Annotated in this window: 51 protein-coding genes and 2 pseudogenes (2 of these 53 running past the window's edge); 22 read left to right on the plus strand and 31 right to left on the minus strand. The window is 70.7% G+C overall.

What is annotated here, in order from left to right; all coding sequences use genetic code 11:
* The 3 genes and pseudogenes from ACWEOE_RS19160 to topA form a co-directional block, all read right to left on the minus strand.
* A pseudogene (locus ACWEOE_RS19160) lies at positions 1-35 on the minus strand (ESX secretion-associated protein EspG); its annotated part reaches 112 nt to the left of the window's first position; the annotation flags it as partial.
* A gap of 63 nt (positions 36-98) precedes the next feature.
* Positions 99-1,238, minus strand: coding sequence for an MFS transporter (locus ACWEOE_RS19165; protein WP_452010710.1), 1,140 nt, complete (start codon positions 1,236-1,238; stop codon positions 99-101).
* A gap of 60 nt (positions 1,239-1,298) precedes the next feature.
* Positions 1,299-4,214, minus strand: coding sequence for a type I DNA topoisomerase (gene topA / locus ACWEOE_RS19170; RefSeq protein WP_452010713.1), 2,916 nt, complete (start codon positions 4,212-4,214; stop codon positions 1,299-1,301).
* Between the two features lie 313 nt (positions 4,215-4,527).
* On the opposite strand from topA, the gene ACWEOE_RS19175 reads away from it, so the two are divergent.
* Positions 4,528-5,343 (plus strand): S1 family peptidase, encoded by an 816-nt coding sequence (locus tag ACWEOE_RS19175; RefSeq protein WP_452010716.1) that lies wholly within the window; start codon positions 4,528-4,530, stop codon positions 5,341-5,343.
* On the opposite strand, the gene ACWEOE_RS19180 is transcribed toward ACWEOE_RS19175, so the two are convergent.
* From ACWEOE_RS19180 to ACWEOE_RS19190, 3 genes are all read right to left on the minus strand, one after another.
* Complete coding sequence (locus ACWEOE_RS19180; RefSeq protein ID WP_452010718.1) at positions 5,340-6,044, minus strand: hypothetical protein; 705 nt, start codon at positions 6,042-6,044, stop codon at positions 5,340-5,342. The genes ACWEOE_RS19175 and ACWEOE_RS19180 overlap by 4 nt on opposite strands.
* Positions 6,045-6,176: 132 nt before the next feature.
* Complete coding sequence (locus tag ACWEOE_RS19185; protein ID WP_452010720.1) at positions 6,177-6,758, minus strand: hypothetical protein; 582 nt, start codon at positions 6,756-6,758, stop codon at positions 6,177-6,179.
* 163 nt (positions 6,759-6,921) lie between these two features.
* Complete coding sequence (locus tag ACWEOE_RS19190; RefSeq protein WP_452010723.1) at positions 6,922-9,183, minus strand: sodium-translocating pyrophosphatase; 2,262 nt, start codon at positions 9,181-9,183, stop codon at positions 6,922-6,924.
* 300 nt (positions 9,184-9,483) lie between these two features.
* Here ACWEOE_RS19190 and ACWEOE_RS19195 point away from each other — a divergent pair, with 300 nt between their 5' ends.
* Positions 9,484-12,228, plus strand: coding sequence for a DEAD/DEAH box helicase (locus tag ACWEOE_RS19195; RefSeq protein ID WP_452010726.1), 2,745 nt, complete (start codon positions 9,484-9,486; stop codon positions 12,226-12,228).
* 42 nt (positions 12,229-12,270) lie between these two features.
* Here ACWEOE_RS19195 and ACWEOE_RS19200 read toward each other — a convergent pair whose 3' ends face one another.
* From ACWEOE_RS19200 to ssd, 8 genes are all read right to left on the minus strand, one after another.
* Entirely contained in the window at positions 12,271-12,891 is a 621-nt protein-coding gene (locus ACWEOE_RS19200) for a bifunctional DNA primase/polymerase (RefSeq protein ID WP_452010729.1), read from the minus strand.
* A 421-nt stretch (positions 12,892-13,312) separates the two neighbouring features.
* Positions 13,313-13,678, minus strand: coding sequence for an Rv3654c family TadE-like protein (locus ACWEOE_RS19205; protein ID WP_452010732.1), 366 nt, complete (start codon positions 13,676-13,678; stop codon positions 13,313-13,315).
* Positions 13,675-14,013, minus strand: coding sequence for a TadE family type IV pilus minor pilin (locus ACWEOE_RS19210; RefSeq protein ID WP_452010735.1), 339 nt, complete (start codon positions 14,011-14,013; stop codon positions 13,675-13,677). The genes ACWEOE_RS19205 and ACWEOE_RS19210 overlap by 4 nt, the downstream gene beginning before the upstream one ends.
* On the minus strand, positions 14,013-14,177 hold the full coding sequence (locus ACWEOE_RS19215; protein WP_452010738.1) for a DUF4244 domain-containing protein: 165 nt from the start codon (positions 14,175-14,177) through the stop codon (positions 14,013-14,015). The genes ACWEOE_RS19210 and ACWEOE_RS19215 overlap by 1 nt, the downstream gene beginning before the upstream one ends.
* Positions 14,178-14,208: 31 nt before the next feature.
* Positions 14,209-14,898, minus strand: a complete 690-nt coding sequence (locus tag ACWEOE_RS19220; RefSeq protein ID WP_452010741.1) for a type II secretion system F family protein — start codon at positions 14,896-14,898, stop codon at positions 14,209-14,211.
* Complete coding sequence (locus tag ACWEOE_RS19225; RefSeq protein WP_452010743.1) at positions 14,898-15,641, minus strand: type II secretion system F family protein; 744 nt, start codon at positions 15,639-15,641, stop codon at positions 14,898-14,900. Before ACWEOE_RS19225 ends, ACWEOE_RS19220 begins: the two co-directional genes overlap by 1 nt.
* 298 nt (positions 15,642-15,939) lie before the next feature.
* A complete protein-coding gene (locus ACWEOE_RS19230; RefSeq protein ID WP_452010746.1) occupies positions 15,940-17,076 on the minus strand; it encodes a TadA family conjugal transfer-associated ATPase in 1,137 nt (378 codons plus the stop codon).
* A gap of 46 nt (positions 17,077-17,122) precedes the next feature.
* On the minus strand, positions 17,123-18,187 hold the full coding sequence (gene ssd / locus ACWEOE_RS19235; protein WP_452010748.1) for a septum site-determining protein Ssd: 1,065 nt from the start codon (positions 18,185-18,187) through the stop codon (positions 17,123-17,125).
* A 554-nt stretch (positions 18,188-18,741) separates the two neighbouring features.
* On the opposite strand from ssd, the gene ACWEOE_RS19240 reads away from it, so the two are divergent.
* The 7 genes from ACWEOE_RS19240 to ACWEOE_RS19270 all read left to right on the plus strand — a co-directional run bounded on the left by ACWEOE_RS19240 (position 18,742) and on the right by ACWEOE_RS19270 (position 28,434).
* Positions 18,742-19,587 carry an HAD family hydrolase gene (locus ACWEOE_RS19240; protein WP_452010751.1) on the plus strand — a complete coding sequence of 282 codons (846 nt, stop codon included), beginning with the start codon at positions 18,742-18,744 and terminating at the stop codon, positions 19,585-19,587.
* 556 nt (positions 19,588-20,143) lie between these two features.
* Complete coding sequence (locus ACWEOE_RS19245) at positions 20,144-21,988, plus strand: glycoside hydrolase family 3 protein (protein ID WP_452010753.1); 1,845 nt, start codon at positions 20,144-20,146, stop codon at positions 21,986-21,988.
* Positions 21,985-23,244 carry an exo-beta-N-acetylmuramidase NamZ family protein gene (locus ACWEOE_RS19250; protein ID WP_452010756.1) on the plus strand — a complete coding sequence of 420 codons (1,260 nt, stop codon included), beginning with the start codon at positions 21,985-21,987 and terminating at the stop codon, positions 23,242-23,244. The genes ACWEOE_RS19245 and ACWEOE_RS19250 overlap by 4 nt, the downstream gene beginning before the upstream one ends.
* A gap of 9 nt (positions 23,245-23,253) precedes the next feature.
* Positions 23,254-25,020 (plus strand): serine hydrolase, encoded by a 1,767-nt coding sequence (locus ACWEOE_RS19255; protein ID WP_452010758.1) that lies wholly within the window; start codon positions 23,254-23,256, stop codon positions 25,018-25,020.
* Positions 25,021-25,321: 301 nt separating this feature from the next.
* Positions 25,322-26,233, plus strand: coding sequence for a MurR/RpiR family transcriptional regulator (locus ACWEOE_RS19260; protein WP_452010760.1), 912 nt, complete (start codon positions 25,322-25,324; stop codon positions 26,231-26,233).
* A 17-nt stretch (positions 26,234-26,250) separates the two neighbouring features.
* Positions 26,251-27,180, plus strand: a complete 930-nt coding sequence (locus ACWEOE_RS19265) for an N-acetylmuramic acid 6-phosphate etherase (protein WP_452010763.1) — start codon at positions 26,251-26,253, stop codon at positions 27,178-27,180.
* Between the two features lie 165 nt (positions 27,181-27,345).
* Positions 27,346-28,434: a HoxN/HupN/NixA family nickel/cobalt transporter gene (locus ACWEOE_RS19270; protein ID WP_452010766.1), complete on the plus strand. Its 1,089-nt coding sequence runs from the start codon at positions 27,346-27,348 to the stop codon at positions 28,432-28,434.
* A gap of 2 nt (positions 28,435-28,436) precedes the next feature.
* Here the strand turns inward: ACWEOE_RS19270 and ACWEOE_RS19275 are convergent, their stop codons facing one another.
* The 5 genes from ACWEOE_RS19275 to ACWEOE_RS19295 all read right to left on the minus strand — a co-directional run bounded on the left by ACWEOE_RS19275 (position 28,437) and on the right by ACWEOE_RS19295 (position 33,658).
* Positions 28,437-30,224: a helix-turn-helix domain-containing protein gene (locus ACWEOE_RS19275; RefSeq protein ID WP_452010768.1), complete on the minus strand. Its 1,788-nt coding sequence runs from the start codon at positions 30,222-30,224 to the stop codon at positions 28,437-28,439.
* On the minus strand, positions 30,221-31,537 hold the full coding sequence (locus tag ACWEOE_RS19280; protein WP_452010771.1) for an MFS transporter: 1,317 nt from the start codon (positions 31,535-31,537) through the stop codon (positions 30,221-30,223). The genes ACWEOE_RS19275 and ACWEOE_RS19280 overlap by 4 nt, the downstream gene beginning before the upstream one ends.
* A gap of 42 nt (positions 31,538-31,579) precedes the next feature.
* A complete protein-coding gene (locus tag ACWEOE_RS19285) occupies positions 31,580-32,344 on the minus strand; it encodes a 3-hydroxybutyrate dehydrogenase (protein ID WP_452010773.1) in 765 nt (254 codons plus the stop codon).
* Between the two features lie 88 nt (positions 32,345-32,432).
* Positions 32,433-33,155, minus strand: coding sequence for an oxidoreductase (locus ACWEOE_RS19290; protein WP_452010775.1), 723 nt, complete (start codon positions 33,153-33,155; stop codon positions 32,433-32,435).
* Positions 33,152-33,658: a phosphoribosyltransferase gene (locus tag ACWEOE_RS19295; RefSeq protein WP_452010778.1), complete on the minus strand. Its 507-nt coding sequence runs from the start codon at positions 33,656-33,658 to the stop codon at positions 33,152-33,154. Before ACWEOE_RS19295 ends, ACWEOE_RS19290 begins: the two co-directional genes overlap by 4 nt.
* A gap of 115 nt (positions 33,659-33,773) precedes the next feature.
* On the opposite strand from ACWEOE_RS19295, the gene ACWEOE_RS19300 reads away from it, so the two are divergent.
* The 4 genes from ACWEOE_RS19300 to ACWEOE_RS19315 all read left to right on the plus strand — a co-directional run bounded on the left by ACWEOE_RS19300 (position 33,774) and on the right by ACWEOE_RS19315 (position 37,984).
* On the plus strand, positions 33,774-34,355 hold the full coding sequence (locus ACWEOE_RS19300) for a GNAT family N-acetyltransferase (protein ID WP_452010780.1): 582 nt from the start codon (positions 33,774-33,776) through the stop codon (positions 34,353-34,355).
* A 94-nt stretch (positions 34,356-34,449) separates the two neighbouring features.
* Positions 34,450-36,429, plus strand: coding sequence for an acetate--CoA ligase (gene acs, locus ACWEOE_RS19305; RefSeq protein WP_452010783.1), 1,980 nt, complete (start codon positions 34,450-34,452; stop codon positions 36,427-36,429).
* A gap of 142 nt (positions 36,430-36,571) precedes the next feature.
* Entirely contained in the window at positions 36,572-37,063 is a 492-nt protein-coding gene (locus tag ACWEOE_RS19310) for a DUF6319 family protein (protein WP_452010785.1), read from the plus strand.
* 183 nt (positions 37,064-37,246) lie between these two features.
* The gene (locus ACWEOE_RS19315) at positions 37,247-37,984 is read left to right on the plus strand and encodes a VIT1/CCC1 transporter family protein (RefSeq protein WP_452010787.1); all 738 of its coding nucleotides are present in this window, start codon (positions 37,247-37,249) and stop codon (positions 37,982-37,984) included.
* A gap of 2 nt (positions 37,985-37,986) precedes the next feature.
* On the opposite strand, the pseudogene ACWEOE_RS19320 reads toward ACWEOE_RS19315, so the two are convergent.
* Positions 37,987-39,447: pseudogene (locus ACWEOE_RS19320) on the minus strand (peptide MFS transporter).
* Positions 39,448-39,700: 253 nt separating this feature from the next.
* Between ACWEOE_RS19320 and nhaA the strand changes: the two are divergent.
* The 3 genes from nhaA to ACWEOE_RS19335 are packed head-to-tail and all read left to right on the plus strand — an operon-like array spanning position 39,701 to position 42,335.
* Positions 39,701-40,840: a Na+/H+ antiporter NhaA gene (nhaA, locus tag ACWEOE_RS19325; RefSeq protein WP_452010900.1), complete on the plus strand. Its 1,140-nt coding sequence runs from the start codon at positions 39,701-39,703 to the stop codon at positions 40,838-40,840.
* Positions 40,841-40,900: 60 nt separating this feature from the next.
* Positions 40,901-41,401: a phage holin family protein gene (locus ACWEOE_RS19330; protein WP_452010789.1), complete on the plus strand. Its 501-nt coding sequence runs from the start codon at positions 40,901-40,903 to the stop codon at positions 41,399-41,401.
* 13 nt (positions 41,402-41,414) lie between these two features.
* Entirely contained in the window at positions 41,415-42,335 is a 921-nt protein-coding gene (locus ACWEOE_RS19335) for an alpha/beta fold hydrolase (RefSeq protein ID WP_452010792.1), read from the plus strand.
* A 7-nt stretch (positions 42,336-42,342) separates the two neighbouring features.
* On the opposite strand, the gene ACWEOE_RS19340 is transcribed toward ACWEOE_RS19335, so the two are convergent.
* From ACWEOE_RS19340 to nth, 4 genes are read right to left on the minus strand one after another with little or no spacing between them, the layout of a single operon-like run.
* Positions 42,343-43,527: a MarP family serine protease gene (locus ACWEOE_RS19340; RefSeq protein ID WP_452010795.1), complete on the minus strand. Its 1,185-nt coding sequence runs from the start codon at positions 43,525-43,527 to the stop codon at positions 42,343-42,345.
* 4 nt (positions 43,528-43,531) lie between these two features.
* Complete coding sequence (locus ACWEOE_RS19345) at positions 43,532-44,236, minus strand: NUDIX hydrolase (RefSeq protein WP_452010797.1); 705 nt, start codon at positions 44,234-44,236, stop codon at positions 43,532-43,534.
* On the minus strand, positions 44,233-44,832 hold the full coding sequence (locus ACWEOE_RS19350; protein ID WP_452010800.1) for a TlpA family protein disulfide reductase: 600 nt from the start codon (positions 44,830-44,832) through the stop codon (positions 44,233-44,235). Before ACWEOE_RS19350 ends, ACWEOE_RS19345 begins: the two co-directional genes overlap by 4 nt.
* Positions 44,829-45,512, minus strand: a complete 684-nt coding sequence (gene nth / locus ACWEOE_RS19355; RefSeq protein WP_452010801.1) for an endonuclease III — start codon at positions 45,510-45,512, stop codon at positions 44,829-44,831. Before nth ends, ACWEOE_RS19350 begins: the two co-directional genes overlap by 4 nt.
* A 226-nt stretch (positions 45,513-45,738) precedes the next feature.
* Between nth and ACWEOE_RS19360 the strand changes: the two genes are divergently transcribed.
* The 4 genes from ACWEOE_RS19360 to ACWEOE_RS19375 all read left to right on the plus strand — a co-directional run bounded on the left by ACWEOE_RS19360 (position 45,739) and on the right by ACWEOE_RS19375 (position 49,968).
* The gene (locus ACWEOE_RS19360) at positions 45,739-45,990 is read left to right on the plus strand and encodes a hypothetical protein (protein ID WP_204092841.1); all 252 of its coding nucleotides are present in this window, start codon (positions 45,739-45,741) and stop codon (positions 45,988-45,990) included.
* A gap of 159 nt (positions 45,991-46,149) precedes the next feature.
* Positions 46,150-46,824, plus strand: coding sequence for a Crp/Fnr family transcriptional regulator (locus tag ACWEOE_RS19365; protein WP_204092840.1), 675 nt, complete (start codon positions 46,150-46,152; stop codon positions 46,822-46,824).
* A gap of 623 nt (positions 46,825-47,447) precedes the next feature.
* Positions 47,448-48,710 (plus strand): MFS transporter, encoded by a 1,263-nt coding sequence (locus tag ACWEOE_RS19370; protein WP_452010803.1) that lies wholly within the window; start codon positions 47,448-47,450, stop codon positions 48,708-48,710.
* A gap of 190 nt (positions 48,711-48,900) precedes the next feature.
* Positions 48,901-49,968, plus strand: a complete 1,068-nt coding sequence (locus ACWEOE_RS19375; protein WP_452010805.1) for a DNA polymerase III subunit beta — start codon at positions 48,901-48,903, stop codon at positions 49,966-49,968.
* Here the strand turns inward: ACWEOE_RS19375 and ACWEOE_RS19380 are convergent.
* Both ACWEOE_RS19380 and ACWEOE_RS19385 read right to left on the minus strand, forming a co-directional pair.
* On the minus strand, positions 49,909-50,373 hold the full coding sequence (locus ACWEOE_RS19380) for an Lrp/AsnC family transcriptional regulator (RefSeq protein ID WP_452010808.1): 465 nt from the start codon (positions 50,371-50,373) through the stop codon (positions 49,909-49,911). The two genes, ACWEOE_RS19375 and ACWEOE_RS19380, sit on opposite strands and share 60 nt — an antisense overlap.
* Before the next feature lie 75 nt (positions 50,374-50,448).
* Entirely contained in the window at positions 50,449-50,883 is a 435-nt protein-coding gene (locus ACWEOE_RS19385; protein WP_452010810.1) for an Lrp/AsnC family transcriptional regulator, read from the minus strand.
* Positions 50,884-50,984: 101 nt separating this feature from the next.
* On the opposite strand from ACWEOE_RS19385, the gene ACWEOE_RS19390 reads away from it, so the two are divergent.
* The gene (locus tag ACWEOE_RS19390) at positions 50,985-51,836 is read left to right on the plus strand and encodes a VOC family protein (protein ID WP_452010812.1); all 852 of its coding nucleotides are present in this window, start codon (positions 50,985-50,987) and stop codon (positions 51,834-51,836) included.
* A 5-nt stretch (positions 51,837-51,841) separates the two neighbouring features.
* Positions 51,842-53,035 carry a carboxylesterase family protein gene (locus ACWEOE_RS19395; protein ID WP_452010814.1) on the plus strand — a complete coding sequence of 398 codons (1,194 nt, stop codon included), beginning with the start codon at positions 51,842-51,844 and terminating at the stop codon, positions 53,033-53,035.
* Between the two features lie 54 nt (positions 53,036-53,089).
* Here the strand turns inward: ACWEOE_RS19395 and ACWEOE_RS19400 are convergent, their stop codons facing one another.
* The 5 genes from ACWEOE_RS19400 to ACWEOE_RS19420 all read right to left on the minus strand — a co-directional run.
* Positions 53,090-53,344 (minus strand): glutaredoxin domain-containing protein, encoded by a 255-nt coding sequence (locus ACWEOE_RS19400; RefSeq protein ID WP_452010816.1) that lies wholly within the window; start codon positions 53,342-53,344, stop codon positions 53,090-53,092.
* On the minus strand, positions 53,341-54,114 hold the full coding sequence (locus tag ACWEOE_RS19405; RefSeq protein WP_452010819.1) for an MBL fold metallo-hydrolase: 774 nt from the start codon (positions 54,112-54,114) through the stop codon (positions 53,341-53,343). The genes ACWEOE_RS19400 and ACWEOE_RS19405 overlap by 4 nt, the downstream gene beginning before the upstream one ends.
* 2 nt (positions 54,115-54,116) lie before the next feature.
* Positions 54,117-54,941 (minus strand): NUDIX hydrolase, encoded by an 825-nt coding sequence (locus ACWEOE_RS19410; protein ID WP_452010821.1) that lies wholly within the window; start codon positions 54,939-54,941, stop codon positions 54,117-54,119.
* A 110-nt stretch (positions 54,942-55,051) separates the two neighbouring features.
* Complete coding sequence (locus ACWEOE_RS19415; protein ID WP_452010823.1) at positions 55,052-56,185, minus strand: hypothetical protein; 1,134 nt, start codon at positions 56,183-56,185, stop codon at positions 55,052-55,054.
* Between the two features lie 37 nt (positions 56,186-56,222).
* Positions 56,223-56,583, minus strand: partial view of a hypothetical protein gene (locus ACWEOE_RS19420; protein ID WP_220244880.1) — the 3' portion only. The gene runs 269 nt beyond the window's last position; only the last 361 of its 630 coding nucleotides appear in the window; its start codon lies off the right edge, out of view — the gene reads right to left on this strand; its stop codon occupies positions 56,223-56,225.

A 56,583-nucleotide genomic window follows, 5' to 3' on the forward strand; every position in this document is an offset into this window, starting at 1 on the left:
GCGGTCGCTGAACTGCCCACCCTTGCATTGAACACCCTGGCACCGACAATTTTTCGAACTTTTGTTCGAATGACCCCGATGATGCGCCGAACGGTCGGTCAGTACCCCGAACGGGTGACGGTTCGCATCGTCGGCGCCAGGAAGTACACGGACAGAACCACCAGACCCACCACGCCCAGCGCCCAGTGCAGCCCGATCCCGCCGGCCAGGAACCCGATCAGCACCGGCCCCACCAGAAAGCCGAAGTACCCGCACGCCGCCACGGCCGCGATGGCGCGCGAGGGCGACGAGGGCTCCTTGCGGCCCGCCGCGCTCCACGCCAGGGGCACCATGCCGGACACGCCGAGGCCCACCACCGCGAAGCCGACGACCGCGAACCCGGGCACCGGCACGGCCACCACCAGCAGGAACCCCGCCACGGTCACCACCGTCGCCACCCGCATGAAGGGCACGACGCCGAACCGCGCCACCCAGCGGTCCGCCACCAGCCGCACGGCGATCATCGTGATCGAGAACGCGAAGTACCCCAGCGAGGCCAGCGCAGGCGACGCGACGGTGACGTCCCGCAGGTACACCGCGCTCCAGTCGTTCACCGTGCCCTCCGCCACGAAACCGCAGAACGCGATCACCCCGAGCGGGATCAGTGCCTTGCCCGGCAGCGCGAACGCGTCGTCGCCTTGGCCGCGGTCCAGGCCCGGCAGGAAGCGGGTCGACGCGGCAACCGCGATCACCAGCAGCACCACGCCGGCCACCGAGAAGTGCACCCCGAGCGGCACGCTCGACATCAGCGCCCCGACGCCCGAGCCCACCAGGCCGCCGATGTTCCAGAACGCGTGGAACCCCGCGAAGATAGGCCGCCCGTACGCCTCCTCGACGCGGGCGGCGTGGGCGTTCATCGACACGTCGAGCAGGCTGTTCCCGACCCCGAGCACCACGAGCGCCGCCGCGAACAGCGGCAGGCCCGGGGCCAGGGCGGCCAGGGGCAGGCCCGCGCACAGCACCGTCGCGCCGAGCACGACACCCCGGCGGCTGCCGATCTTCGTGAGCAACGGCCCGGCCGCCACCAGCGCGACCACCGAACCGGCCGCGAGGCCGAACAAGCCGATCGCCAGCTGTCCCGCGCTCAGGCCCGCGTGGGCCTGAGCCGCCGGGATGCGCGCGGCCCACGTGGCGAACGCCGCCCCGCACACCGCGAACACCACCGAAACCGCGACGCGCGCACGCCGAACCGGATCCACAGCGTCCCCCAGACACGAAGAAGGGGGCCACCCGCAATGGGTGGCCCCCCATAGAGCCTGCTACTTGGCCTTCGCCGTGCTCGCCTTCTTCGCGGGCGCCTTCTTCGCAGCGGCGGCCGTCTTCGCCGCGGCTGCCGACTTCGTGGCCGAAGCGGACTTCGCCGCTGCGGTCTTCGCCGGGGCCTTACGCGTGGTCGTCGTACGGCGCTTCGGGGCCGGGCCCTTCGCGCGCTTCTCCGCCAACAGCTCGGCACCGCGCTCGGCCGTGAGCTCCTCGATGCTGTCGGACTTGCGCAGCGTCGCGTTGTACTCGCCGTCGGTGACGTACGGGCCGAAGCGACCGTCCTTGACCACCATCGGCTTGCCCGACACGGGGTCGTCGCCGAGTTCCTTCAGCGGCGGCTTCGCCGTGGCCGACCGGCCGCGCTGCTTCGGCTCCGAGTAGATCTTCAGCGCCTCTTCCAGCGTGATCGAGAACAGCTGGTCCTCGGTCTGGATCGAGCGCGAGTCCGTGCCCTTCTTCAGGTACGGCCCGTAGCGCCCGTTCTGCGCGGTGATCTCGTCACCCGACTCCGGGTCCTTGCCGACCACGCGCGGCAGCGAAAGCAGCTTCAGCGCGTCCTCGAGCGTCATGGTCTCGATGGTCATCGACTTGAACAGCGAGCCCGTGCGCGGCTTCGGCTGCTTCGCCTTGGCGGCCTTCTTCTGCGCGGCCGTCGCGCCCTCGGGCAGCGGCTCGGGCTCGGGCAGCACCTCGGTGACGTACGGGCCGAAGCGGCCTTCCTTCGCCACGATCTCGTGCCCGCTCACCGGGTCGGTGCCCAGCTGGCGGCCTTCCTGCGGCGTCGCGAACAGCTTCTCCGCGATCTCCGACGTCAGTTCGTCCGGCGGCAGGTCCTCGGGCAGGTTGGCGCGCTGCGACTGGCCGTCGACCTCACGCTCGAGGTACGGCCCGTAGCGGCCCACACGCACGACGACCTTGTGCCCGTCGGCGTCGTTGAACAGCGGGATCGAGTTGATCTCGCGCGCGTCGATGCCCTCGACACTGCCGTCGACCAGCTTCTTCAGCCCACCGAGCCGCCCGACCGAGCCCTCGACGCCGAAGTCGCCACCGAAGTAGAACTTCTGCAGCCACTCCACGCGCTGTTCGTCGCCGTTGGCGATGCGGTCGAGCTCGTCCTCGAGACCGGCGGTGAAGTTGTAGTCCACCAGGCGCTCGAAGTGCCGCTCCATCAGGCCGATCACGGCGAACGCGACCCATGAGGGCACCAGCGCGGAGCCCTTCTTCCACACGTAACCGCGGTCCTGGATCGTCTTGATGATCGACGCGTACGTGGACGGGCGGCCGATGCCCAGCTCCTCCAGCTTGCTCACCAGGCTCGGCTCGGAGTAACGCGCGGGCGGCGACGTGGTGTGGCCGTCGGCCGCCAGCTCGGCGGCGGTCAGCGCCTGGTCCTTCACCAGCACCGGCAGGCGGCTCTGCTTGTCGTCCGCCTCGCCGCCGGCCTCGGTGTCGACCGCCTCGACGTAGGCCTTCAGGAACCCGGCGAACGTGATCGTGCGACCCGACGCGGCGAACGTGCACTCCTCGCCGGTGGTCGCGGTGCCGACGATGCGCACCGACATCGTGGTGCCCTTCGCGTCGGCCATTTGCGACGCGATCGTGCGCTGCCAGATCATCTCGTACAGGCGGAACTCGTCGGAGTCCAGCTCGCCCGCGACCTGCCCCGGCGTGCGGAACACCTCACCCGACGGGCGGATCGCCTCGTGGGCTTCCTGCGCGTTCTTCACCTTGCGCGTGTACTGCCGCGGCGACGGCGAGACGTATTCCTTGCCGTACAGCTGCGTCGCCTGGCTGCGCGCGGCCGAGATCGCCGACTCCGACAGCGTGGTCGAGTCGGTACGCATATAAGTGATGTAGCCGTTTTCGTAGAGCTTCTGCGCGATCCGCATCGTGCGTTCGGACGTGAACCGCAGCTTGCGGCCCGCCTCCTGCTGCAGCGTCGAGGTCATGAAGGGCGCGTACGGCTTCCGCGTGTACGGCTTCTCCTCGACGCTGGACACCGCGAAGTCCCGGTCGGCCAGCCCCTGCGCGAGGGCCTGCGCCTCGGCCTCACCCAGCACCCGGATCTCGGTGGCCGAGCCCTTGAGCTGCCCGTTGGAGTCGAAGTCACGGCCGGTGGCCAGGCGCGCGCCGTCGACGCCGACCAGGCGGGCCGGGAAAGTCTGGGGCGAAACTGTGTTGTCAGAAGAAGCGCCGGCGGCTGTGTTCACCTGCATCGTGGCGGAGATGTCCCAGTACGACGCCGAGGTGAAGCGCATGCGTTCCCGCTCGCGCTCGACCACGATCCGCGTCGCCACGGACTGCACACGGCCCGCCGAGAGCTTCGGCATGACCTTCTTCCACAGCACCGGCGAGACCTCGTAGCCGTAGAGGCGGTCGAGGATGCGGCGGGTCTCCTGGGCGTCGACGAGGTCGACGTCGAGCTCACGGGTCGCGTCGGCCGCGGCCCGGATCGCCTGCTCGGTGACCTCGTGGAACACCATGCGGCGCACGGGCACCTTGGGCTTGAGCGTCTCGAGCAGGTGCCACGCGATGGCCTCGCCCTCGCGGTCGGGGTCGGTGGCGAGGTAGAGCTCGTCGACGTCCTTCAGCAGGCCCTTGAGCTCCGTGACCTTGGACTTCTTGTCCGGCGTGACGATGTAGAGCGGCTTGAAGTCGTTGTCGATGTCCACGCCGAGACGCGCCCACGATTCGCCCTTGTACTGGGCCGGGACGTCGGCGGCACCACGCGGGAGGTCGCGGATGTGCCCGACGGAGGACTCGACGACGTAGTTGCCGCCGAGGTACGGGGCGATCTTGCGGGCCTTGGTGGGCGACTCGACGATCACCAGCCGTCGACGCCCGGCGCCGTTCGTCCCGGTGCCGTCCTTCTTGGTCCGTGCTCCTGCCACGCTGCCCTGCTCTCCACTCATTCCCCGCGCCACCGCCCTCGGTGGCGCGGCACTCCTGTGCCCCTCGACGAGGGGTGCGCCCGCGTCTTCGACCTGCCAGTGTGCACGCCCGCACCGGCCGCGCAGCGGCTAGGTGGCCTGACACGCCGCCGGGCCCCTGCCCGTCGGATCGCCGCTGACCTCGGCGATGTTTCCTTTCCACACCTAGCACGTGATTCCGGACACGTGCCGTGCAGGGTATCGCGTGATCACGCCGATACCCTCCGTTCGACGGTGGTGGGCCTGGCTCCGACACCGCTTCACTTACTACCTCGTCGAGCCGAAAGGAACCACCATGACCCGACGCCTGCTCGGTGGCGTGCTCGCGGCCGTGGCCGCGTTCGCGCTGGTCACCGCCCCTGAAGCCAGTGCCGCGACCACCACGTTCTCCGGCACCGTGGCCCTGTCCAACTGCTCGGGCTCGGTCGTCAAACCGGCGGGCACGCCCGACACGGCGCACGCGCTCGTGATGTCCAACGGTCACTGTCTGGAGTCGGGCTTCCCCGATCCCGGCGAGGTCATCGTCGGCCAGAGGTCCACTCGTACCTTCAGCCTTCTGTCGGCGGACGGCAAAAGTTCACTCGGCACGCTGAAGGCCAAGAAGATCGTGTACGCGACCATGACCGACACCGACGTGTCGCTCTACCAGCTCGACACGACGTACGCGGCGATCAAGCAGAAGTACCGGGTCAGCCCGCTCGAGCTCGTTTCGGCGCACCCGAGTGCGGGTACGCACATCGACGTGGTCTCGGGTTACTGGAAGACCATTTACTCCTGCTCGATCGACGGCTTCGTGACCGAGCTGCACGAGAACGGCTGGGTCTGGAAGGACTCGATCCGCTACACCCCCGAGTGCGAAACCATCGGCGGCACGTCCGGCTCGCCGATCGTCGAAACCGTGACCGGCAAGGTCATCGGCGTGAACAACACGTCGAACGAGGACGGCGAGCGCTGCACGCTCGACAACCCGTGCGAGGTCGACGGGTCGGGGAACGTGACCGTGCACCGCGGTACCAAGTACGGCGAAGAGACGTTCGGTATTCCCGCGTGCCTCACGCCGGCCAACGAAATCGACCTGAACCGGGCCGGCTGCACGCTGCCCAAGCCTTAACCAACGGCCTCCAGAACGTACTGAAGGGGACTCTCGCCGCCTCCACCGCGGCGTGAGTCCCCTTCGCTGCGTTCGGGCCGCGCTTCGGGTGGTTCAGGCAGCTCCGGCCACGCCGCTTCAGCGCCCGCGGGCGGCTCCCCGATGACCTCCAGCAGGCCGTCGAGCTTGCGCCGCCCCGTGACGCGCGCGGCCGGCTCCTCGGCCTTCGGCCCCAGCAACCGCGCGTGGACGCCCAACGGCGCCAGCGCGGCCAGCAGGGCGTCGTGCAGGTGCGGCGCGAGGGGGTCCAGCCCGAGGAGGTACCCGGACGGGATCGGCCGCCCCGCCGCCAGCGCCCACATGTGCAGCATCGCGCCGCTGAGGCGGAAGCCCTCGGGGATCGCTTTGCCCGAATCGTCTTCGGACGGACCCGAGCAGCCGGCCCTCAGCCACTGCCCCGCCAACGGCAGCAGCGCGGCCCGGAACGACGTGCGCACCTGCGGCCGCCCGCACTCGGCCACGCTCACCTGGGCGTCGGCGCCCCGCCGACGGCACTCACGCGCCAGCACCCGCGCGCGCCACTGCTCGTCGACGACCACGGACAGCCGCGCCGCCGTGCGCCCGAAGCCGGTGATCTGCCCTTGGCAGCACAGCAGGCCGGCCAGGTCCGTCAGCCCCGGTCCGCTCGCCTCCGCCGAGAACAGCGAGATCGTCCGATCCACGCGGATCATGATAGAACACAAGTTCGATCGGACGCGAGGGTTGCGCGGCGGATTTTCGCCGATCGGGCGATCATCTCCGGACCGCACCGCTCACGGAATCGAACGGGATTCGACCTGTGTGAACCGCGCCCGTCAGCGTGGCGCGGGCGGCACCACCAGCGGCTGGCAATCCGGCGCGCGCTTCCCCGCCGCCGCCAGCTGCGGCGTCGCGTTCAGCGCCTTGAGGACGTCGAGGGCGGCGACGTCGTCGAGGGTTGTGCGGGCGTCGCCGAGGGCCGCCTTCGTGGTAGTGGCGTCGGTGGCCGTGTCGAGGCGTTCGCGGACGGCGTCGGCGCGCGAGCGGACCGAAGCGAACTGTCGCATCAGGTCGGCGCGGGCCTGGTCAGCGCCGGACAGCGGCGGGGGGCCGACGCGGTCGAGGCCCTCGACGGTCTGGTCGATGCCGTCGACGACGGCCGACAGGAGCCGGCTCGACGTGCGCGAGGCCTGTTCAGGCGAGCTGGGGTCGATCGAAGGCAGGTTCGCGAGCGTGCCGACGAGGTGCGTCACCGCCGAGCAGTAGCCGTCCGCCCATCTCGCCGCCGGGTCGGTCTGGCTGGCCGGATCCGCCTGCCCACCTGCGTGGGTCTCCGCCGCCGGCTGCTGCCCGCAGCCCGCGAGACCGAGCCCGAGCGCCGTGACCAGCGCGGCTAGAACGGTCGACCGCGGCCGCACCGCGACACCTCCTGCCCGTCGACGTCCAGTGCCCCCGACCGTACCGATCCGAGAATCATTCGCAAGTCACCCACCGGAGTGCGGGAACAATTCCCGACACGCCGGAGCCCGGCACGCGAGCAGCGCGCCGGGCTCCGAACGGTGGTCGAACCACAGAGGTGGATCAGGCTTTCGCCTCCGCCGGAGTGTTCTCGATGACCGTGCCGCGCCGCTTGGACACGACGATCGCCGCCACGACCACCGCGACCGCGACGACCGCGATCACGATGCGCCACGTGGTGTTGGCACCGCCGCCCAGCGTGAGGCTGACGACCGCCGGCGCGATCAGCACGGAGACCAGGTTCATCACCTTGATCAGCGGGTTGATGGCCGGACCCGCGGTGTCCTTGAACGGGTCACCGACGGTGTCACCGATGATGGTGGCCTCGTGCGCGTCCGAGCCTTTGCCGCCGTGGTTGCCGTCTTCGACGAGCTTCTTGGCGTTGTCCCAGGCACCACCCGAGTTGGCGAGGAAGATCGCCATCAGGGTGCCCGTGGCGATCGCACCGGCCAGGTAACCGGCCAGCGCGCCCGTGCCGAGGCCGAAGCCCACGGCGATCGGGGCGAACACCGCGAGCAGACCCGGCGTGGCGAGCTCACGCAGCGAGTCGCGCGTGACGATGTCCACGACCTTGCCGTACTCGGGTCGCGTGGTGCCCTCCATGATCCCGGCGATCTCGCGGAACTGGCGGCGCACCTCCTGCACCACGGCGCCGGCCGCACGCGAAACCGCGTTCACGGCGAGACCCGAGAACAGGAACACCACGGCCGCGCCGACGATCACGCCGACCAGCGTCTCCGGGCTCACGATGTTGGCGATGAACGCGCCGGTACCGCCCACGGCCTTCGTGATCGCGTCCGAATACGACCCGAACAGCGCCGTGGCCGCGAGGACCGCCGTCGCGATCGCGATGCCCTTCGTGATGGCCTTGGTGGTGTTGCCCACCGCGTCCAGCTCGGTCAGGATCTGCGCGGCCTTCTCGTCGACGTCGCCCGACATCTCGGCGATGCCCTGCGCGTTGTCGGAGACCGGGCCGAAGGTGTCCATCGCGACGATGACGCCGACGGTGGTCAGCAGGCCGGTGCCGGCGAGCGCGACGGCGAACAGCGCGACGCCGCCACCCAGCAGGTACGCGCCGAACACGGCGGCACCGATCACGAGCGCGGTGTACACGGCAGACTCGAAACCGACCGAGATGCCCGACAGGATCACCGTCGCGGCACCGGTTTCCGACGTCTTGCCGACGTCCTGCACCGGCTTGTACTCGGTGCCGGTGTAGTAACCCGTGAGCTTCAGGATGACCGCGGCGAGCACGATGCCGATGATCACGGCGACGGTCGCGATGACCGCCGGGTTGCCGCTGTTGCCCGCGAACTCCGCGCCGAAGTCGGAGAAGCTGCTGGGCAGGTAGACGAACGCCGCGACGGCCGACAGCACCGCGGAGATCACCGCGGAGATGATGAACGAGCGGTTGATCGTGACGAGACCACCCTCACCGGCGCGCGCCTTCGTGATGTACACGCCGATGACGGCGGTGATGACACCGATGGCCGGCACGATGAGCGGGAAGATCAGGCCGGACGAACCGAAGGCGGAGCTGCCCAGGATCAGCGCGGCGACGAGCATGACCGCGTAGGACTCGAAGAGGTCCGCCGCCATGCCGGCGCAGTCGCCCACGTTGTCACCGACGTTGTCGGCGATCGTCGCGGCGTTGCGCGGGTCGTCCTCGGGGATGCCCTGCTCGACCTTGCCGACCAGGTCGGCGCCGACGTCGGCGGCCTTCGTGAAGATGCCGCCGCCGACACGCATGAACATCGCGATCAACGCGGCGCCGAACCCGAAGCCCTCCAACACCTTCGGGGCCTGGCCCGTGTAGACGAGCACGACAATCGCGGCACCGAACAGGCCGAGGCCGACGGTGATCATGCCGACCACGCCACCGGTGCGGAACGCCACGCGCATCGCGATCTCACGGCCGCCTTCTTCGCGCGCCGCGGCCGCCACGCGCAGGTTGGCCTGCGTCGCGAGCCACATGCCGAGGTAGCCGATCGTGAACGAGAACACCGCGCCGACGAGGAAGAAGATCGAGCGGCCGATGCGCTCGTTCCAGTCGTCGGCGGGGAGCGCGAACAGCAGCAGGAACACGATTACGCCGAAGATGGCGAGGGTGTTGCGCTGCCGCTTCAGGTATGCGGCCGCACCTTCCTGCACCGCCTTGGCGATGTCCTGCATCTTGGCGGTGCCCTGGCCCGCGGCCAGCACCTCCCTGAGCAGCACGTAACCGATGGCGAGTGCGGCAAGGGCGACCACGGCGACCACACCGACGATGGTGTAGCCACCCCCGGAGAGCGTGAGACCGCCCTCCGCGAGGAACTGCCGGGACATTCGTCCTCCTGGGAACGCCGTTGGCCAATGCGGACTCGTCGTAACCCGGCGTGCCTGCACTGGCATGGATCTGTACCGAGCGACACGCTAGCCGTGCGGGCAATGCACGTCTCACATGACGATCGCCACAGAGGGTGTGGATTGCGGGAGTGTATTGGTAGTGCTCAGCGGCCCTGCAACGTGTCCCGACGGCAGCACGTTCCGTTACCTTGTGTGATTGCTCACTTGATCGATCTCGCGCCGGTTTTGTCGGTGCCCTGTGCGACGCTTCGGCACGTGGTTGAGCGAGGACGGAGGCTGTTGAGCCGGGTCACGGCCGGGGTCCCGGTGAACGAGAACCCGGTCACGCACGTGGCCGAGCTGCCCGCGCGGGCAGCCGGTTTCGCGGAGTGGCCGGAGTGGGCTGCGCCCTCGGTCGTGTCGGCGTTCGCGGGCGCGGGTCTCGGCACGCCGTGGAAACACCAGGTGGAGGCGGCGTCTTTGGCGTACGCCGGTTCGCACGTGGTGGTGTCCACGGGCACGGCGTCCGGGAAGTCGCTGGCTTACCAGCTGCCGGTGCTGTCGTCGCTGGGTTCCGGTTCGGAGGTGACCGCGCTGTACCTCTCGCCGACGAAGGCGTTGGGCGCCGACCAGCTGCGTTCGGTGTCCTCTTTGGACGTTCCCGGCGTGCGCGCGGCGTCCTACGACGGTGACACCCCGATGACGGAGCGCGACTGGGTGCGCGCGCACGCGAACTGGGTGTTCACGAACCCCGACATGCTGCACCGCGGGATCCTGTCGGCGCACTCGCGGTGGACCCGGTTTTTCAAGAACCTGGCGTACGTGGTCGTCGACGAGTGCCACAGCTACCGCGGGGTGTTCGGATCACACGTGGCGCTGCTGCTGCGCCGGCTGCGCCGCGTCGCCGCGCACTACGGCGCGTCGCCGGTGTTCGTGCTGGCGTCGGCAACCACGGCTTCGCCCGCGGAGTTCGCTTCGCGGCTCACGGGGCTGCCGTGTGCGGCGGTCACAGAGGACGCATCGCCGCGGGGCGCGCGGACGGTCGCGTTGTGGGAGCCGCCGCTGCTCGACGAGCTGACGGGCGAGAACGGCGCGCCGGTCCGGCGTTCGGCGGGGGTGGAGACGGCGCGGATCCTCACGGATCTGGTCGTCGAGGGTGCGCGTTCGCTGGCGTTCGTGCGCTCGCGCCGCGGGGCCGAGCTCACCGCGCTGGGCGCGCGGCGGCTGTTGTCCGAAGTGGACCCTGCGCTGGTGGAAACCGTTGCGGCGTACCGGTCCGGCTTCCTGCCGGAGGAGCGTCGGGCGCTGGAGGCCGCGTTGTTGTCCGGCCGGCTGCTCGGGGTCGCGACGACCAACGCGCTGGAGCTCGGCGTCGACATCGCGGGCCTCGACGCCGTGGTGCTCGCCGGGTATCCGGGCACGCTGGCGTCGTTCTGGCAGCAGGCCGGGCGCGCCGGCCGCTCGGGCGACGAGGCACTGGTCGTGTTCGTGGCCCGCGACGATCCACTCGATACGTACTTGGTGCACCACCCGGCGGCGTTGCTGGATCGTCCGGTCGAGACGGCGGTGCTCGACCCGACGAACCCGTACGTGCTCGGCCCGCAGCTCGCGTGCGCCGTCGCCGAACTGCCCCTCACCGAACCCGAACTCCCCATGTTCGGCGGCGCGGCGGCCCGGTCGGTTCTGGCGGACCTCGCAGCCGAGAAACTGCTGCGCCGCCGCACCTCCGGCTGGTACTGGACCTCCCGCGACCGCCCCCACGCCGAAGTCGGCATCCGCGGCTCCGGCGGCGACCAGATCGCCGTCGTCGAAGCCGACTCCGGCCGCATGCTCGGCACCGTCGACCCGGGGTCGGCTTGTTACGCCGTCCACCCGGGGGCGGTGTACCTGCACCAGGGCTCGTCGTACGTCGTCGACGAGCTCGACCTCGAGACCGGCCTCGCGCTGGTGCACGCCGAAGACCCGGACTGGCACACGTCGCCACGGGAGATCGTGGACATTTCGGTGCTGTCCACACAGGAAGAGTGCAGCCACGACGGCGTCACGGTGTCGCTCGGCGAGGTGGCGGTGACGTCGCAGGTCGTGGGGTATCTGCGGCGGCGGCCGTCGGGGGAGGTTCTGGATCACACGCCGTTGGATCTGCCGGAGCAGAGCCTGCAGACGCGGGCCGTTTGGTACACGGTGAGCGGAGAGTTGCTGGGGTTGAACTCTCGCCGGGGGAGCCGCGGTTCCGAAGGCGTCGAAGACGCCGGAGCACCTGAGGGGACCGACGGCGCTCGGGTCGGGACCGAGCGCGTGGAGTCGGCGGGGACCGGGGGTGCCGGGGGCGCGGCCGGGACCGTCGCGCCGGTGGGGACCGGAGGCGCTCGGGGCGGGGCCGAAATTCGCGGTGAGGCTGAAGTTCTCGGTGATGCTGAGGTTCCGGGTGATGCTGAGGGCGTGGCAGCGGCGGGGACCGGGGGTGCCACGGGGGGTGTCGGCGTTGGGGCGCAAGCCGAAACCGTCGCGCCGGTGGGGACCGGGGACGCTCGGGTCGGGGCCGAGGTTTCGGGTGGAGCTGAGGTTCCGGGTGAAGCTGGCGTTGCAGGTGGAGCGGGGGCGCCGGTGGGGACCGGGGGTGCTCGCAGAGCACCGGGGGGCGCCGGATTGGTTCCGGCGCGCGTCCCCGGTGCCCTGCATGCCGCCGAGCACGCGGCGATCGGCCTGCTACCGCTGTTCGCTACGTGCGACCGGTGGGACATCGGCGGGGTGTCTACCGCGTGGCACGAGGACACCGGGGAGGCGACGGTGTTCGTGCACGATGGGCATCCCGGGGGTGCGGGATTTGCCGACCGCGGTTATGCCGCGATTGTCCCGTGGCTGGCCGCAACGCGGGAGGCGATCGTCTCCTGCGAGTGCCCGACGGGCTGCCCGTCCTGTGTTCAGTCGCCGAAGTGCGGGAACGGCAACGAACCGCTGGACAAGGCAGGGGCGGTGGCCGTACTGGATACCGTGCTAGGGGCTTTGCGTCAGCACGGGGAGCAGTGCGGCCACGGTGGTGCGTGAAATCTCTTCAGTTGTCGACGCTGGGTGCCGGGGTGGAACCGGTCACGCAGCGGTGGTCTCCGCGAGCAGTGGGGCGTGCTCGTCGGCGAGGGCGCGGATGAGGACGTCGTGCACCTCGGCCGCGTCGGGCAGCTGCCAGCCGCACACCTCGGGCTTCACGCGCCAGTGGACGACACCGTGCTGGAACGGCGACGGTGGCAGCGGGATGAAGCTGCCGGCACCGTGCCACTGCACGGACGCGTGCGCGGCGAGCTCGGCCGGGATGCGGTCGGCGGGTGTGGTGAGGAACAGCCAGCGGCCGTTGGGCATCGCGACGATCGGCGCGGGGTGCCCCACGGCACGCAGCAGGCGGGCGGCGCGCTTGCCCAGCTCGTCGTCGACCTCGATGGCGTCGACGACCGTGCCCGTGGCCACGAGCAGGCTGTGGGTGCGATCGGAGAACCAGGTGGCGACCTCGTGGGCGTGGGTGCCGACCAGCTCGCGCCAGTCGTCCCGCACCGGCACCGGCCGGCGCCAGGTGAGGTCGTCGCCCTCACCGGTGATCGGCGCCGGGGTCGCCCCCGGGAGCACCGGCCAGCCGCGCCAAGCGAGGCCGATCGCCTCCGCCCGCAGTTCGATGCGGAAGGCGCTCCGCCAGCTGTCCGGCCAATTCGCGTCCAACATTGCTTTCCTGCCTTCAAAGTCCGGTTTCGCGCCACCCGGGTCGGGGCCGTTGGTGGCGCACGTCTCACTAAACGGCAATTTGCACATTGCGCGGAAGACCCGCGCGACAACCGGTGGTTACTGGGCGATGAACGCCAGGTAGTGCACCGCTCGGCCGATAACGGACAGCCGATCATCGGCCGCTGAGCCTCCCTTGAAGCCTCCCAGCACGCGGGTTGACACTTTCGCGGCGCTTCGCGAGGGCGGTGGCTCACCAGGTCGTCTAGGCTTTTGACCTGCGGTTTCGACCGTTCGCCGTGCGTCAGTGACCGCTGCTCGTGGGTGTTCGCCGCTCGTCGAGACAGTGCGTCTCGTCATTCCGGCGATGATCAACAGCGGCCCGCCACTCGTCGTAGGTCACGCTGGACGAGCGGCGCCGGGGTCAGTCCGGAAGGCCGACCGGCCCCGCCCGGGCATGCGCCGACGGCGGTGGCAGACCCGGGACGGGCGGGCTCGCGGCGCGCACTTCGACGAGGGCGTCGCGCTCGCGCCAGGTGCACGAGGTGACGATCGCGCCCTCGTGCACGGCCACGTCGCGCGCACGGTCACAGGCCCGGGCCGGACCGTCGGCGGCGTGGGCCGCCGCGGCGAGCGCACCGAGGTCCGCCGCGGTTTCGATTCGATGCCTGGCGGCGACGGCCGTGCCGAGCCACCAGCCCGCCGCGGCGATCCCGACGAGGGCGGCGGCCACGATGGCCGTCCACACGGTGGCGACACCCTCGTCCGGACCCGACCGGTGCGCTCTCACGACGGCACTCCCGGTTCGGCCACCGCGTAGGCAAAGGCGTCCAGGTGGAAGCCGCCGAGGGTGTCGGCGGTGACTTCGGCGGTGATGCCGTCGCCGGAACGGCGGATGGCCAGGTGGGCACCGCGAGGCGCGATCCTCTGCACGACGGCCTCGGCCGCCCCGGGCTGTCCGGCGGCGGTGAGTCGCGCGGCTTCCCGCGCGGCGTCGAGGCACCGGATGTGCCCGAGTACCGCGGCGAAGCCGGCGAGCAGAAGGAGCGCCACGGTGGTGAGCGCACCCAGGGCGAGGGCCGCCTCGACCGTGACCATGCCGTCGTCCCGGCGACGGCGGGCCATCAGGTCGCCACCGTGAGGGCCCGTTGCACGAGGTTCGACAGCGCCGTGCTGATCGAGTCGCCGCTGAGCAGCACGAAGAGCGCGAGCGCGAACGCCGCAGCGGCGACCGTGCCGATGGCGTACTCCGCCGTGGTGGTGCCCTCGTCTCCGGGGAGCAAGCGCATGGTCCATCCTTTCTGTCCATTGTGGATTCATCTACAACACGCTCCCGATCCGCTCGGCCAGGCCGAGCACCACCGGCAGCACGCCGAGCACGAAGAACGCGGGCAGGAAACAAAGCCCCACCGGCAGCGCCAGGGCAACCCCGGCCCGCTCCGCGCGTTCCTCGGCTTCGACGCCGATCCCGTCGCGCAGGCGGCGGGACACTTCGTCGGCCGTCGCCGCGAGAGCGGCGCCGGAGCGGGCCGTGCGGGTTGCGGCCACGGCCAGCTCCTCGAACCCCGGCCGGGTCTTGAGCTGGGCCCAGGCTTCCGCCGGCCCGGCGCCGAGCGCGAGCAGGTTCGCGGTGGCCTTCATCGCGGTCGACGTGGGTGACGGGGCGGTCGTGCTCACCGCGTCGAGGGCTGTCGGCACGGGCAGGCCCGCGCGCAGGCACGCGCCGAGGAGGTCGAGGGTCGCGGCGGATTCGAGGCGGCCGGTGACGTCGTCGGGCGGTTTCGTCCGGCGCGAGCGGCGGAGCAGCCACCAGGCGCCGCCGCCGGCCAGCACCCCGCCGACGGGACCTGCGACGACCGCGACGGATACGCCCGCCGTGGCCGCGGCGAGGGCGTGTCTTGTGCGGAGGCTCGGCAGGTTCAGGCGCCGGCGCGCGGGTGGCGCGAGGCTGCGCGGTTTCGGCGCGCTGGGCCAGACGAGCAGAGCGAGGGCTGCGAGGAAGTAGGGCATCACTGTCTCCCGGTGAGCGCGCGCGACCACGCAGTGCCCGCCCAGAGCAGCGCGGCGCCGGCGACCAGGAAGAGCTGGCCGAGGACCGTGTGGGTGAGGACGGTGAGCGGTTCGGCGCCGATCGTCTGGCCCATGGCGAGGCAGAGGACGGGCAGGCCGGTCAGCACGGTCGCGCTCATCCGCGGGCCGGCCATCTTCGCGTGGAGGCGGCGGGCGAACGTGGCCGCCGCGTCGACGTCACGGCGGGCTGCGTCGAGCGCGTCGGCCATGGGCAGGCCGTGGCGGCGGGCGAGCGTCCAGGCGGCGGCGAGTCCGGGGAGTGCTGGGGATTCGAGGGTGCCGTCGAGGCGTGCTGCGGTGGCGAGGTTGGTGAGTTCGCCCGCCAGCTCGGGAACGGCCTCGGCCGCCCCTTCGGCCGCGACCACCGGATGCGCCCCCGCCCGCAGCTCGGCGACCATCGTCCGGAGCGCGGCCGAGGTGTGTTCGGCCCTGGCGAGCGTTGCGGCGGATTCCTTTCTGCTGCGCCATTCCTGCCTTGCCGCGACAGTGAGCAGGGCGGTCGCCACGGCTGCGCCCGGCCCGGCGAGCGGGAGGGTGATGAGGGTGGGCAGGAGCCAGACGGCTTGGCGCGGCGGGGTGGGGAGGGTGAGGCGTCGTCGAGAGGGTGGGGCGAGGCGGGTGGGGACGGTCGGCCAGATGAGGAGGGCGGTGCCCAGGCAGAGGAGGGGCCAGGGAGTGATCACGGGTGGGCCTCCTCGGGGGTTGACGGCCGCGCTGGACGGGTCGGGTTCACGCGAGCACCTCGGCTCGGGCGGGTGCAGGCGAGCCGAAGGCCGACCGGCTGGCGCGACGAACTCGTCGCCCGACGCCTGCTCGCCGGCGCGCTCGCGACCGATCGGCCAAGCACGGCCACGGGGTCACGCCTGCTCGGGTGAGCCGTGGCATGGACGCTTGGGAGGGAGAGACCGTCGGGAAACGGACCGGTCGAGCTCGCGAACCAGTACGGGTGAGTCGAGGCCCTCGCGGGTCGGCCGGACGTGGTCACGGGGTCGCCTCCTCGAAGAGGGAGCGGTAGGGGGTCCAGTGGCCGTCGCGCCAGATGGGGGTGGTGTGGGTGGTTGTGGTGGTGCGGTGGAGGGTCGCGATTTCGGTGAGTCGGCGGGTTCCGTCGGGGGTGCGGTGGAGGTGGAGGACGACGCGGACGGCGGCGGCGAGCTGGCTGTGGAGGGCGTCGCCCGTGAGACCGCCTAGGGAAGCGAGCGCGGCGAGGCGCGCGGGGACCTCGGAGGGCGAGTTGGCGTGGAGGGTGCAGGCGCCGCCGTCGTGGCCGGTGTTGAGGGCGTTGAGCAGGGAGCAGACTTCGGCGCCGCGGACTTCGCCGACGACCAGCCGGTCGGGGCGCATGCGCAGTGCCTGGCGCACGAGCTCGGGCAGCTCGACCGCGCCGGCGCCTTCGACGTTCGCGGGGCGGGCGACGAGGCTGACGAACTGCGGGTGCGCGGGCCGGAGCTCGCCCGCGTCTTCGACGCAGACGATGCGTTCGCGCGGACTCACCTCCGCCAGCAGGGCGCTGAGGAGCGTCGTCTTGCCGACACCGGTGCCGCCGGTGACGAGGAAGGCGAGGCGGCGCGTGATGATCGAGCGGAGGATCTCGGCGCCTTCTTCGTTCACGACGCCGAGGGCGGTCAGCGTGTCGAGCGTGTGGGTCGCGGGGCGCAGGACGCGCAGCGACAGGCAGGTGCCGTTCGGCGCGATGGGTGGCAGTACGGCGTGCACGCGGACGTGGCCGCCCGGAACGGGAAGCCAACCGTCCACATAGGGCTGGGCGTCGTCGAGCCTCCGGCCGGCCGCCAGGGCGAGGCGCTGCGCCAGGCGGCGGACGGCTTCTTCGCCGGCGAAGCGGATGCCGGTGCGGGTGAGGCCGGCGTCGCCGTCGGTCCAGGTCTGGTCGGGGGCGGTGACGAGGACGTCGGTGACCGCGGGGTCCTCCAGCAACGGCGCGAGCGGGCCGGCGCCGACGAACTCGTCGTGGGCCTGGCGCACGGCGTCGAGGACGCCGTCGTGGCCGAGGGTGCCGCCGGCTTCCGCCCGCACCGCCTCCGCCACGGCCACGGCATCCGCCGGCCGGCTTTCCCCGGCCAGCCGGCTGCGGACGCGTTCGACGAATTCGGTGGTCATGAGTGGACTCCTCGCCAATGCCGTTGGTAATCAAGAGAAAGTGAGCTCAAGCTGCAGCCGGAAGGGCGGTGGTGGGTGAGCGGAGCTCCGCCAGGACGGCGCGGGCCGCGGAGGCGAGGGCGCCCTTCGGGGGCACGTCGAACTCGCCGGTTTCGAGGGTGGCGGCGACGCGGCGTTCGGGAGGCAGGCTGGTGAGCAGCGGCGGACCGAGAAGCGCGGTGGTGCGCGACGGTGGGGCGCCGGCGCGGGAGTGTCCACTCGCGACGATCGCGAGGTGGTCCGTGTGGGGCGTGAGGCGTTCCAGGACTTGTTTCGCAGCCATGCAGGCACGGAACTCCACCGGTACGACCAGGACCACCAGGTCGGCCGAAGACACCACAGCGAGGGCGCCCTCGTCGAGGTGGCGAGGCAGGTCGCAGATGACGGTGTGGCCGGAGCGGCGCCCGGCGGTCACGATGGCGGACAGGGAGCGCGGGTCGGGGCCCGGACCGGTGCGGCCGCAGGCCAGGACGGGCAACGGGCCGCGGCGGGGCAGCGCGGCCACGAGGGACGCGAGGGCGACGCGGCCCGACAGCCGGACGTCGGGCCAGCGGTGGCCGGGGGTGTTTTCCAAGCCCAGTGGGAGATCCAGGCCACCACCCAGCGGGTCGCAGTCGACCAGCAAGGACGGTGCCGTGCGGGCGGATTCGACGGCGGTGGCCGCGGCCAGGACCGAGGCGCCGGCGCCACCGCGGCCGCCGACGAACGCCAGGATCGGGCCGGGGTGGTCGGCCGGGGCATCGGACGCGTCGGCGAAAGCGAGGGTCAGGTCGGACTCGTCGTCGGGCAGCGTGAGGACGCGGGTGGCGCCCACGAGGGCCGCGTGGCGCCAGGTGTCGACGCCGGCCGCGCCCTTGGCGACGACGAGCACACCGTCGCGGCGGGGCAGATGCACTTCCTCGGCCGCAGCGTCCTCTTCGACCACCACGAGCGGGGCGCGGGTCCAGCGCGAACGCGCGACCGTGAGGTCGGGTGCGCGGTCGAGATCGCAGCCGGCGACCGCGGCGACGCGCAGGATCTCGTCGAGCACCGCGCCTTCGGTGGCGACGACGAGCGGGCGTGCGGTTGTCATGTGAGGCCTCCCCCGGTACGGGACCCGGCCGGCGTGGACCGGGTCTCACCAAGATCACCTCGGTCCGGCGCGACCGGCAATGGCCAGTTCCCCAACCTGTGGACAACTCGGTGCTTGTGGACAACTCGCGCCGAAACCGCCGCGCGCACGGCGTTCGTGTCGGGGTGATGAGGCACAATGCGCGGCCCGGCCGCCACCCCTGAACCGGAGAATTGCGGCCGGCGAGTAATTGCCGCGAAAAACATCCTGATGATCCGCGAAAGCGGAGGAAAAAATGCGTTGCCCCTGAAAAGAGGGCGGCCCTCGCCAGGGGGGAGGGACGAGGGCCGCCGTGGGTTCAGCCCCGGGGGGTCGGACTGAACCGGCCCGGTTGGACACCGGGTTCCCACACTGTAACTCGCCCGGGGACCGGTTGGCGCCGCGAGCGACACCTACGATTCGGTAACGGCATCCAAAGCCGGATGCACTGCCCTGTCATGGATTTTCCGCCGGACGGGCGCGCCGGTGTTCGATCAACGCCAGGGCACGGGCCTGCCTTCTCCTATCCTGATCACGTGGCCGAACCCAGCACCGCGCCGCCGCGCGAATCCCGCCCCGAAGAACCCCGGCGTGCCGTCGCCGCGTTCTTCGATCTCGACAAGACCATCATCGCTTCTTCCAGTGCGCTGGCGTTCAGCAAACCATTGCTCAGAGAAGGATTGATCAACCGCCGAGCCGCATTGCGCAGCGCGTACGCACAACTCGTCTTCTCCCTCGCGGGCGCCGACGCCGACAAGACCGAACGCATGCGCGCCGAGGTCTCGAAGCTGTGCGCGGGCTGGGACGTCGCACAGGTTTCCGCGATCGTGCAGGAAACGCTCCACGACGTGGTGGACCCCCTCGTGTACGTCGAGGCCACCGATCTCATCGCCCGCCACCTCGCCGACGGCCACGACGTCGTCGTGCTGTCGGCGACCGGCGAAGAAGTCGCCGCGCCCGTCGCCGCGATGCTCGGCGCCACGCGGTGCGTCGCCACGCGCATGGGTGTCACCGACGGCCGCTACAACGGCGAAATCGACTTCTACTGCTACGGCGACAACAAAGCCGTCGCCGCGAAGCAGCTCGCCGCGACCTACGGCTACGACCTCACCGAGTGTTTCGCCTACACCGACTCGAGCACCGACATCCCGCTCCTCGAAACCGTCGGCCACCCCCACGCCGTGAACCCCGACAAGCTGCTGCGCCGCGAAGCCGGCGAACGCGATTGGCCGATCCTCACCTTCGAACGCCCCATGTCCCTGCGCAGCCGGATCCCGGCCCGCTCGGCGGGGATGGTCGCCCTCGGCGTGGGCGCCGTCGCGGCGGGCGCGACGTGGTACAGCCTGAGTCGTCGCCGACGGTTCCGGACGCCCCCGAGCTAGGCACCCACACGGCGGTACCGGAGGTCGTTTTCTCAAGCGCAGAGCGGAATCGGCGGTCGCTCAGGGTGCGCGTGTCACCGGATCGAGCCTCTTTACCGGTGCACCCCTCCACACCCTTGAAGTGACCGGGCTCACGGCGTAGAAAGTAAGTGCGGACGTTGAGCCGGCCAGGGCAGAGGTAGAAGAGAAGCCTCTGTCACCCCGGGCGACCTCCGTGCGCGGACTCCGGGTACCCACGCGCAGCACGCCGCGGGAGGCTCGTCGTCTAGGGACTGCGTACCGGGACGCCGGACGCCGAGTCCATGAAGGTACGACCAGAGTTGCACGCTTGGTCGCCCGAGAAGTTCCGCGCTTGCAGGCGGCGCCCGCCGGCTTCGGCCGACGGGCGCCGCCAGTGTTTCCAGGGCAATTCCGCAAGTAATCCCAGGTGAACCCCCACGTTCCTGCGCACGGCCGATGGACAACACCCGAGCTGGTGAGTAGCTTCCCGATACCGGCGCTGCCAGGTGGACTTCTCACCACCCGGCGGCGCACGACACTGGGAGGCCCTTTCGTGATGACCCGACTCGCGCGCTCGCGCCCGCGGAGGATCCATGCGCTCGCCGTCCCCCTCGCGGGGCTCCTCGCCATCACCGGAATCGGCGCCGGACTCGGCGCGACCGCGTCCGGCAGCACCCCGGACGCGAAAGCCATGACTTCCCCCGACGCTGCCCTCAACGCCGCCGCCCAGCAGGCACTCCACGGCCTCACGCTGGAGGAAAAGGTCGGCCAGCTGTTCGTCACCTGGGTCAACGGCAAGTCCGCCGACGAGGTCAACCCCAAGAACCAGGCCGATTTCGGCGTCGACACCCCCGCCGAGGTCGTGCACAAGTACCACCTCGGCGGCGTCATCTACTTCAACAACGACACCCGCGACAACTTCGACACCCCCACGCAGGTCGCGAAGCTCTCCAACGGCCTCCAACGGGCCGCGATCTCCAGCGGCGCCCACATCCCGTTGCAGATCGGCACCGACCAGGAAGGCGGCACCGTCACCCGGATGGGTGCTCCCGCCACGGAGTTCCCGAATTCCATGGCCATCGCCGCAGGCCGAAGCACCGACAGCGCGAAGCAGGCCGCCACGATCATCGGCCACGAACTGCGTGCCGTCGGCATCAACCAGGACTTCGCGCCCGACTCCGACGTGAACTCCAACCCGGCCAACCCGGTGATCGGCGTACGCTCCTTCGCCGGGCAACCCGACCTCGCGAGCCAGTTCGTGACGGCCGAGGTCAAGGGCTACCAGAACTCCGGTCTGCCGGCCGAAACCGTTTCCTCCACGGCAAAACACTTCCCCGGCCACGGCGACGCCGCGACCGACAGCCACACCGGCCTGCCGCGCATCGACCGCACCGAGGACGAGTGGCGCAAGATCGACGTGCCGCCGTTCAAGGCCGCAATCGCCGCGGGCGTCGACTCGATCATGAGCGCCCACATCCAGTTCCCCAGCCTCGACCCCTCCGGTGAGCCGGCCACGCTGTCGAAGCCGATCATCACCGGAAAGCTCCGCAACGAACTGCACTACGACGGCGTGGTGATCACCGACGCGCTCGAGATGCAAGGTGTGCGCGAGCTGCACAGCGACGCCGAAATCCCCGTGCTGGCCCTGAAAGCCGGCATCGACCAGCTCCTGATGCCGGTGCACCTCGACCTCGCGATCACCTCCGTGGTGAACGCCGTGAAGTCCGGTGACCTGCCGATGCAGCGCATCGACCAGAGCGTGCTGCGCGTGCTCAAGATGAAGCTGAAGCGCGGCATCCTCACTTCGCCGTTCAACAACCCCGCGCTCGTCGCGAAGAAGGTCGGCACGCCGGCGCACCTCGCCACCGCGCAGGGCATCGCCGACCGGTCGATCACCGCCATCGCCAACGACGCCGGCGTGCTGCCGCTCAAGCAGAAGCCCGCCACCGCGCTCGTCACGGGCTGGGGTGTGGCCAGCACGCAGACGCTCGCCGACCGCCTCACCGCCCACGGCACGAAGGCGACCGCGCTGCAGACCGGGCAGGCGCCGTCGGACGACCTCATCGCCCAGGCCGCCGAAGCGGCGAAGAACACCGACCTCGTGGTGGTCCTCACGAACAACCTCGGTGGGTTTCCCTTGCAGAACAAGCTTTTGCAGGCGCTGATGGACACCGGCAAACCCGTGGTCGCCGTCGCCGCGCAGATCCCGTACGACGCGGGGTACGCCAACCCGGTGCCCACGTGGCTCGCCACCTACGGCTACATCGCCCCGTCGCTCGAAACGCTCGCGAAGGTCGTGCTCGGCGAGACGAAGCCGAGCGGCAAGCTGCCCGTCGACGTCCCCGCGGGCGCCGACGTGAACACCGTCAAGTACCCCTTCGGACACGGACTGAGCTGGTGAACCTCAACCGCAGGAAGTTCCTCACCGTCCCCGCGCTCGCGGTGCCGGTGCTCGCGAGCGCATCCACAGTGGCGCAGGCGGCACCCACGGCACACCACCAGAAGGTGCTCACCGGCGCGGAACAACTCGCCGCCCAGCGCTGGCGGCCCCTGGCCGGGCGCAAGCTCGGCGTGCTCTCCAACCCCACGGGCGTGCTCGCGAGCGGCGACCACATCGTCGACGACATGGTTGCCGCCGGCGTGAAACCGGTGGCGGCCTTCGGGCCCGAGCACGGCTTCCGCGGCAGCGCACAGGCCGGTGGCTCCGAAGGCGACTACACCGATCCGCGCACCGGCATCCCCGTGTACGACGCGTACGGCGCCGACGCGGCTAAGCTCGCAACGCTGTTCACCAAAGCCGGCCTCGACACGGTCGTGTTCGACATCGCCGACGTCGGCGCCCGCTTCTACACCTACATCTGGTCGCTCTACACGGCGATGGTGGCGGCGGCGAAGGTCGGCGCGGCGTTCGTGGTGCTCGACCGGCCCAACCCGATCGGCGGTCGCCTCGCCGGCCCCGTGCTGGACCCGAAGTTCGCCTCCGGAGTCGGGCGCAAGCCGATCGCGCAGCAGCACGGCATGACCGTCGGCGAGCTGGCCCGGCTCTACAACACCGAGTTCCTGCCCGGCGAAGGCGTCAAGCCGGTCGACCTGCAGGTGATCGAGATCCGCGGCTGGCGGCGCGACACGTTCTTCGCCGAAACCGGTCTCGACTGGGTCATGCCCAGCCCGAACATGCCGACGCCCGACACCGCGCTGGTCTACCCCGGCACCTGCCTGTTCGAAGGCACGCTCTTCGCCGAGGGCCGCGGCACCACGCGGCCGTTCGAGATCATCGGCGCGCCGGGCGTCGACTGGCACTGGCGCGACAAGCTCGAAGCGCTCAACCTGCCCGGCGCGCGCTTCCGCGAGACCTACTTCGTGCCGACGTTCAGCAAGTTCGTGAACGAGACGTGCGGCGGCGTGCAGCTCACCGTCACGGACCCGAAGGCGTTCGACGCGATCACCACCGCCGTCGCGATGCTCGTGACCGCGAAACAGGTCGCGCCGCAGGCGTTCGGCTGGCGGCCCGATTACGCCATCGACCTGCTCTCCGGTTCCGACCGACTGCGCACCATGATCGACGCCGGCGCCGGGATCGACGAGGTCACCGGCGCCTGGCGCACCGAGCTCGCCGCGTTCGACCGGCAACGCCGGCCCTACCTGATCTATCGCTGAGGAGCGGTCATGCGTGTCAGAAAGGTGCTCGTCGCGACGGTCGTTGTACTGTTCGCGGCCACGACCACCGCAGGAGCTTCCGCCATCGCCACCACGACGCAGCACGACCCGCTCGCCGGGCGCTTCGACGTGGTGCGGCACGGCTTCGCCGCCCCGTCCACGACGTTGCGTGAGGGCAAGCCGTCCGACGTCGGCCTCGACGCCGGTCCGATCAAGAGCGCCGAGCAGTTCCTGACGAGCTGGACGCAGCCCGACGCCTCCGGCCACCCGCACTTCTCCGGCGCGGTCGGCCTGCTCGCCCACGACGGGGTGGTAGTCGACCGCTACGCCGTCGGCGGGGCGCTGCGCTACGCCGACGCGGCGGGCACCGAGCTGCCGAAGGACCAGCAGGTGCCGATGCGCGACAACACGATCTTCGACATGGCGTCGATCTCGAAGCTGTTCACCTCGATCGCCGCGCTGCAGCTGGTGGAGCAGGGCAAGCTCGACGTGAACGCACCGGTGGTGCGCTACCTGCCCGAGTTCGGCGTGAACGGCAAGGAAGCCGTGACGATCGAACAGCTGCTCACGCACACGTCCGGCTTCGACGCCGACCCCGTGCCGTCGCTGTGGCAGGGCTACCCCGACATCCCGTCGCGGCGCAAGGCCGTGCTCGACAGCCCGCTCAAGAACGCCCCGGGCACGACCTACCTCTATTCGGACCTCAACATGCTCACCCTCGGCTTCGTGATCGAGAAGCTGACCGGGCAGACCCTGGACAAGGTGGTGCACGACCGCATCACCGCTCCGCTGGGCATGGTCGACACCGGGTACAACCCGCCGGCGTCGAAGCTGGACCGCGTGGCCGCCACGGAGTTCGAGACGAACCCGCCGCGCGGGCTCGTGCGCGGCCAGGTGCACGACGAGAACGCGTGGTCGCTCGGCGGCGTCGCCGGGCACGCCGGCGTGTTCTCCACGGCCAGTGACCTGGCGATCCTCTGCCAGACCATCCTCAACGGCGGCACCTACCGGGGGAAGCGGATCCTGCGTCCCGACACCGTCGAGACGATGCTGACCAATTACAACCAGCAGTTCCCCGACGACGCCCACGGCCTCGGGTTCGAGCTCGACCAGCCGTGGTACATGGGTGCGCTTTCCTCACCGGTCACCGCCGGCCACACCGGTTTCACCGGCACGACGCTGGTCATCGACCCGCAATCGCGGTCGTTCGCGCTGTTGCTGACCAACCGAGTGCACCCGAGTCGCAACTGGGGTTCGATCAACACCGCCCGCCAGGCCTGGGCTACTTCGCTGGCCGAAGCCATGGCCGTGAAGCCCGCGCAGGGTCGCGACGCGTGGTTCGCGGACCTCGGGGACAAGGCGACGGCTACGCTCAGTACGCAGCCCTTGACACCGCGATCCGGCGGGCCGTTCCAGGTCTCGTTCTACGCCTTCGTGGACACCGAGGGGCCGACTGATCCACTTCAGCTGGAATCGTCTTCCGACGGTGTTAGTTGGCAACCGGTCGCCGTTCACGCGAACGGAGCAGGCGCACCCCCCGGACAGGTGACGTCGCTCTCGGGCCACGGACACCGTGCCTGGTGGCACGTGACGGCAGAAGTACCGGCCTCGGGCGATACAAGCCTCCGCTGGCGTTACACGACCGACGCGAGTTACACCGGACGCGGAGTTCTTCTCGACGGTGTGAAAGTCACCGAACGCGGCCGGGCAGTTCTCGATGGTGAGCGGAATCCGTCGGCACTCACCGCGACCGGATGGAGTTTGAGCTCTCGGTGACCGGCCTGTCGCACAGCGCCGAACTTTCCCTCCCACTCAGCGATCCAACGCCTTTTGCGTGGCGACAATAAGTTGCCAAGTCGTTAGCTTGAGCTCGTTAACAAGGTCGACCTGGTTAGCGACTTTCTGGTCAACGATTAATCGCAAAACGAAGTCCGCAGACACGGACGGGTTGCGATCCTGCCGAAGGATGTGGGTAGCCTTGTCGCAAATGCCAACGGTTAGTGACTTTCCGACGGTCGACGATGCCGATTCCGTGACGAACCCCGTACCGTCCGAGCAAACCGCAGCTCAGAACACTGTGCGTGACGCCGATGCGAGCCCGTTGGTCCGCATCCGTTCCCTCCTGCCCGGGCTCGCCCGGGCCGAACAGCGCGTCGCGAAGGTCGTGCTGGAGGACCCAGCTTCGGTCGCGCGCCGGAGCATCACCGAGGTCGCCCTCGCCGCCAGCACCAGCGAGACCACGGTCACGCGCTTCTGCAAGGCCGTCGGCGTCGGCGGGTACCCGCAGCTGCGCATCGCGCTGGCCGCGGACACCGCGCGCACCGAAGCGCGGACCACGCGCAACCTCGGTGGCGAGATCGGCCCGGAGGACGACCTCGCGGCGGTCATCGGCAAGGTCAGCTTCGCCGACGCGCGCGCGGTCGAGGAGACCGCCGACCAGCTCGACGTCGCGACCATGCAGCGCGTGATCGACCTCGTGGCCGAAGCCGGCCGCGTGGACGTGTACGGCGTGGGCGCGAGCGCGTTCGTGGCCGCCGACCTGCAGCAGAAGCTGCACCGCATCGGCCGCGTGAGCTTCTCGTGGTCCGACACGCACATCATGCTCACCTCGGCCGCGGTGCTCAGCCCCGGCGACGTCGCCATCGGCGTCTCCCACACGGGCGCGACCACCGACACCGTGGAGGCGCTGCGCGTCGCCCGTGAGCACGGTGCGATCACCGTCGCCGTGACGAACTTCCCGCGCTCGCCGATCACGGAGGTCGCCGACCACGTGCTCACCACGGCCGCTCGGGAAACCACCTTCCGTTCCGGAGCCACGGCGAGCCGCATCGCGCAGCTCACCGTGATCGACTGCCTGTTCATCGGGGTCGCTCAGCGCCACATGGACGCCTCCGTCCACGCGCTGGACGCCACGAGGGACGCGGTCGGCTCGCACCGGCTCGGGGTCAGGCCCGACGGTCGCCGCCGTCCGCGGGAAACCGGTAAGTGAACTCAGAAACGAGGCGCATGATGTCCGTCCCCACGCAGGCGGTACACGTCGATTCGCCGACCGAACAACGCAACCCCCGCACGGTGGACATCGACCTGATGTCCACCATGGGGATCCTCAGCGCGATCAACGCCGAGGACCGCCGGGTGCCCGACGCGGTGGCCGCGGTGTTGCCGCAGCTGGCGCGCGCGGTCGACTACGCCGTGGAAGCCCTGCGCGGCGGCGGCCGGGTGCACTACGTCGGGGCGGGCACGTCGGGCCGGCTGGCGACGCTGGACGCGGCCGAGCTCGTGCCGACGTTCAACGTGCCGGGCGACCTGTTCGTCGCGCACCACGCCGGCGGCGCGCAGGCACTGCGCCAGGCCGTCGAGAACGCCGAGGACGACGACGAGGCCGGCGCGGCCGAGCTGTCGGCCGTGGTTCAGCCGGGCGACTTCGTGCTCGGCCTCGCCGCGTCCGGGCGCACGCCGTTCGTGCTCGGCGCACTCGAGGCGTCGAGCCGCCTGGGCGCGCACACGGGGCTGGTCTCGGCCAACCCGCGTGCGGCGAAGCCCGCCGGCGTCGACGTGCTCATCGCGGTGGCCACCGGCGCCGAGGTGATCGCGGGCTCCACCCGCATGAAGGCGGGCACGGCGCAGAAGCTGATCCTGACGGCGTTCTCCACCGCGACGATGATCAAGCTGGGCAAGACCTACTCGAACCTGATGGTCAGCATGCGGGCCACGAACGCGAAGCTGCGCGGCCGCACGATCCGCATCCTGCAGGAGGCGACGGGCCTGACCATGGCCGACTGCTCCGACGCCCTCACCGAAGCCGGCGGCGACCTCAAGACGGCCCTGGTGCACCTCCTCTCGGGCTCCGACGTCGAACACTCCGCAGCGGCACTCGCGGCGACCGGCGGGCACGTGCGGAAGGCCCTGGACGCGCTGCACCTGCGCGCGGGCTGATGGGCTGCTTGCGCTTTGCGGGAAGCGCAGGCAGCTTGCTCAAAACGGACTAAGAGCCCCTCATCCCCTGGTGAGGGGCTCTTTTTGTGAGTCTGCGCTTATTGCGGTTCACTTGTTCACCTGTCTAACCTCTCAGGTGTTGTTCGCGAGGGAAAGCAGGTCTCCATGGTCATCGCGCCCGCCAGGCAGCCGCTCACCAAGAAGGAGTGGGGCTCGCTCTCCGGGATGGCGGCGGTGATCCTGCTGCTGAACCTCGCCGGCTGGGGCGTGCTGATCCTCTTCATCGCACCGCACCACTACGATCTCGGCGCGTCGGGCGTCTTCGGCATCGGCCTGGGGGTCACGGCGTTCACGCTCGGCATGCGCCACGCGTTCGACGCCGACCACATCGCCGCGATCGACAACACCACGCGCAAGCTGATGGCCGAGGGGCAACGTCCCTTGTCGGTCGGGTTCTGGTTCTCCCTGGGCCATTCGACGATCGTGTTCGGGTTGTGCCTGCTGCTGTCGCTGGGCGTGCGCGCGCTCGCCGGGCAGCTGGAGGACGATTCGTCGGCGCTGCACCGCACGACAGGGCTCATCGGGACATCCGTCTCGGGCGTTTTCCTCTACCTCATCGCGATCATCAATCTCGTGGCGCTCGTCGGGATCATCCGGGTCTTCGCGCGGATGCGCCGCGGTGAGCTGGACGAAGCCGCACTGGAACGCCAGCTCGACAAGCGCGGCTTCATGAACCGCCTGCTGCGAGGCGCGACGAAGGCCGTGCGCAAACCGTGGCACATCTACCCCGTGGGTGTCCTGTTCGGACTCGGCTTCGACACCGCGACGGAGATCGGCCTGCTCGTGCTCGCCGCCGGCGCGGCCGCGTTCGCCCTGCCCTGGTACGCGATCCTCGTGCTGCCCGTGCTCTTCGCCGCGGGCATGAGCCTGTTCGACGCCGCCGACGGCGTGTTCATGAACTTCGCCTACGGCTGGGCGTTTTCGCGCCCGATCCGCAAGATCTACTACAACATCACCGTCACCGCGCTGTCGGTGGCGGTGGCGCTGGTCATCGGCACGATCGAGCTCGTGTCGATCCTCGCCGAGCAGCTCGACATCACCCACGGCCCGCTCGCCACCATCGCCGACGTCGACCTCGACTACGTCGGGTTCGCGATCGTCGGGCTGTTCATCGTGACGTGGCTGGTCGCGCTCGCCGTGTGGCGGTTCGGGCGCATCGAGGAGAAGTGGTCGGCCCGCCTCACCGACCACTGAGTTCACTGATCGCTGAGCCGCTGGACGCGCAGGGCCAGCTGGATCTCCAGCGCACGTTCGGGCTCGCGCCAATCCTCGCCCAGCAACGCCGAAACGCGGTCGAGGCGCTGTACCACCGTGTTCACGTGGACGTGCAGCTCATCCTTGGCCCGCGCGAGGTTCCCGCCGGCCGCGAAGTACGCGCGCAGCGTGCCGACGAGGTCCGTGCCGCGGCGGGCGTCGTAGTCGAGGACCGGACCGAGCGTCGCCGTGACGTAGGCCGACAGGTCGGCGTGGCGGCCCAGCAGCACACCGAGGAAACCCAGCTCGGCCATCGCCGCGCCGTCGCCTTCGCGGCCGAGCGCCAGCAGTGTGCTCACGCAACGCACTGCTTCGGCATAAGCAGAAGCGAGCGCGGCCGGTCCGGCGGCGGGGCCGGCGGCACCGACCGTCACCGGACAGTCCACAACGGACTTGAGCTCGCGTGCCACCTTCGCGGCCGCCACCTCGGGCGGAGCCAGCGCCACGACTTGCTCCGCGTGCACCCCCACCAGATCGCCGTGACGCGCACACGCCGATGCCAGGCCACGGCGGGAGATCCCGGGCGCGTGGGCGACGAGCACCACGTGCGGGGCCGACAAGTCGACACCCAGGCGGCGTGCGCGGGCCGTCAGCGAAGCCGGATTGCGCTCGGGTGAAGTGAGCAGATCGGTGAGCAGCTCACCACGCACCTCGTCTTCGGCCTGCGCCACGGACCGGCGCAGCATCAGCAGCAACGCCGTGACCACGGCCGCGCGCTCGAACAACCGCCGATCCGCGCCCGCCAGCTCCGGGCGGCCCGCCAGCGTCAGGCTGCCCAGCAGCTCCTGACCCGCCCGCACCGCGCACACCCACGTGTCCGCTGTGGACTCCGCTCGCCCACTGCCGAGGGACGAGACCACTGCCGGCGAGGAGAACGACAGCGCGGAACCCGCCAGCAATTCCCCCGACGCGTCGTGCACGGCGATCCGCCCCCGCAGCACCCCGGCCACTTCCGCCGCGACTTCCGGCAGGTCACCGCCCCGCAGCACGAGGTCCATCAGGCGATCGTGGGCTTCGTCGGCGCGGCGCATGGTCGCGTTCACGGCGTTGAGCTCGGCGGCCGAGCGGCGCGTCTCGTCGAGCAGGTGGGCGTTGTCGAGGGCGATGGCCGCGTGGTTGGCCAGCGACGAGAGCAGCGCGACCTCCGCCGTCGAGAACGCACGGGGCGCGCGGTCCGACGCGTAGAGCACGCCCAGCACCTTGCCGCCGATGGCCAGCGGCACGCCGAGGATCGCGGTGAGGCCCTCTTCGCGCACACCGGTGTCGATGGGCGAGGTGTGGCGGAAGCGGGCGTCGGCGAAGTAGTCGGCTGTCGCGTACGGCCGCGCGGTCTGGGCCACCAGGCCGCCGAGCCCCTCGCCCATGCCGAGCACGATCTGCTGGAACAGCGCGGACACCGAACCGTCGGTCACGCGGATGTAGGTTTTGCCGGCGGCTTCGTCGTTGAGGCTCAGGTACGACACGTCCACGCCGAGCAAGGTCCGCGCCCGCCGCACGATCGAGCGCAGCACCGCGTCCGGGTCCCGCAGCCGCGCGAGGTCGCTCGCGGTGTCGAACAACGCCGTGAGCTCGGCTTCGCGCCGCTGGTGCTCGGTGAGCGTCTCTCGGACGCGCAGGGCGAGCTCGGTCGCGTCGGCACCGGACTCGCGAGCCGCGTGCGCCAGCTGCTCACTGCTCGCGCCTTCGGCGAGCAGCTCGAGCAACCGGCGGTAGGGCTCCACACAGGTCATGCTGTCACTGAGCGCCGCTCCGCGGGAGCGTCTTCCAGCGACTCGCCGCGCGTTTCCCGCGCGCCGAGCAGGGCCAGCGCCGAGAGCACGCACATCGCGGCGACGTAGACCGACACCGGCACCGTCGAGTGGTACGCCTGGAACAGCGCGACCGCGATGATCGGCGCGATCGCGCCCGCCGCGATGGACGACAGCTGCCCGCCCACCGAAAGGCCGGTGTAGCGCACGCGCGTCGGGAACTGCTCGGCGAAGAACGCCGCCTGCGGCCCGTACATCGCACCGTGGACCACGAGCCCGATCGTCGCCGCGCCGATCACCGCGCCGGTCGTGCGCAGGTCCAGCAGCCAGAAGAAGCCGAACGACCACGCGGCCATCCCGAGCACGCCGAACAAGTACACCGGCTTGCGCCCGACCTTGTCGGAAAGCAGGCCCCACAAGGGAATCGTCACGAAGTGCACGGCGGAGGCGACCAGCACCGCCGTCAGCCCGGTCGCCTTCGGCAGGCCGAGACCGGTGGTCACGTAGACGAGGATGAACGCGGTGATCACGTAGTACGACACGTTCTCCGCCAGCCGCGAGCCGAACGTCACGACCAGCCCGCGCAGGTGGCCGCGGAACACCTCGACGATCGGCGTGGCTTCCGCCTCTCCCGCGGCCGCCTTGGCCGCCAGGAACACCGGCGACTCCGCCACCGCCAGCCGCACCCACAGCCCGATCGCCACGAGCACACCCGAGAGCAGGAACGGGATGCGCCAGCCCCACGAGTTGAACGCCGCGTCGGACTGCGCCGCGGCGAGGATCGCCAGCACCGCCGTGGCCAGCAGGTTCCCGGCCGGCACACCGGTCTGCGGCCACGACGCCCAGAACCCGCGCCGCCGGTCGTCGCCGTGTTCGGACACGAGCAGCACCGCGCCGCCCCACTCGCCGCCGAGTGCGAAGCCCTGCACGAGCCGCAGCAGCGTCAGCAGGATCGGCGCGAGCACGCCGACCGAGCCGTACGTGGGCAGCACGCCCATGAGGAACGTCGAGCCACCCATCATCACCAGGCTCACCACGAGCAGGCGCTTGCGCCCGATGCGGTCGCCGAAGTGGCCGAACACCAGGCCGCCGATGGGTCGCGCGAGGAAGCCGACCGCATACGTCAGCAGCGCGAGCAGCGTACCGGTGAGCGGGTCGGCCGTGGGGAAGAAAAGCTTGTTGAAGATCAGCGCGGCGGCCGAGGTGTAGAGGAAGAAGTCGTACCACTCCACGGTGGTGCCGATCAGGCTCGCGCCGACCACGCGCAGCAGGCCGGCCCGGGTGGGTGTTGTCATTGCGGGCTCCACTTCGTTGTGGGGACGGGGTTTCAGGGGAGTTCAGGCGGCCGACCAGCCGCCGTCCAGCGGCAGCGACGCGCCCGTGACGTGTCCGGCGTGCTCGCCGCACAGCCACACCACGAGATCGGCGACGTCCGCCGGTTCGATGAGCTTCTTGATCGCCGCGCGCCGCAGCAGCACCTGCTCCACGACCTCGTCGGCGACGAGGCCGTGCTCCTCCGCCTGCGCTTCGATCTGCCCGGAGACAAGCGGGGTACGCACATAGCCGGGGTTCACGCAGTTGCTGGTCACGCCGTGCTCCGCGCCTTCGAGAGCGGCCACTTTGGACAGTCCTTCGAGCGCGTGTTTCGCCGTGACGTAGGCGGCTTTGTACGGGCTGGCGCGCACGCCGTGCACGCTGGAGACGTTGACGATCCGGCCCCAGCCGCGCGCGTACATCGCGGGCAGCGACCGGCGGATCAGCAGGAACGGCGCCGTCACCATCAAGGCCTGGATGCGCGCGAACTGCTCGGGCGGGAACTCGTGCAGCGCGGCCACGTGCTGCACACCGGCGTTGTTCACGAGCACGTCGAGCTGGTCCGGCAACGCGTCGATCACCGACGGATCGGTGAGGTCACCGGCGTGCGCCCAGCCGCCGATCTCGGCCGCGGCCGCTTCGGCCCCCCGCGCGTCGACGTCCACCACGTGCACCTTCGCGCCCGCCGCGGCCAGCGCGCGGACGCAGGCGAGCCCGATTCCGCTCGCCCCACCGGTCACGAGCGCGACGCGCCCTTCGAGCGAGCTGTGACGTACCCCACTGGTCATGGGCTACGAGGTTAGGTCGCGCCCACCTCGACGACCATGTGCCGAGCCACCACAGCTCGGCAAGAACCAGTGTGGTCGAAACACACCGTCAGCCGGCGGCGGACGAGATGCTGCGCGCCTCGCGCGCCCCGGCTTCGAACGCTTCGCAGCAGAACAGCAGCCACTCGCGCACCCCGTCGGCGGTGCCACTGGCAAACCCCGAAGCCAGCTCGACGTACCGGGGCACGCGCCGGAAGAACGCCACCTCCGGGATGGTCAGCGCCTTCGGGTCGAGACCCGTCGCGATCATCGACAGGCGCGCCGCGGCGCGGGCGACCACACCGTCGGCCGAGCCGAACGGGCGCAGTGCCAGCAGCTCGCCGTGCACCACGGCCGTGAGCACCGGGCCGGGCACGGCGGTCGCGCCCGTGACGAGCTGGGCCAGGAGCTCGAGCCGCTCGCCACCCGTGCGGGGCCGGCCGAGCGCGTCCGGGTCGTCGACGACGTCGGCCGCGGCCAGCACGTGCAGCCGGGCCAGCGCCTGCAACGGCGCACGCCGCCAGGTGGGCAGGACCGTTTCCAGCGACTCGGCCACGCGCAGCGCGCCGGCCAGCAGCGGGTCGGCGACCGCGCCGGCGCCGGGCAGCTCGGGGTTGGCGCCGTCGATGCCGGCCGACGCGCGGGCCGCGCGCACCGAGGCCTCGGCGGCCGTCTCGGCGCCGCCCCGCAGGTTGGCGGGCAGGCGGTGCACGGCGAAGACCGCGTCCTGCGCCGCCTTGGCCGCGGCGGCCACCCCGTCGAGGTCCAGCAGCGGCTTGAGCGGGTCGGTCATGCGTCGAGCACCTGCCCGGCGCGCTTGACCACCGGCGGCAGGACCGACCACGGGAAGTTGATCCAGCGGTCGGTGCGGCGCCACACGTACTCACTGCGCACCGCCGAATGCGGCTTCTCGTAGATCACGGCGCAGCGCACGTCGGCCACGTGGTCGGCGCAGAAGTCGCGCACGAGCTTGAGCGTGGCGCCGGTGTCGGCCACGTCGTCGGCGACAAGCACCTTCTTGTTGCTCAGGTCCACGACGTTGGGCACGGGCGGCAGCATCACCGGCAGGTCGAGGCGCTGGTCGACGCCGGTGTAGAACTCGACGTTCATCACGTGCAGGTTCTTCACGTCCAGCGCGTAGCCGAGCGCGCCGGCGACGAAGAGCCCGCCGCGGGCGATGGAGAGGACGAGGTCGGGCTCGAACCCGTCGGCGGCGATCTGTTCGGCGAGCTCCCTGCTGGCCGCACCGAACAGCTCCCAGGTGAGCTCTTCCCTCGCCGCGCCGTCTTCAGCCATGCCGTCGCCTCTCCTCGGATCGATCCCGCGAGCATAAGCAACCGCAAAGTGGCCTTATGAGATGATCGAGAACTGGCTATGCCGGAAGACCACTTGCCACCGTAGCTTGGGTTCCGTGAGCGACTGGAACGAGCACCCGACCCTGTCCGGCACCCACGTGCGCCTCGAACCGCTGACCCCGGACCACGCGAAGGGCCTGTTCGAGGCCGGCCAGGACCCGGCGATCTGGGCCTGGCTGAGCAGCCGGCAGTTCGCCGGTCCGGCCGACGCCGAGGCGTACGTCGAAGCGGCGCTGGCCGATCCGGACCGCCGGGCGTTCGCCCAGGTCGATGTCGCGACCGGCCTGGTCGCGGGCACGACGTCGTACTACCAGATCGTGGCCAAGCACCGGATCCTGTCGATCGGGCACACCTGGATCAACCCGCGGTGGCAGCGCACGGCGCTCAACACCGAGGCCAAGTTCCTGTTGCTGCGCAACGCGTTCGAGGTGCTCGGCGCCCAGCGCGCGGCGTGGGAGACCGACATCCGCAACCTGCGTTCGCAGCGGGCGATCGAGCGGCTCGGCGCGCAACGCGAAGGTGTGCTGCGGGCGCACCGGATCCGTCCGGATGGCACCTCGCGCGACACGGTGGTGTACTCGATGACAGACGCGGAATGGCCCGGAGCACGCGCCCGGCTGCTCGCCCGCCTCGCCTGAGTGCGTGCCCACACGGCTGCGACCTTGTCCGGAGCGGACTAACGTCGCTAGCGTGCCGTGAGCCGCGGGTTCGCACTACAGGAGGCCTTGCACCATGACCGAGCAGTCCCCAGCGCTGGTAAACCTGCTCACCGAGAGCCGCACCTTCCCACCGAGCGACGAGTTCGCCGCTCAGGCCAACCTCAAGGCCGACGCGTATGAGAAGGCGGACGCGGACCGGGAGCAGTTCTGGGCCGAGCAGGCCGAGCGCCTGAGCTGGGACACCAAGTGGACCCAGGTACTGGACTGGACCAATGCGCCGTTCGCGAAGTGGTTCGTGGGCGGGAAGCTGAACGTCGCCTACAACTGCGTCGACCGGCACGTCGAGGCCGGCCACGGGGACCAGGTCGCCATCCACTGGGTCGGCGAGCCGGGTGACACCCGGGACATCACGTACGCGCAGCTGAAGGACGAGGTCTCGAAGGCCGCCAACGCGCTGGTCTCGCTCGGCGTGAAGGCCGGCGACGTCGTGGCCGTCCAGCTGCAGATGATCCCCGAGGCGATCTTCGCGATGCTCGCGTGCGCCCGCCTCGGCGCGCTGCACAACGTGGTGTTCGGCGGCTTCTCCCCGACCGCGCTGCGCGCCCGCGTCGACGACGCCAAGGCCAAGATCGTGGTCACCTCCGACGGCCAGTACCGCCGTGGCAAAGCCGCCGCGATGAAGGCCAATGTGGACGAGGCGCTCGAGGGCGCCGAGACCGTGGAGAAGGTCATCGTGGTCCGCCGCACCGGCAGCGACCTCGCGGGCGAGGTGCCGTGGACCGACGGGCGCGACCTGTGGTGGCACGACCTCGTCGACGGTCAGTCGGCCGAGCACACGCCCGAGGCGTTCGACAGCGAGCACCCGCTGTTCATCCTCTACACCTCCGGCACCACCGGGCGCCCCAAGGGCATCCTGCACACCTCCGGCGGCTACCTCACGCAGGCCGCGTACACGCACCAGAACGTGTTCGACCACAAGGCCGGCGAGGACGTGTACTGGTGCACGGCCGACATCGGCTGGATCACCGGCCACAGCTACATCGTCTACGGGCCGCTGGCGAACCGCGTCACGCAGGTCGTGTACGAGGGCACGCCGAACACCCCGCACGAGGGCCGGCACTGGGAGATCGTGCAGAAGTACAAGGTCTCGCTCTACTACACCGCGCCCACGCTGATCCGCACGTTCATGAAGTGGGGCGCGGACATCCCGGCGAAGTACGACCTCACGTCGCTGCGCGTGCTCGGCAGCGTCGGCGAGCCGATCAACCCCGAGGCGTGGATCTGGTACCGCGAGACCATCGGTGCGAGCAGGACGCCGATCGTCGACACGTGGTGGCAGACCGAGACCGGCGGCATCATGATCTCGCCGCTGCCGGGTGTCACGTCCACCAAGCCGGGTTCGGCGCAGCGCGCGCTGCCGGGCATCTCGGCGAAGGTCGTCGACGACCAGGGCAACGAGGTTGCCCACGGTGGCGGCGGCTACCTGGTGCTCGACAAGCCGTGGCCGGGCATGCTGCGCGGTGTGTGGGGCGACGAGGAGCGCTACCGCGAGACGTACTGGTCGCGATTCGCCGACCAGGGCTTCTACTTCGCCGGCGACGGCGCGAAGTACGACGACGACGGTGACATCTGGCTGCTCGGCCGCGTCGACGACGTGATGAACGTGTCGGGCCACCGCATCTCGACCACGGAGGTCGAGTCGGCGCTGGTGTCGCACCCGACGGTGGCCGAGGCGGCCGTGGTCGGCGCGACGGACCCGACGACCGGGCAGGGCATCGTGGCGTTCGTGATCCTGCGCGGCAACGCGAAGGATGGCGGCGAGGAAGCCGTGCAGGAGCTGCGCAACCACGTGGCGAAGGAGATCGGCCCGATCGCGAAGCCGCGGCAGATCATGGTCGTGCCGGAGCTGCCGAAGACGCGCTCGGGCAAGATCATGCGCCGCCTGCTGCGCGACGTCGCGGAGAACCGCGCGATCGGCGACGTGACGACGCTGGCCGACTCGTCGGTGATGGACCTGATCTCCTCCGGTCTGCAGTCGGACAAGGAAGAGTAGAGTCTCCTCGCGTGCAGGAAGGGGCTCTCCCGGCCGCGAGGGCCCCTTCGTTGCGTTCATTACCCCGAATGGCGCACATCGAACGCATGTTCTAAGATGTGCGGCTGTACCCACCCCAGATCCGGGCAAGGAGACGACACGAATGACCGTGGAAGCCTTGACGCACGACGAGGACACTGCGGCCGAAGCGGCGACGACCGAGGCGACCTCAGCCCCGGCCCAGACCGCCGACGCCCCGGAAGTCACCGAGCCCACTGACTCAGCTGCGTCGTCTTCCGAGCCGGTGCCGTCTTCGGCTCCCGAAGAGGCACCGAAGCCGAAGCGTGGCCGGCCCAAGGCCGCCGCCGCGTCCACCGCGAAGAAGACCCGCACGGTCGAGCTCACGCTCACCGTCACCGGCACCGCCGACGGCGAGTGGCAGGCCGAGCTCAAGAACGGCAGCAAGTGGGTCGCGAAGGGCCTGGAGATCCCGGCCGCCGCCGTCTCGCGCGCCGCCCGCGAACTCCACGAGGACCTGTCGGGTCCGATCGACGAGGTCATCAACCAGGCGCGCGAGGCGCAGGCCGCGAAGGTCGCGCAGCTCGAGGCCGAGCTGGAAGCCGCCAAGGCGGCACTGGCGGAGCTGGACGTCTGAGCTTCCCTGAACGTCCGAGTTTCCCCGAAGAGCCCGGCATCTCCGTGGGGGTGTCGGGCTTTTTCGTGCCCGATGAGGTGAGGCACAATTACCGTAGGAATACCTAAATAAGGAAACCCTAGGCTGACGTTATCCGGGGAACATTCTGTCGCGCCGCCAGGAATTTCGTGTTTCACTATTCCGGTGACCGAAACGGTGGACGCGACCGAATCCCACGAGCCGCACGAAGCACACGAGCCGCACGGGGACGTGGGGGGCAAGCTGAACTGGCTGCGTGCCGGGGTTCTCGGGGCCAACGACGGGATCGTGTCCGTCGCGGGGATCGTGGTGGGCGTCGCGGGTGCCACCACGAACAACACGGCGATCCTCACCGCCGGAATTGCCGGATTGGTGGCCGGCGCGTTTTCGATGGCCGGCGGGGAATACGTGAGCGTGAGCACGCAGCGCGACACCGAACGCGCACTGCTGCAGCTCGAGAAGCAAGAACTGAAAACGATGCCCGAGGCCGAGGAACGCGAGCTCGCCGGGATCTACGAGGGCAAGGGCCTCTCGCCCGAGCTCGCCGCGGAGGTCGCGCGTGAGCTGACCCGCAAGGACGCGCTGCACGCCCACGCCGAGGCCGAGCTGGGCATCGACCCGGACAACCTCACCAACCCGTGGCAGGCGGCGTGGGCATCGCTGATCGCGTTCTCCGTCGGCGCGCTGCTGCCGCTGCTCTCGATCGCCTGGACGGCCGTGTCGGTGCGCGTGTGGGCGTGCGCGCTGGCCGTGGTCGTGGGCCTCACGCTCACCGGGTTCGTGAGCGCGAAGCTCGGCGACGCACAGGTGGGGCGCGCGATCCTGCGCAACGTCGGGGTCGGCGCCCTCACCATGCTCGTCACCTACTTCGTCGGCGTGCTGTTCGGCACGACCGTCGGCTAGGGCTAGTGCACGCCCTTCATCAGCTTCTTGATGAAGGGGATCAACGCCAGCAGAGCCAGCCCGATCACGATCGCGACGCCGCCGATGATGCCGAAGTACGGCGGCTCGTCGTGCACGTCGTAGGACTCGGCGAGCTTGCCCGACAGCGCGGTGCCCAGGGAGACCGACAGGAAGTTCAGCGCCACCATCTGCGTGCGGAACGCCTTCGGCGCGAGCTTCGTCGACAACGACAGCCCGACCGGCGACAACATCAGCTCGGCGATCGTGAACACCAGCAGGATGCCTGCCAGCGCGATGAGCGGGCTGCCGTTCACACCCGTGCCGGTCATCGGCAGGAACAGCAGGAACGCGATGCCCATGAGCACGGTGCCGAGCACGAACTTCATCGGCGTCGACGGCTGCTTCGGCCCGAGCTTCGTCCAGATCGCGGCGACGATCGGCGCGAAGACGATGATGAACACCGGGTTGATCGAGTTCACCCACGACACCGGCATGTCCCAGCCGAACAGGTTCCGGTCGAGGCGCTGGTCGCTGTAGACCGACACCACGGTGGACTGCTGCTGGTACAGCGAGAAGAACGCGGCGCTCGCGATGTACATCGGGATGAACGAGAACACGCGGCTGCGCTCGTCGGAGGTGATCTTCCTGCTGGTCAGGATCACCACGAAGTACACGACCGAGATGGCGGCGACCACGTACACGACCACGTCGGCCAGGTTCCCCGGGTTGACCACGCCGGACAGGATCAGCGCGACCACCGCGGCCACGATCACCACGGCAACCCCGATCGCCGCGAAGCGCTGCGAGGGCTGGAGCGGGTTCGGGATCTCCGACGCCTTCTCGCCCAGGTTCTTGCGGCCGAGCGTGTACTGGATCAGGCCCAGCGCCATGCCGATCGCGGCGAGCCCGAAGCCGAGGTGGAAACCGACCTCCGACTGCGCGAGCCCGGTGAGCAGCGGGCCGATGAACCCGCCCAGGTTGATACCCATGTAGAAAATCGTGAAGCCGGCGTCGCGACGCTCGTCGCCCTCGGCGTAGAGCGTGCCGACGACGGCGGTGGCGTTGGCCTTCAGCCCGCCCGACCCGATCGCGACGCACGCGAGGCCCACGCCGATACCCGTGAGGCCCGGCAGCAGCGCCAGCGCGATGTGCCCGATCATCACCAGGATGGCGCTGTAGAACAGCGTGCGCTCGGAGCCGAGCAGCCGGTCGGCCACTCACGCGCCGATCACCGTGGCGAGGTAGACCGTGCCGCCGTACGCGCCGACCACGCCGAGCGCGTCGCCCTGGTCGATGCCGAGCCCGCCCTGGTCGGCCTTGTAGTAGAGGTAGATGGCGAGGATGCCGAGCATCCCGTAGTAGGAGAACCGCTCCCACATCTCCACGCCGAAGAGGTTCGCCAGCCCTCGTGGGTGCCCGAAGAACCTCGTGTCGTGTTGGGCCGCCTCGGTAGAGGTACTCACAACTTTCTCGTCCTTGTCCTAGACAACGTTGTCGTTTCCGATTCGCATGCTAGAAGGCAAACGGGTGAACCGAACACCGGGCGGGGTGTGGGAAGGGTCATCGAGGGCTCTTACCGGCACTTCTCGTTGGTTAAGCTGGTATCAAGGTGCGCCGGGAAGTCTGGTCGGCAAGAGTTCTGTCCGTTGCCGTCCCGGAGGTCTGACCGTGTCCGCTCCCCGCCAAGCCGCCGCCGAGTTCGCTCGCTACCTGCGCATGGAGACCACGGGCGGGATCATCCTGCTGATCACCACCGCCGTCGCGCTGATCTGGGCGAACTCGCCGGCCGGGGACGTCTATCGGGCCGTGCGCGACTTCGAGGTCGGGCCCGAGTTCCTGCACTTGAACTTGTCGGTGGGCGATTGGGCGAAGGACGGCCTGCTCGCGTTGTTCTTCTTCGTCGCCGGGCTGGAGCTCAAGCGCGAGCTCGTGGTCGGTGAGCTCTCGCGCGTGAAGCAGGCGGTGCTGCCGGTGATCGCGGCGGTCGGCGGGATGGTCGTGCCGGCGCTGCTCGCGCTGGCTATCGGCTCGGGCACGCCGGGCTTCGACCGCGCGTGGGCGATCCCGGTGGCCACCGACATCGCCTTCGCGCTCGGTGTGCTCGCCCTCACCGCGTCGAACCTGCCGAGCAGCGCCCGCGTTTTCCTGCTGTCGCTGGCGGTGGTCGACGACCTCGGGGCGATCCTGGTGATCGCGATCGTCTTCACCACCGGGTTCGACCTGATCGCCGCCGCCGTGGCCGTGGTGGCGCTGGCGCTGTACTGGTTCCTGCAGCGCAGGCGCGTCCGCACGCCTTGGCTGTACGTGCCACTCGCCGTGGTCACCTGGGTCGCGGTGCACACCACGGGCATCCACGCGACCATCGCCGGTGTCGCGCTCGGGCTGCTCACCCGGGTGAGGCCCGACGAAGGCGAGGACGAGGCACCGGCCGTGCGGCTGGAGCACCGGCTGCAGCCGTGGTCGGCGGCGGTCGCGGTACCCGTGTTCGCGCTGTTCGCCGCGGGGATCTCGGTCAACGGGCACGCGCTCGGACAGGTCTTCACCACCGCGTTGCCGCTGGCCGTCCTGTTCGGACTGGTCGTGGGCAAGTTCGTCGGCATCCTCGGGGCGAGCGTGCTGGCGGTGAAGCTGGGCGTGGCGGAAAAGCCCACCGGCACGGGGTGGCGTGACCTGGCGGCGCTGGCCGCGCTCGGCGGGGTCGGCTTCACGGTGAGCCTGCTGATCGCCGACCTCGCGCTCGGCGAACCGGAGACCGAACTGGCCAAAGCGGCGGTGCTGATCGCGTCGGCGGTGGCTTCGCTGACGTCGGCCGCGCTGCTGCTGCGACGCAACCGGGTGCACGCTCGCGAAGGCTGATCTCCGACACTCCCGACGGTCCGTCGCGCCCGGGGAACGGGTACGTGGCACGATGACCCGGTGACCAGCCCCAAACACGAACGCACCGGCCCCGACGGCGTGGGGGCCGTGCCCTACCTGCCCCTCTCGAGCGACGAGGAGGCCGCGGCGGCGGAACAGTCCATCGGCAAACTCGTCGGTGACGCGACCCAGCACCTGTCGACACTGGTCAGGGCCGAGGTCGAGCTGGCGAAGTCGGAGCTGGTCGGCGAGATGAAGAAGGGGCTCAAGGGCGCCGTTTTCTTCCTCATCGCGCTCGCCGTGGGGCTCTACAGCTCGTACTTCCTGTTCCTCTTCATCGCCGAAATCCTGTCGGACTGGTGGGGCGTGCGCTGGCCGGCGTTCCTCACGGTGTTCGGCCTGATGCTCATCACCACCGCCATCACGGCGCTGATCGGCTGGCGCAAGGTGAAGAAGATCAAGGCGCCGGAGCGCACGATCGACAGCGTCAAGGAGACGGCCGCGGCCCTGAAGCCGCGGCGTGCGGCCGAAGAAGACAACCTGCCCGCGACGCGTCCCTGACGCGGCACCCGCAGTGCAGCTCACGCCCGATCCGTCGATCGTCCGCATCGACGGTCCGTGGACGCACCGCGACGTCTCGGCCAACGGCATCCGCCTGCACGTCGCCGAGCTCGGCAACGGCCCGTTGGTGCTGCTCCTGCACGGGTTCGGCGAGTTCTGGTGGACGTGGCACCACCAGCTGCGCGGTCTCGCCGACGCCGGTTTCCGCGCCGTCGCCGTGGACCTGCGCGGCTACGGCGACTCCGACAAACCCCCGCGCGGCTACGACGCGTGGACCCTGGCGGGTGACGTCGGCGGCCTGATCAAGGCGCTCGGCGCCCGTCGCGCGCACCTCGTCGGCCACGCCTGGGGCGGGATGCTCGCCTGGACGGTCGCCGCCCTGCACCCCCGGCTCGTGTCGTCGGTGACGGCCGTCGGCGCCGCGCACCCGCTCGCCCTGAAGTCCGCCGTGCTGCGCGCGCGCCTCGGCCAGGCCCGCGCCGTGAGCCACCTGTTCCGGTTCCAGGTTCCGATGGCTCCCGAGAAGTGGCTGGTCCGCGACGGAGCCGCCGCGGTGGAGTCGTTGTTCCACAGCTGGTCCGGCCCGGCGTGGCGGTCCTCTTCGGACTTCACCGACACGGTTTCCCTCTTCCGCCAGGCCATGCTGATCCCTGGTGTCGCGCACTCCGCACTGGAGTACTACCGCTGGGCCTTCCGCTCGCAGTTCCGCGGCGAGGGGCGCCGGTTCACCGACGCCGTGGGCAAGCGCGTCGCCGCTCCGGTGCTGCAACTGCACGGCGCGGTGGACACCTGCATCGTCCCGGAGACCGCGCGGGCGTCCGTGCACTGGGCCGGGCCGCACGGCGAGCCCCGAATCTGGCCGGGGGTCGGGCACTTCCCGCAACTGGAGGACCCGGAGCGGGTGACGAAGTCCGTTGTGGACTTCATCTCGTGAGCTCCGGTCAGCTCGCGCAGGCGCCCGTGCTCACGTTCGTCGTCTGAGACGGCGCCGCCGCGACCTCCGCGCGCACCTGTTCCGCGGTGAGCGTGAAGCCGGTGTCCGGATCTTCGACGGCCGCGCCGAAGACGACGCCGATCACGTCGCCGTCCGGGGTGATCATGGGGCCGCCGGAATTGCCGCTGCGGATGCCGGCGCGGATGGTGAACACATCGCGCTGCACGGTGTTCGCGTCGTAGATGTCGGGGCCGCGCAGGTTGATGCGGCCGCGCACGCGGGCCGCGGTCGAGGTGTACGGGCCGTCGAGTGGATAACCGAGCACGATGGCGTTGTCACCCGCCCGCGCGGTTTCCCGCGCGAACGGCAGCGCCGGCGCGGCCAGGCCGGGCACGGCCAGCACGGCGATGTCGACCTCGGGGTTGAAGTACACGACCCGCGCCCGGTAGTCGCCGCGCGTGGACTCGATGCCGACCTCGGAGGTGCCGGCGACGACGTGCGCGTTGGTCATCACCCGCTGCGGCGCGATCACGAAACCGCTGCCCTCCAGCGATTTCGAGCACGACGGCGCGTTGCCGCGGATCTTCACCACGCTCGGGTGCACCCGGCGCGCCACCGCCGTGACGTTCATCGACGTGTCCGGCGGCGCGGTGTCCGCCGCGGGCGCCTTCTCGAACGGCGAGAGCGCCGACGGGAAGCCCGACGCGTCGAGCAGCTTGCGCAGGTCGCTCGGCAGGCCCTGGGCCTCGGGCGGCATGAGGTCGTTGACCTCGCCCAGCACCGTCGACGAGTTGATCGCCTTCGCGAGCCCCGGGATGGCCGACACCGTCGTGAGCGGGTTCGCGACGAGCCACGCCACCACGAAAACCGCGGCCGCCTGGACGATCGCGCCCAGCGTCTTGTCCACTCCGGACAGCTTGTCGGGGTTGATCTTCCGCCGCAGCTTGCGCCCGGCCCACACCCCGAGCGTCTCGCCGAGCACCACCAGGAACACCACCACGGCGAGCGCGAACGCGACCTTCGCCACGGGGTTGTCGAACAGCTCGATCACGAACGGCGCCAGCTTCACCCCGAGCACCGCCCCGATGGCGACGCCGATCAGCGCGGGCAGCGCGACGATCACCCCCTGGTACGCCCCCGAAACCGCCGCCAGCACCGCCAGCACCAGCACGAGGACATCGACCCAGTTCACGCCGTCACTCCCCGCTCGCCTCTTCCTGAGCCGCGTTCCGGGCCCGGTGTTCGGCCAACGCTACGTCAAGGTCGCGCACGTCGCCGGTGTCCCACTCGCGCTCCCAGCCGCCGAGCGAAAGCAGCGCCGAGAGCAGCCCGGCGGTGAAGCCCCACACGAACAGCCCGTCGACTTCGAACGCCGGGCCGGTCCACGTGCGGCCCTTCATCTGCACGCGGAACCGGTTGGCCGGGTCGGCGAGGTCCGCGAGCGCGACCCGCGCGACGGCCGCGGTCTCACCCGGGTCCACGGCGTGCACGGGCGAGGGCGTGTGCCAGTAGCCGAGCACGGGCGTCACGGCGAAGCGCGACACCGGCACGGGCAGCTGCGGCAGGATCGCCACCGGCAGGATCCCGGACGGGTCCACGCCCGTCTCCTCCTCGGCCTCGCGCAGGGCCGTGCCGACGGGTCCGTCGTCGCCGTCCTCCGCGCCGCCGCCCGGGAACGCGACCTGGCCCGCGTGGGAGCCGAGCGTGTCGGCGCGGCGCTGCAGCAGCACGTCGGGTCCGCCGGCGCGCTCGCCGAAGAGGATCAGCACGGCGGCCGAGCGCGTGAGCGAGTCGTCGACGGTGAACCGGCTGAACGCGCGGCTGTCGACCTCCGCGGACACCTTGACCAGCGGCCGAAGCCACTCCGGTACTTCTTCGGGGTCGACGAGGGGACCGGTCATGAGAAGTCCTTCACGGCTGCGCGCACCTGGTCGGTGCTGTCGAACGTTCGGGGGCTGGAGATGAAGCGCACCTGTCCGTCGGGGGTCACGAGGTAGGACGCGGGCAAGTTCGAGGGCACCTTGAGCGCGGTGCGGATAGGACCGGTCTGGTCGCCGCCGTCGTAGACCGACGGCAGGTGCACGCCGAGGTCCTTCAGCAGGCCGAGCCCGTCGGCGGCGGAGCTGGCCACCTGCACGCCGAGCACCCGCACGGCGCCGGGTTCTTTCGCGTAGTCCTGCAACACGGGCAGCTCGGTGCGGCACGGCGTGCACCACGAGGCCCACACGTTCACCAGCGTCGGGCCGCCGGCGAGGACCTTGCCGACATCGACGCGCGAGCCGTCGCCAAGGCAGTCGGCCTGGATGCCGGCCAGCTGGGGGACCGCCGACGCGGACGGCGCCGGGCACGCCTGGAGTGCGGCCTGCGCGCGGACGGCGGTGAGGTCACCCGTCGCGGCGGGCGCGTCCTTCGAGGAGCCCCGCGTGGTGAGCACGGCGACCAGCACCGCGACCACCAGGACCGCGACGCCGAGTGCCCATTTGGTGACCGTTGTCACCCTCGCGCCGCCAGTTCGAGGATGTGCTCACGCTCCTCGCCCTTCACCAGCTTGGCGGCGACCTCGAACTCCGTGGGTCCCAGTCCGTAGGACGGGCAGTCCTTCTTGAGCGGGCACGCGCCGCACGCGGGCTTGCGCGAGTGGCACACGCGGCGACCGTGGAAGATCACCCGGTGGGACAGCATCGTCCACTCCTTGCGGGGGATCAGTTCCCCCACAGCGTGCTCGACCTTCACGGGGTCTTCCTCGGTCGTCCAGCCCCAGCGGCGCACGAGGCGGCCGAAGTGCGTGTCGACCGTGATCCCGGGCACGTCGAACGCGTTGCCGAGGACCACGTTGGCCGTTTTGCGCCCGACGCCGGGCAGTGTGACGAGGTCGTCGAGCTTCTTCGGCACCTCGCCGTCGAAGCGCTCCACGAGCGCCGCGCCGAGCCCCATCACCGAGTTGGCCTTGGCCCTGAAAAACCCGGTGGGCCTGAGGAATTCCTCGAGTTCGGTGCGATCGGCGCCCGCGTAGGCGGCGGCCGTGGGGTAGCGCTTGAACAACGCGGGCGTGACCAGATTCACCCGGACGTCGGTAGTCTGCGCGGACAGCACCACCGCGACCAGCAGTTCCAGCGGGTTCGTGAAGTCCAGTTCGGCTTTCGCGTCGGGATACACCGCGTCGAGGCAACGCTTCATACGCCGGGCGCGTCTCACCAAGGCGAGCCGGCTTTCACCGGCGCCCTCGCGGGGGGCGTTCGTGACGGCAGGTGGCACCCCGATAGCCTACGGGCGCGTCGGACGAGCCGGGCGGGAGCACCCGCCGGTGGACGACCGACACGCCAGAGCACCACCTCGGCGCACCGTGTGCCGCGAGGAGCGAGGATCTGGAGTCGATGCTTACTTTCCGTAGTGGATGTGTGTCATGACCGCGTGGTTCGTGATTCTGGTCCCACTGGTGATCATGTTCTTCGCTCTGTTCATGGAGCGGGTGGAAAGCCGTCTCAAGCACGTCGCGGTGCAGGAGAACGAGGTCGAGGAGTTCCTGGAGCAGGCTCAACCCAACGAGGTCAGGGCCCTCTACGGGCACGGAATCGGTCGCGCTCTGGAGCTGTTCCGGCTCCGTCGGCTCGGCGGACGGGCAGCCAGGCTTCGCGCGCGACGCGTGCGGAGTTAGGCTCCCTGTTCGTGCGAGATCGTCTCCGGCCGCCGCGCCCCGCGCGGCGAGCCGACGGGCGATCTCGCCGACACGCCCTAGACTGACGCGAAAGTGATCGGCGACACGGCCTTCGACCTGCGAAGGAAGTGATCGTTTCTCGACGAGGAGGCACCCGAGGTGGACGAAACCCTGGCCCGTGCGGGCATTTTCCAGGGTGTTGAGCCGGCAGCCGCTGAGGCTCTGGCCCAGACCTTGGAATCCGTGGAGTTCCCCCGCGGCCATGTCATCTTCAGCGAGGGTGAGCCGGGCGACAAGCTGTACATCATCCAGTCCGGCAAGGTGAAGATCGGCCGCAAGTCCCCGGACGGCCGCGAGAACCTGCTGGGCATCTTCGGCCCGTCCGACATGTTCGGCGAGCTGTCGATCTTCGACCCGGGCCCGCGCACGTCGAGTGCGACCACGGTCACCGAGGTGCGCGCCGTCACCATGGACCGCCCGGCTCTGCGCCAGTGGATCTCGACGCGGCCGGAGATCGCGGAGCAGCTGCTGCGCGTCGTGGCGCGCCGCCTGCGCCGCACCAACAACATGGTGGCCGAGCTCATCTTCACCGACGTGCCCGGCCGCGTGGCCCGCGCGCTGCTGCAGCTCGCGCAGCGCTTTGGCAGCCAGGAGGCCGGCCTCCTGCGCGTCACGCACGACCTCACGCAGGAAGAGATCGCCCAGTACGTGGGCGCCTCCCGCGAGACCGTCAACAAGGCCCTCGCCGACTTCGCCCACCGCGGCTGGCTGCGCCTGGAAGGCAAGAGCGTGCTCATCCTGGACCCGGAACGCCTGGCCCGCCGCGCCCGGTAGTTTCCTGCGGGCCCGCAGCTCGCCGAGCATCTTCTTTGGACAAAGGCCACCCCTGTCTCACGACGGCGGGTGGCCTTTGTCATGCCTGCTTCTGCCCTATCCCCCACACGGGCGGCATTCAGGTTGCGCGGTCGTGTCGCGGCACGTTTTTCTTCCACACCAGCGAAACTGGGTGCGGCTCTAAAGGCAACCCAGGGGCGGGATCGGCTTGAGGCGATCCCGCCACGCCTCGCCGGAGGCGGGGCAGAAAACACAGGCGGGGCAGACAACAACGACAAAGAGCCGGGCGCCACCCCCGACGTGGCGCACCGGCTCTTTGCCTTGGCGCGGACCATCCCCCGACGACCCGCGCTCCCCGCCCTCCGGTTCAGGCCCCGACCCGTGTGCCGGAGGGAGCTGGGATGTGCTGTTTCTCAACCATCATGGCCACTACCCACGAATTCAAGGCCATTCACTCTCAAGGACGCCGCTTCGGCCATTTCGTTGCACGAGTTCACTGAGAATCCATAGAGCGTTACGGGATCGAGACCTCAGGGGCGTAGTCCGAAGCGTTCGATGACAGTGACCCACCTGACCACAAAACAACTGGTACCTGCGTACCACTCTGAGGCATACTGGTACGCGTGTCCCACTCTGCTCGTTCCGAAGGCCGCACCACGCTCGCCGACTACCGCGCCGCGCTGAGGGCTCCTGGCTCTCGCCGCCCGGTCGTCGCGTCGGTGCTCGCTCGTCTGCCGATCGCGATGATCGGTATTTCCGCGCTGCTCTACGTGCAGCGCGAGACCGGCTCGTTCGCCGCCGCCGGGCTGGTGTCGGCCAGTTCGCTCGTCGGCGTGTCCGCGGGCGCGGTGGTGCAGGGGCGGCTCATCGACCGGTACGGGCCCACGCGGCCGCTGCTGGTCACGGTGGCGCTGTTCGCGCTGTCGATGGTTGCGCTGGCTCTGGCGATCGAGGCGCACGCACCCACCTTCCTGCTGGTCACGTTGGCCGCCGCGACGGGTCTGTCGGAGCCGATGATCGGTTCGGCGTCGCGCGCGCTGTGGACGAAACTGCTTCCGGAGGGCCCGACGCGCAACGCGGCCTTCTCGTACGAAGCGATCAGCATGGAGGTGTTCTTCATCCTCGGCCCGGGCATCGCGGGTCTGCTGATCACGGCGCCGTGGGCCGGCACCGGCATGGTCGTGGGCGCGGCGGCGATGGTCACCGGCGCGACGGTGTTCGCGCTGAGCCCCGCCGTGCGCGCTTGGGGCCCTGCTCCGCGTACGAAAACGCGGCTGTTGGGTGCGCTGGCGAGCCCGGGAATGCGGACGCTCGCCCTGGCCGCGCTGGGGTTCGGCGTGGTGATCGGGTTCGTCGAGGTGGCCGTGCCGGCCGCCGCGACCGAGTCCGGGCACGCGGCGCTGAGCGGGCTGCTGCTTTCGGCGTGGTCGCTCACTTCGGTGGCCTTCGGCGTGGCCTACAGCCTGCACCCGTGGCCGCGGCGCCTCGGCCTGCGCCTGCCCGCGCTGCTGGGCGGGTTCGGCGCGCTGGTGGCGCTCCTGGCCCTGCCGTCGTCGCTGTGGGCGCTGGCGCTGCTGATGCTGCTGGCGGGCGCCCTCATCACGCCGCAGTCGACCACCCACTCGACGGCGATCGAGACCGTCGCCCCCCGCGGGACCGCCGCCGAGGCCTTCGGCTGGGTCCTCACGGCGGTGACGCTGGGGCTGGCCGCGGGCCAGTCCGTGAGCGGTTACCTGGTGGAGCACGCCGGGCCGCGCGCGTCGTTCCTCGCGGCCGGCGCGGCCGGGCTGGCGCTGGCCATCGTCGTGTGGCTGCTGCGCGGCACGGTGCGCACGCCGACCGCCGAGCCCACCGACTCGGGCGAGCTCGTGGGCGCCGGCCACTGACGTTTCCGCCGGTTGGCGGCTGCAACCGCCAACCGGCAGACGGTTCCGCCGCCCAGTGCCGGTCGAACCGATTGCGTTGATGGCCGATCGAGCCCACCACGGTGAGCTCGCGGGTGCCCGCCCTGTCGTTACCGCTGGTCGAACCGGTCGGATCCGGATTTTGTCGGTGTCCGGCGCTACCGTCCCGGCCATGGATCTGACGTCACCGGCACGACCGCTGTCCACGGCCGTGAACGCCGCCGCGCGCCTGCTGCCCAGGCAGGCCGCGCTGCGGTTGCGGGCCGGCGCGGGCGGGCTGGAGGTCGAGGGGCGCGACCGCGACCTGTCCGTGCGCTTGGGGTGCCCGGCGACCACCCACACGGACGGCGACGTGCTCGTGCCGGCAGCGCCACTGGCCGAGACGCTGAAGATGCTCGACGTCGACCAGGTGCGTCTGGTCGTCGAGGGCAGCCGGCTGGCGGTGCGCGTGGAAGGGGCGCGCTTCGCCTTGCCGCTGCTGGACCGGGGTGCGCGCGTGGAGCCCGCGTCGCCACCGACGTTGTCCGAAGTGGACGGCGAGCTGCTCGCGGCCGCCGTCCGCACGGTCGCCGGCACGGCCGCGAAGGACGATCCGCTGCCGGTGTTCACGGGCGTGCGCGTGCAGAGCTCCGGTGACACGCTCGTGCTCACCGCCTCGGACCGCTACCGGATGGCCGTGGCGCGCGTGCCACAACGAGCGGCGTGGGGGCCGCTCGACGTGCTCGTGCCCGCGCGCCTGCTCACCGAGGCCACGCGCCACGCCACCGGCACCCTCACCCTCCAGGCCGACGCCGGCCACTTCGGCCTGAGCTGGGCCACCGGCACCATCACCACCGCCGTGCTCGACGCCGGCTTCCTCTCCGCCGACGCCATCCCCTGCGGAGACGTCGACACGGAAGTCGAACTGCCCGCCTCGGCCCTCGCCGCTGCCATCCGCCGCGTCGGCGTCTACGCCGAAGATCGCCGCACCCTCACCCTCGAAGTGGGCGATGCGCACGTCCGCCTCGCCAGCACCCGCGCTGACACGGGCGAAGCCGAGGAAACCCTGAAGGCAAGCGTTTGCGGGGGCCGCACCTCGCCCTCCTTCCAGGCCCGCTACCTCCTCGACGCCCTCGCCCCCTTCGCCGACGCCACCGTGCGCCTCGCCATCCAGCCCGGCCTGCGCGCGTGCGTCCTGACGTCAGCCGAGCCCCGGGACGTCGAGCTGACCTACTACCTGATGCCGATGCTGCCGCGCTGAGCACCGCCCGCCGACGACGACCCCCACCCGATCACCTCCGACTGGTGACCCGCGACTCGACCACAGCGCGAGATCGCTCAAAGGCGATCTCGCACGCCTCGGCGGAGCCGAGGCCAAAAACACAGCGACTTCCGGGTAGGTCGCCACCTCGCGGGCTACCGCGTCGAGCCGGGACGGGGTGACGCTGAGCCACAGCAGCGCCGACAGCGAGGCGCCCAGCAAAGCCGCATCGACCTCCACGTCGAAGTAGAGGGCTCCCGAGGTGCGCAAGTGCTCGAGGCGGCGGCGCACGGTCGTCTCCGAGCGGCCCGACGCCGAGGCCAGCGTGGCGAGCGAGGCGCGGCCGTCGTGAGCCAGAGCGGCGAACAGGGCGTCGTCGCCGGGTTCCAGGCGCGGGGAAATCAACCCGTCGTCCGGGCGAGCCAGGGCGGCGACCTGCGCGGCGGAAAGCGCACTCGCGCGCCCCGGCCAGCCCGCGGGTCAGCCGGCGAAGCGACGCAGCAGCCGGTGCGCCGTCACGGACACCACGCGCGGCGTGCGCGGCAGCTGCCCGAGCAACAGGCCCTCGTCGGCTTCCTGACGGGGCGCCGAGGTGTAGCACGTGATCTCGGTGCCGCCGGACGTCAGGCTGACCCACGCCGTGTCGTCGCGGCGCGCGAGGGCCGTCGCGATGGCTCCGGCGGCGTCCGGCATGCAGCGCACGCGCAGCAGCCACAACACGCGCCCGAGCTTCGTCACCTCCGGCACGCCGACAACGCGCACCACGCCCGTCGACCGCAGCCGGTGGTAGCGCCGCGCGACGGTCTGGTCCGACACCCCCAGCACCTCCGCCAAGCGGCTGAACGGCACGCGCCCGTCGAGCTGGAACGCATGCGTCAGGCAGCGGTCGAGGTCGTCGAGCTGAGGGGATTCCACCGGATCAGCCCAGCCACTGTCGGATTTCGAGCACTTGACGCGAGCGAGCATTCCGAACCACCAACCAGGGCCAGAGTCGACGGCATCGGAAGGAGCCGTCCATGAACCTCGACCACACCATCTTCCTGGCCCACGACCACGACCGCGTCTGGCAGCTCTACGAGCAGCTCGGCTTCACCCTCAGCCCGACGTCGCGCCACCTCGCCTCGAGCACCAGCGGCGGCGAGCCCACGCTGAGCTGTACCGCCAACCGGTGCGCCTACTTCAACGGCTCGTTCGTCGAGCTGATCGGCATCGTCGACGCGACCGCGGGCGACCCGTGGCAGGTGCTGCCGATCGTCGCGCGCGGCGAAGGCCTGTACGGCGTCTCCTTCGGCGTGCCCGACACCGAAGCCGCCGAACGCCGGCTGCGTGAAGCCGGCCTGTCCACGTCCGGCGTGCTGTCTCTGCAACGCGACGTCGACACTCCCGAAGGCCGCCGCACCGCGCGGTTCCGCAGCGTGCACCTGCGCCGCGACCGCACCCCCGAAGGCAGCCTGCACACGGCCGAGCACCTCACTCCCGAATACGTGTTCCAGCCGCAGTTCCTGGACCACCCCAACGGCGCGAAGGGCCTCGACAGCGTCCAGCTCGTGGCCTCCGAAGCCGAGCTGCCCGCCTACCTCCACCGCTACGAACAGATCCTCGACCAGCGCCCCACCGGCACCTCGTTCGCGCTCGGCACCGGACGCCTCGACCTCGTGCCCGTGACCCGGCTCGACGAAGTGCTGCCCGGCGAGCAAGCACCTCGGCTGCCCTACTTCGCGGCGCAGACCGTCGCGGTGGAAAACCTCGGCCCGGCAAGGAAACTGGTCGCCGACGCCGGCCTGCCCACCGTCGACCTGCCCGGCGGCGGCTTCTTCGTCCCCGCAGCGCACGCCGGCGGTGCGGCCGTCGGTTTCGTGGAAAGGTGAAACGAATGATCATCGCAACGGCGAGCGGCAAGGTCCGCGGCGCCAACGGCGTGTTCCGCGGCATCCCGTACGCCCACCAGGAACGCTTCCGCCCACCCGCGAAAGCGCCCACCTGGACCGGCGTGCGCGACGCCTTCGAACCCGGCCCCGCGGCGATCCAGCTGCCGTCGCGGCTCGAGCCCGTGATCGGGCCGATGGAGCTGGCCCAGTCGGAGGACTGCCTGTCGCTCAACGTCTTCACACCCTCGACCACCGGTTCACGGCCGGTGCTGGTGTGGATCCACGGCGGCGCGTTCCTCACCGGGTCCGGCGGCCAGGGCTGGTACGACGGCACGCGGCTGGCCACCGAGGCCGACGTCGTCGTGGTCACCCTCAACTACCGCCTCGGCGTGCTCGGTTTCCTGGCGCTCGACGGCCTCGCCCCGCCCAACCTCGGCATCGCCGACCAGCTCGCCGCGCTGGAGTGGGTGCGCGACAACGTGGCGGCCTTCGGCGGCGACCCCGCGCGCGTCACGCTCGCCGGGCAGTCGGCGGGCGCTCAGTCCACGCTCACGCTCTGGTCGGCACCGCGCGCGCAGGGCCTGGTCCACCAGATCGCGCTGCAGAGCCCGCCCGTCGGCCTGGCGCCGCAGAGCCCCGACGAAGCCGCCGACTGGGCGGAGAAGTACGTCCACGCCCTCGGCGCGAAGGCCCCCGAAGAGCTGGCCACCATGCCCACCACCCGCTTGCTCGACGGCCTCAGAGCGCTCGCCTCGCAGGTGCCGCCGGGGATCGCACCGCCGTTCCAGCTCGTCGTCGACCACGACCTCGTGCCAGACGACCTCGTCGCCGCCGCGAAACCCGGCCGTGCCCTCCTCAGCTGGACCCGCAACGAAACCCGCGTCTACAGCCTCGACGCACCCCAGGAGCAGGTCGACCAGACGACCGCGGCCGTCTTCAGCGGCGACCTGCCGCGGCTGGCCAAGCAGCTCGGCGAAGGCGCCACCCTCATGCGCTTCGACTGGGGCGCGCCCGGCAACCCGTACGGCGCCTGCCACTGCATCGACGTGCCCTTCCTCTTCGGCAACCCCGCGCCCGGCGCCGCCTGCCTCGACGGCGCCCCCAACCCGCCGGAGGTAAACGACCTGCGCGGCATCTGGGCCCGGTTCCTCCACGGCGAACGCCCCGCGATCGACACCCCGCTGCTCACCGCGTTCTGAGGTGCGAAAAGGGCCGCTCACCCGACCCGGGTGAGCGGCCCCGCCCGCAAGGCATCAAGCCGCCGAAGCGGCCTTCACCGCCGCCTCGACCTCGGCGAACGACGGGTTCACCATCGCGATGTCGCCGACGATCACCGTCGGCACGGTCTCGTTGCCGTTCGCCACCTCGCGCACACGCTCGGCCGCCCCCGGCTCCTCCCAGATGTTGATCTCCTTGACAGTCAGGCCGCTCGCCATCAGCGGCCGCCGCAGCGCCGCGCAGAAGCCGCAGCCCGGCCGCCAGTAGAACTCGACCTCGACGTCACTCATCGCCCGTCCTCCGAAGCACGTAGGTAGTCCAGTTGCGCTCGCACGCTGTATTCGGCGGGTGCCCACAGCGCTTGATCGACGTCGGCGTAGACCACCTCGACCACCTGTCGCGGCGACGCGTCGGCCCCGAGCACCTGCAAAGCGGAACGCACCTGGTCCAGCCGCTGTTCCCGGTGCGCCAGGTACTCACGCGCGGTCGCGGGCAGATCGGCGAGCTCGGCACCGTGACCGGGCAGGCCGGGGGTGCCGGCGGGCAGCTCGATCAGCTTGCGCAGGCTCCCCAGGTAGTCACCCAGATCCGTGAGCACGGTCGTGCCGCGCCCGAGGATCGTGTCGCCGGTGAGGATCTCGCCGGCGACGTGCAAGGACACGGAGTCGGCTGTGTGCCCGGGCGTGTGCAGCACGCGGAACTCGAGCCCGCCCGCCGTGAACTCCTCGCCGTCGACCAACGGCTCGGCGCCGACGCACAGCTCGGCGTCGAACGCCCGCACCGGCGCCCCCACGCGCTCGGCGAACCACGGCGCGCCCTCGGCGTGGTCGGCGTGGTGGTGGGTCAGGACCACGAGCTCGACCGCGCCCACGGCCGCGAGCTTCTCCAGGTGGTCGAGGTCGCGATGACCCGGATCGACGACCACGCCCGCCGGCGCGTCCGGCCCGCGCAGCACCCAGCTGTTGGTGCCCTCGAGCGTCATCATCGACGGGTTGTTCTCCAGCAGCACCTGCGCGGTCTCGGAGACGCGGCGAAGCACGCCGTACGCGGGTTCGGTCACCGTCAGACCTCCGACTCGTCGAGCACGACGCGGAAGCGGTCGCCCTCCTTGATGAGCGTCGGCATGGTGCGCACGATCTCGCGCGGGGCCGCGAGCAGGTCGTCGGCCGTGGCGTGCTCGTCGATCTCGGTGAGCGTGAGCCACGTCGGGGGCATCAGCATGCGGCGGCCTTCGCGGGCGTCGTCGATCGCGGCCGCCGGGCGCTGCCAGCCGGTGGTCAGCGCCTCGGACGTCGCCCCGTCGGCGCGCTGGCCTTCGGGCAGCTTCGCGGAGAAGAAGCGCGTGTCGTAGCGACGCGGCTCCTGCGCCGGCGTGACCCAGTGCGCGAACGGTCGCAGCAGGTCGGCGCGCAGCGTCAGCCCGGCGTCGGCGAGGAACGCGGCGAGCGAGATTTCCCGGCTCTCCAACGCCTTCCGCGCGTCGGCGTACGGCGTGACGTCGGCAACCACCGCGTCTTCCGTGCCCGCCAGCAGCACGCCCGACTCCTCGAACGTCTCGCGCACGGCCGCGCACACGAGCGCGCGGGCAAGGCTTTCGTCGCACGTGAACTGCGCGGCCCACCAGCTCGGCGGAGGCCCGGCCCACGCCACAGAGGCGTCGGCGTCCCGCGGGTCCACGCCGCCGCCGGGGAAGACGGTCATGCCGCCGGCGAAGGGCATGCCCTTCACGCGGTGCTGCAAGAACACTTCGAGCCCGGCCGCGCGATCACGCACGAGGATCACCGTGGCGGCGTCCTTCGGCTTCGCGGGCGGGCCGTCGGCGTTCGCCCTGGTACCTACACCGGCCCCCACGGGGATGTCGAAGAGGAACTCACGCGGCCGATCCACCGGGGCAACATACCTCGCGACCGTGACCTCACGCCCACAACTTGTGACATGTCACCGACGCACTGCAGCCCCGGACCCATCGGGAGCCGGGGCTGCAGGTGAAAGACACCTCAGGAAGACGACCACCGGTCGCCGCCCGAGCGGGACGCGCCGTTGAGCCGCAGCCGGGCCGCCTCGGCGCGTTCGCGCTCGGCCAGCTCCTCGTGCAGCTCGCGCAGCAGCGCGCGGTCGCGTTCGGACAGGCTCGGGTCGTCGAGGTCCAGCGCGGGCAGCTCGACGACCTCGTGCATGCTCGGCTTGCCCGCGGCGATCTCGCGACCCTTCTCCGGGTCCTCCGCCAGCGCCTGCCGCAGCTGCGCGACCTCGGCCGGCGTCAGGTCGGCGGTGCGCTCGGCGCGCGTTTCCGACCGCGACTTGCGCGAGTTCTCGGCCTGCGGCGCCGGCGTGTTCTGCACGATCGGCACCACCGGAGCGACGACCTCGGGTGCCTGCCGGATGCTGTGGCGGCTCGGGGCCTCCATCACCGGCTCGGCGACGGGCGTCGGCACCGGGGCGGGTGCCGGAGCGGGCGGCGGGGTGACGACCGGCTCGGGCCGGTACTCCGTGGTCGTGTGCGTGCTGCCCGTGACCCACACCGGCGTGGCGACGGCCGACGCCGACTGGTGGTACGCGGACCGCGCGACCCCCGGGCCGCTGACCTCGACGACGGACCGGATGCCCGCGCGGCGCAGGGCAGTGTCGACGCGGAACGCGACGGCGGGCGGGTTGCCCTCCGGGCCCAGCTCCACCAGCACCACCCGCTGCGGCAGCGCACCCGGCACGGAACCCGCGGGGGTGTTGCGCCACACCGCGTGCACCGAGCGGACGTCCGGCAGCACCTGCAGGGTGCGGTCGAGCGCCTCGGCCAGCCCGAACTCCGGCTGGTTGTCCCCGGTGAAGCGGTGGCTGTGGACCTGCTCGGCCTCGTCGACCAGCAGGTCGTTGGCGAGCGTCGCGTCCGACCGGCTCATCTCGAGCACCAGCGCCAGCTCGCGCTGTTCGGCCGAGCTGACCGTGATCCGGCCCGCGATCAGCGTGCCGGTGGTCAGCTCCACCGCTTCGTCGATGTGCGCGCGGGCGATCAGCTCACGCGCTTCGGTGAGCGCGCTGTCGTCGATGCGGCCCGCCAGGGCCAGCAACAAGTTGTGCAGGCGCAGGGGCACCGAGAACCCGTCCATGGGCGGGCCTTCGTGAACCTCCACCATTGCTCTGCTCCTCCCAGCTCGCCTGGCGGCTCGAGCGTTAAGCGGCGACTAGTCGATTACCCGAACCCGCGGCGCCAACGCAGACCAGCTCCGAATTGGCGAGCGCGGCCCGGTGGTACCCGGGGAGGTCGAAGCGCGGTGGGATGACCTCGACGCTCGGCTCCTCGTCCCCCAGGACCCGCAGCACGCGCTGCAGCTCGCCGGTGAGCCTCGGCAGCCCGGACGTCGCCGTCACCAGCAGGACTCGCTTGGCCCCACCCTCACCGACCACACCGAGGTGTCGCCAGCTTTGCCGCACTTCCCCCACATCCGCGCGTCCTCGCAACGTTGCGTGGAGCAAGACGGAAACGGAGTCGACTGAGTTCACCCATTCGGGCGCACTCGGTGTGAATGTGTAC

The organism is Amycolatopsis sp. NPDC004368, from assembly GCF_053602515.1.

What these genes read in the sequence shown, in the direction of transcription:
- topA (WP_452010713.1), bottom strand. Translation starts at nt 4,214, where the DNA reads ATGAGTGGAGAGCAGGGCAGCGTGGCAGGAGCACGGACCAAGAAGGAC.
- ACWEOE_RS19175 (WP_452010716.1), top strand. Translation starts at nt 4,528, where the DNA reads ATGACCCGACGCCTGCTCGGTGGCGTGCTCGCGGCCGTGGCCGCGTTC.
- ACWEOE_RS19190 (WP_452010723.1), bottom strand. Translation starts at nt 9,183, where the DNA reads ATGTCCCGGCAGTTCCTCGCGGAGGGCGGTCTCACGCTCTCCGGGGGT.
- ACWEOE_RS19200 (WP_452010729.1), bottom strand. Translation starts at nt 12,891, where the DNA reads ATGTTGGACGCGAATTGGCCGGACAGCTGGCGGAGCGCCTTCCGCATC.
- ACWEOE_RS19210 (WP_452010735.1), bottom strand. Translation starts at nt 14,013, where the DNA reads ATGGCCCGCCGTCGCCGGGACGACGGCATGGTCACGGTCGAGGCGGCC.
- ACWEOE_RS19215 (WP_452010738.1), bottom strand. Translation starts at nt 14,177, where the DNA reads ATGCGCTTGCTCCCCGGAGACGAGGGCACCACCACGGCGGAGTACGCC.
- ACWEOE_RS19220 (WP_452010741.1), bottom strand. Translation starts at nt 14,898, where the DNA reads ATGCCCTACTTCCTCGCAGCCCTCGCTCTGCTCGTCTGGCCCAGCGCG.
- ACWEOE_RS19230 (WP_452010746.1), bottom strand. Translation starts at nt 17,076, where the DNA reads ATGACCACCGAATTCGTCGAACGCGTCCGCAGCCGGCTGGCCGGGGAA.
- ssd (WP_452010748.1), bottom strand. Translation starts at nt 18,187, where the DNA reads ATGACAACCGCACGCCCGCTCGTCGTCGCCACCGAAGGCGCGGTGCTC.
- ACWEOE_RS19245 (WP_452010753.1), top strand. Translation starts at nt 20,144, where the DNA reads ATGACCCGACTCGCGCGCTCGCGCCCGCGGAGGATCCATGCGCTCGCC.
- ACWEOE_RS19255 (WP_452010758.1), top strand. Translation starts at nt 23,254, where the DNA reads ATGCGTGTCAGAAAGGTGCTCGTCGCGACGGTCGTTGTACTGTTCGCG.
- ACWEOE_RS19265 (WP_452010763.1), top strand. Translation starts at nt 26,251, where the DNA reads ATGATGTCCGTCCCCACGCAGGCGGTACACGTCGATTCGCCGACCGAA.
- ACWEOE_RS19270 (WP_452010766.1), top strand. Translation starts at nt 27,346, where the DNA reads ATGGTCATCGCGCCCGCCAGGCAGCCGCTCACCAAGAAGGAGTGGGGC.
- ACWEOE_RS19275 (WP_452010768.1), bottom strand. Translation starts at nt 30,224, where the DNA reads ATGACCTGTGTGGAGCCCTACCGCCGGTTGCTCGAGCTGCTCGCCGAA.
- ACWEOE_RS19280 (WP_452010771.1), bottom strand. Translation starts at nt 31,537, where the DNA reads ATGACAACACCCACCCGGGCCGGCCTGCTGCGCGTGGTCGGCGCGAGC.
- ACWEOE_RS19285 (WP_452010773.1), bottom strand. Translation starts at nt 32,344, where the DNA reads ATGACCAGTGGGGTACGTCACAGCTCGCTCGAAGGGCGCGTCGCGCTC.
- ACWEOE_RS19290 (WP_452010775.1), bottom strand. Translation starts at nt 33,155, where the DNA reads ATGACCGACCCGCTCAAGCCGCTGCTGGACCTCGACGGGGTGGCCGCC.
- ACWEOE_RS19295 (WP_452010778.1), bottom strand. Translation starts at nt 33,658, where the DNA reads ATGGCTGAAGACGGCGCGGCGAGGGAAGAGCTCACCTGGGAGCTGTTC.
- acs (WP_452010783.1), top strand. Translation starts at nt 34,450, where the DNA reads ATGACCGAGCAGTCCCCAGCGCTGGTAAACCTGCTCACCGAGAGCCGC.
- ACWEOE_RS19310 (WP_452010785.1), top strand. Translation starts at nt 36,572, where the DNA reads ATGACCGTGGAAGCCTTGACGCACGACGAGGACACTGCGGCCGAAGCG.
- nhaA (WP_452010900.1), top strand. Translation starts at nt 39,701, where the DNA reads ATGGAGACCACGGGCGGGATCATCCTGCTGATCACCACCGCCGTCGCG.
- ACWEOE_RS19345 (WP_452010797.1), bottom strand. Translation starts at nt 44,236, where the DNA reads ATGACCGGTCCCCTCGTCGACCCCGAAGAAGTACCGGAGTGGCTTCGG.
- nth (WP_452010801.1), bottom strand. Translation starts at nt 45,512, where the DNA reads ATGAAGCGTTGCCTCGACGCGGTGTATCCCGACGCGAAAGCCGAACTG.
- ACWEOE_RS19360 (WP_204092841.1), top strand. Translation starts at nt 45,739, where the DNA reads ATGACCGCGTGGTTCGTGATTCTGGTCCCACTGGTGATCATGTTCTTC.
- ACWEOE_RS19375 (WP_452010805.1), top strand. Translation starts at nt 48,901, where the DNA reads ATGGATCTGACGTCACCGGCACGACCGCTGTCCACGGCCGTGAACGCC.
- ACWEOE_RS19390 (WP_452010812.1), top strand. Translation starts at nt 50,985, where the DNA reads ATGAACCTCGACCACACCATCTTCCTGGCCCACGACCACGACCGCGTC.
- ACWEOE_RS19395 (WP_452010814.1), top strand. Translation starts at nt 51,842, where the DNA reads ATGATCATCGCAACGGCGAGCGGCAAGGTCCGCGGCGCCAACGGCGTG.
- ACWEOE_RS19400 (WP_452010816.1), bottom strand. Translation starts at nt 53,344, where the DNA reads ATGAGTGACGTCGAGGTCGAGTTCTACTGGCGGCCGGGCTGCGGCTTC.
- ACWEOE_RS19415 (WP_452010823.1), bottom strand. Translation starts at nt 56,185, where the DNA reads ATGGTGGAGGTTCACGAAGGCCCGCCCATGGACGGGTTCTCGGTGCCC.